The sequence below is a fragment of the Bacteroides sp. 43_46 genome (genome assembly GCF_001915455.1).
GTDB lineage: Bacteria > Bacteroidota > Bacteroidia > Bacteroidales > Bacteroidaceae > Bacteroides > Bacteroides caccae.
On record NZ_MNQN01000111.1, the window covers coordinates 1 to 57,671 of the forward strand.

Consider the following 57,671-nt stretch of genomic DNA (forward strand, 5'->3'; position numbering starts at 1 on the left):
CCCGAAGGAGGAGAGTTGCAGATACTATCGACTATAAACTGTCTGGCTATTATTTTCCTAATTAACTTTGTTTCCAAATCTGATAAAGAGCTTTCAGTCTCTTTTATTTCCTATTCAATCTCTTTTATTCCCTCTCCAGTCTCTTTTAATCTCCTTTATTCTTTCTTAATCCGGTGTAATCAGGTGTAACCCGGTGCAATCCGGTAAGTCGCCGGTGTCTTGCCGTATCTTTGTTTTACCAACAGAAAGGGAGAATGTCCTTCCTTTCGGAGAAAACAAAATTTTAAATTATGGCAACAGTAACTGTGGTGCGCTACAAGCGCAGAAAACGAATTGGAGATGAGAAGTCGCCAATGGTGTATGCTCTCAAACTCAAGTCCGGAGAGGCGAAAATCTATTCAATCGAGACGCTGGCGCGTGAAATCGAGTCAATCGGGTCGCTTTCGGTGGAGGACGTGTCGCACGTCATGAAATCTTTCGTCCGTGCGATGAAGAAGGTCTTGGTGGCAGGCGATAAGGTGAAAGTGGACGGGCTGGGGATTTTTTACACCACGCTGACCTGTCCCGGTGTGGAGCAGGAGAAGGACTGCACGGTGAAGAATATTTCTCGTGTCAATCTCCGTTTCAAGGTTGACAATTCGCTGCGCCTTGCCAACGACAGCACGGCGACTACGCGTGGAGGGGAGAATAATGTGTCGTTCGAGTTGTATACCGAGAAGAAGGCCGCTTCCGAAGGAGAAGGAGGTGGCTCCGGTTCCGAGGAGCCCGGCAAGGGAGAGGGCGGTTCCGGTGGCGGGGTGACTCCGGATCCGTCTATCTAGTTGATAACTAATTTATAAAAAATGAGAAGCGATGATTGACAAAATCTTAGATGTTGTATTGGAAATCCTGTTTTTCTTTCGCAGAAAGAGAAAAGGTAGAAGAATGAAAGGACAGGTTGATGAGGAAGATTGACCTGATTGTGATCCACTGTTCCGCCACCAGGGCGGACAGGGATTTCACGGAAGAAGATTTGGAGGTGTGCCACCGCCGTCGTGGTTTCAACGGTGTGGGGTATCATTTTTACATCCGTAAGAACGGGAGCATCAAGACGACGCGGGAGATTGAACGGATAGGTGCGCACGCCAAGGGACACAACCTGAATAGTATCGGTATTTGCTATGAGGGCGGCCTCGACTGCCACGGACGTCCTGCCGACACCCGCACTGAATGGCAGATTCATTCGATGAATGTGCTCATCCTCACGCTGTTGCGCGACTATCCCGGTTGCCGCATCTGCGGACACCGGGACTTGAGCCCCGACCTGAACGGGAACGGGGAGATCGAGCCGGAGGAATGGGTGAAGGCTTGCCCGTGCTTCGATGTGACGAAGGAATGGAGGTAATCATCGGAGAATGTCATAGTAGACTTCCGTAACCTGCTGTGATACTCGCCGGCTATTGAAACGTTCCTGAATGGTGGACATAGCTGTGACTCCGTAATCTTCTTTCCATTCGGGATGATGAAGATAAGCCAAATAGCATTCTGCCAATTCTTCCGGTTTGCCGAAGTCTACTATTAACCCGCTTTGCTGGTGAGTGATAACCTCTTTGGTACCGTCTGTCGGGGTTACTACCAACGCTTTTTTCATTGCCATAGCTTCGAGCAGGGCAATGGAAAGTCCCTCCCATAAGCTGGGTAAGCAAAAAACATCGATAGCGTGCAATACATCCGGTACGTCACTGCGAAAAGGTGAGGTCCGGATGTATTTTTCCATTCCATACAGGCGAATTGCTTCTTTAGTCTCTTCTTCCATGTCACCCTGACCCACTAATAGCGCCTTTATTCTTTTGTCTTTCTGCCGTGCAAGAACGATACTCTTTACGAAGTCCAAAGGAGCTTTCTGCAAGGTGATCCTGCCCACAAAGCCTATCACGAAATCCTCGTCGGTAAATCCGAACTCGTTGCGGAGATTGCTGAACTCCCGGTGGGGGTTGAACTTTGTCAGGTTAATGCCGTTTTCTATGACGATCGAATGTTTTAATCCGAAAGTTTTCTGCCCGGTAATCCGGTTACTTTCCGAGACACAGATTACTTCTTTGCTCAACTTGCATATTATTTTTTCACTCCATGCTCGGAGACGTTTGATGAAAAACGACTGGTCTTGGTGAAAACTCCACCCGTGAACGGTATATACCATGGGGATGTGTAGCTTCCGGGCTATAAAAGCGACATTGGATGCGGCACGACTTCCGTGGGCATGGATCAGTTGTATGTTCTCTCTGAGAATCAGCTCTTTGATCTGCCGGGTGATGCGTACGTCAAATGGGTGAGAGGTGTTGACAACGTGGCACTTGACTCCTCTTTGTGTGAGCGCGTCAATCATTTGTCCGCCTGTGAATGATAGGACAATGGGATTGACACGGTTGTCGAATCCTGCTATGAGATCGAGGAGGTGAGACTCGCCACCACCTACCTGACCTTGTCTGATTACTTCTAATACGTTAATTGCCATGCTCGGTATGTATAAATTTTTTGTTAACTCCTTTTAATTTGAACAGATTACTTGCAATGCCGAGCAGTAAGGACGGTAGCTGGAAGATTGCCCGTAAGAGTTGCTTGTTCAGTAAATGTCCGGGGATTGCCGTAAACAGTGCAAGAAATAAAGCAAAAGCGAGTATCCACCATTTAATGCTTGAATAGGGGGAAACCAGGGTGACTAGTATGGTGAAAAAAAATGTGCAGAAGATCAGGATGATACGGGGCAGCAGTGTCCATTGAAAAACTTTGTCGCAATAGTCTATATTGCCGCGCAGTAGCTCTTTTGGAAAGTCGGGAAGTGCCCGTACTAATGAGTCAAATTGGGCAGCTATCCAGCGTTTGCGCTGGTTTTTGATTCCTTCTTTCTTTTGGGTCTTTTCGTCTTTCACGTAGACGTGTTCCAGATATTCTATATGGATGCGCTGTTTGAGCAGGAGGGCTTCCATTTCCTTATCCTCTCCTGCCGTTTCGAGCAGGTGTATATGTTGGCGGAACCAACAGGCTTCCAATGCCATGCCTGAACCGATAAGGGCCGAAGACAGTCCGAGTGCGATGTGCCCGCTGCGGAATATTGAGTTGTTGATTTCTTCACTGGCCGCATCGAGAACGGCAATATCCGTATTGGTGTTTTTCGCGGTGCGGTGTGCCTGAACGGCTCTGGCTCCTGACTGAAAAACAGGGTTGAGTTCGGATAGAAAACTTGTACCGGCAGTATTGTCCGCGTCCATAATGACCACTGCGTCGTATGGTATGTCTGCGGTGGCGTTCATTGCCAGACTCATTGCTTTGGCTTTCGAACTGTCGGTATAGTCCGCTATCAGTAGACGGACAGGCAATTGTCGCAGAGCTTCGTTCGTGCTTTCCTGCATCTGGTCGGAAATCACGATAATGTCATATAATTCCCGTGGGTAATCTTGCTGTAAGAAGGAATAAATGGCGGGGATAATGACTTTGTCTTCTTTATAGGCAGGAAAGAGCACGGCAAACTTGGTCCCGGGAGCCGTGCGAGGATAGATACGGGGGCGGCAGAATTTTGACGCTATGGCAAACAATAACAGGTAACCTGTGTTGAAGGCCAGGATTATGTAGAGTATAATTTCTGCAATGTGTAGTATGGTTATCATTTTTGTTCTTTTTTATGAGGAATACGGATGAATGCTGATATACCTTTTATGGTAGCCGTTAAGAGATCCGGCCGACCTTTTAATAAAAAAGACAGTCCGTTTTTTCCGGCAGCCAGCGTTGTCTGGTAAATGATAGAAAGCCAGCGGTTGCTCCCCTCCAGATTCCGCCAGGCATAGAGCAGGCGGTTACGCGTCAGATAGTAGGTGCGCAATTTACTTAGCTGCCCGGTGCTTTGGCTTTCTTTGTGGAAAACAGTGCAACGCGGTTCGTACCATAATTCATAGCCGGCACGTGTTATATGGGTGCTCCAATCCAGTTCTTCATAATAAAGAAAGAATATTTCCGGCATCAGCCCTACTTTTTCAATCACTTCACGTTTCACCAGCATAGCTGCCCCATGCAGATAAGGGGTGGGATGTGGGGTGTCGAATGTCCCGTTGTCCGGACAACCGAAACCTATGCCTGCATTGCGCAGTGTGATAGGGGTCAGTGGAGTGAACCCTGCGAATTGTATATTCTGAGGAGGAAAAGCGAAACGGATTTTGGGAGATACACCTCCTATTTCCGCACGGCTTTCGAGTCGCTCTATCAAAAAAGAGACTGTATCCTGCTCTATGTATGTGTCATTATTTATCAGAAAGATATATTTCCCTTTTGCTTCTCGGATGCCTATGTTATTGCCACCGGAGAATCCTTTGTTTTCATTGCTGCGGATAGCAATGACGGAGGGGTAGCGTTCACGTATTTTGGCAGCTTCGTCTTCACGTGATGCATTGTCTACCACGATCGTCTCATAACGTATGGAATGTATTTTATTTTGCAATGATTCTATCAGTTCACAGGTGTCTTTGAACCCGTTATAGCAGATCGTGATAAAGGATATCTCCGGAATATTGTTTGTCATATTTACTCGTCGGTTTCTGGGGTGGATACTGATTGGGTGTTTTCTTCTTCACTGATACGCTTGTCTATATGCGGTGCGGCAAAACAGAGGGCAAAGCCTATATAGACAGGTAACTGGTTGGGATATTGCATCACATCATTGACATAGGCGGCTATAAAGAATCCTGCGTCCATGCAGAGCCAGGCCGCTACGAGTCCCCGCAGGCTTTTATTGCGTACCTTAAACATCAGTATCCAGGAGCACCAGGCGAAAAGGGTGCCGTGTATGCCGAGATAAAGAATCAGTCCGACAATCCCTGTTTCTACCCATACACTGACCAACCATGAATCAGGAGGATAGGGCATCTGCTCTTTTGAATTGAAATGGCCTGATTTAGACAGCCCGATACCGTAACCAATGGGTTTCTTTATCATCAATTCTTTCATCCTTTGTCGATTCTCGACACGCACATTGTAGGAGGCGTCTTCGGTTGGGTGGAAAGAAGAACGCATTTTATGGATGTATTGGTTACCGCTTCCTATGTTAGTGAAATAGAAAAAACAAAAAACTCCGATAGAGACAAAGATGCCTGCCAACAGCGCTTTCCAATTTTTGGCCAAAATGGTTATCATCAGCATTCCGCCCATGATAACTCCCATGGCTGCTCTGGTTCCGGAGATTCCCACTCCGTAGAGCCCTCCCATTGCAATGCACAGAAAGTAGATGCGTTTCCATTTTGAGTCTACGAAAAATGCGCTAATGGTGAAAACGACGGTTGCCATAGCGCAATGTACGCCGTAATTTGCCGCATCTGTAAAGCAGGAGAAATAGCGGATGCCCGACCAGATGATATGGGTTCGGGCACCTCCCATTGAAAATAAAAAATGAAGGTCCTTGGAGCTGAAACCATGGCTTTTCTGCCAATATCCTTTGATTGTAAATATGATGACGAATACAGACCATACGATCAGTAGCAGTTCGATGTCTTTTTTGGTACGAATGATTATCGGAACTATAAAGGCACATATCAGGCCTATGAGTGTATATGGGGTGATGTTGATATTCCATGCCTCTATTACATTGTTGGGATTCAGTAATTCCAGGAAATAGAATAGGAGCCAGGCTACAAACAAATATGTCATTATGTTTCGTCCGGGCTTCCAGTTTGTTTGCTCGTCATTGTTAAGCTGTATCAGGCAAGTAGTCGTTAACAACAAGATAAATATCATGGAAAAAAGACCTATCTTGATATTCATTATAATGTTTGCCGCAACCAGTGCAAACTGTGCGGCAAGCAGAATATGAAAAGTTACTATCCTGTTATTCATCGTCTTCGTCTTCTACTTCTTTGGTCTTATTCTTGAAGTTGAATATGATTTTTTCAGTTAATGATAATTGGCTGAGATGATAACCGATTTTACGTAATAACGTATACGGTGGCAGCTGACCGGTGAAATCTTCTACTGCTCCCCGTCCGGCATTGGTCAGGCAGATACGGAACGGAACATCTGTTGTTCCCAGCTGGACCATAAGCTGGTCACAAAGCTGTTTGTCGAATGTTTTCCAACCATGATTCGCCGAAGCTATCAGGATGTTGGCATTGGCATCGTGCAACAGTGCACTGGGTATGCTGCTCTCCGATAACGGCGGATAGGCAACTATCAGGATGTCTTCTCCTTGTAAAGTGTAGAAGTCTGTGATGTTCTTAGCTAACAAATATTGAGTGGAATTGGTGTTGAAATCCACTCCGTGGGTGATAAATCTTGTATTCAACATACGGCTTTGCATATATCCGCAGACAAGGTTGCCTATTGTTTCTTCATCGGAATCTTCATTGATACTGAACAAATTGATGATGAATACACCCGGAGATTTTCGTTTGCCCAGAAAACGAAGCAGCGAATTGGTCAGCTCACTTGCGGAATGTTGCACGTAGGTCTTGGTCAGTCCTCCGTAACGGGAAGTCGAAAGGCTGGGGACAGCACCTACCACTTTATATCCCGTCACTCGCTTGGTGCGATCGGCATCCCGCAATGTTCTGTCAAGCATTTCTATTAGCAGCAATAAGGCAACAATTATTAAAAAACTGCCTATACACGCAGCTATGATGATTTGCTTCCGGTTAGTTGAATGGGGCGAGATCGGATAGGTCGGTTCATTCAGCACCTTCAGTGTAGCGGAGGTCATTTCCAGATTTTTCTTTCTTAATAAGGCCTCGTTATAGCTGTGCAATACGGTTAGATAGTTGCGCTCGGTAAAGTTAATCATACGCTCTTTCTGTTTGATCGTAGTACCTACCGGTGCAAAGAATACGTATCGCTCGTTCAGCTCTTGGCGCGAGTTCTGTGCAATTAGCAGTTCGGCTTTGGCCTTTTCATATAACAGGGTTTGTTCGAGCCACTGGTCGATGATGTTTGTTCGCAAAACACCTTCTTTGCTGTATTTATGTCCTACATAGGCATCTGTCAGTTCGCTTAGCTCTTTTTTAAGTTCACTCAATCGCTTCTTGTTGTTATTGAGAGCAGTAATGTCTTTATTATTTGAATCGGACATAGCTTCGACCTCCGAGATTCTTCCTGTTATATCGGAAGCTTCTTTTATTTTTCCGACAAACTCCATGTTTTTAATTATCTGTTTGGCGTTGCTGTCCATGTGCCGTTCTAATTCGTCGAGCATGGACCTGCTGCTGTTTAATGCAAACATTGCGTCCTGCTCTCTCAATGCGTATTCTTTGTTGATAGCGGCTATTTCCTTCGTTTCATCAAGATAATTGATGACGCGTTTTTCTACGTTGTATTTAGTTAAGTCTTCTTCTTCTGTACTAAGTTTCTTCCCGATCCTTTTCAGTTCTTCATCAAAGTATTTGATAACTTTGTCGGTCTCTCCATAACGGATACGGCGATATTCTTCCACAAACTCATCCATTAAGATACTTACTGTGTTGTATGCGATACCCGGGTCGCTGGATGAGTAGCTGATGTCCAGCAGATCGCTGGTCAGGCGGCGCTGTACTTTTATATTTTTCAGGGCATTATAGCTATAAAACGGATGAATATAGTAAAACAGGCCGTAAATATAGTTCTCTTTATGCGGCCGCATATATTTTTCCAGATTGGAGACTGTTTTGTCTTCGCTTGATTTGTCTATCAGCTTTAGAATTTCATTCCCGTTCGGACTGTTTTTTAAATGGTTATATGTGGTGGTATAACTGGAAACAGTAATACCATTGGTTTCCCTGTCCGGATTTCCTTGGATAAGAACTCTGGCAAATAGTCGCAGGCACACTCGTTTTAGTGTACTTTCAGCTTGCATGATACTGATCAGATTGTCCATTGAATTTTGTACGGTAGCCCAGTCTGTCCGCTTGTCACTTTCCAGATTATATCCTGAAGCGACCCCGGTGTACAGAGTGGCCTTTACATCATATCCGCCCTGCATGTGGCGTGTATAATAGATGACTGATAGAGTGAAGAGGGTGGTTCCAATCAGCAATAACCACCGGTGGCGGAATAAAGTCTGTATGGTAGAGATAACAAAATTCATATCTTCTGTTTTTATTTTCGTATAATGGGGGTACGTGAAATAACCTCGAGTATCATCAGGCTTTTTGTTAACTCATATTTACTCTTTTCGTATGCTTCACGGGCTTGTGACTGTCTTTCTTTATCTGTTGACAGATCGGCCGATTCTATGGTTCCGTTGGCAAAGTTCTTTTCGGATATTTCGTATTGTACATTGGCAAGAATCAGGCTTTCACTTTTCATTTGAAGAACTCTTATCTGCGAAGTGGCCATGGCATACATCTCAATAATGTTTTTCTTAATCTCATCGTATTTGATCTCCTGCTCCAGTTGCGCGCTTTTCAGTGTAAGCCTTTGTCGGCTGACACGTCCTTTGAGATCAAATAAATCATTTAACGGAATGCTGACACCTGCCCCCAGCGTATAACCGTTTTGCGCCTGAGTAGAATAGGTGAGGTAGGGAGCTATCGCCACATCTGTATAGGTAGATTCGTTGCCGAACATACCATATTGATAACTTCCCCTCAAACTGAAGAAGCCGAGAAATGCCCATTTTTCCTTTTGTAATAATTTACGCTCTATTGCTGTTTTAGCGTCTGCCAACTCATAGATAGGATTGTTTTTGGCATTTTCGAATAGAACGGACAGGGGAGGAAGATCTATCTTACTATAATCTTCGTCATTCAGTTGAGAATAGTCGCCGATTTCTTGCGCAACTACACGGGGGGTAGAGGCAAACAAAAGTAGTAATCCCGAAAAAAGATATATAAATTGCTTCATAAAAAAATCATATTATTTGCTCTTGCTGTGTTATAGCTTGCGCAAATATAAGGATTAATTTTATTTATGAGCAGTCTTTTATTATCTATTTTGCAATCTTTCTTGTTAATTGTGCGCGGATTACCGGTTAAAATGCCTCCGTCATATTGAAATAGAACAAATTCTGTTTGTTCACCATGTCTCTGCCGTAGTCGAGACGCACATTCATACGGGGTTGGACTTCGATGCGCAAACCCAATCCGAGGTTAGGAAGCACGCCTTCTATCTTGCCCGGCGTAGGACCCATGAATCCGCATCCTCCCCATGCTACATAACCTACATGATTCAGCATTCTTTTCACCCACGTGCTTTTGTCCGTGTTTATCATCTGACGATATTCAGCCATTATTACATGAGAGGACTTGTCGCGAAACTGTCCCATATAATATCCGCGAAGATCAAAAGGGGTTCCGCTGAGTGCATATTTCGTCAGTGGAACATTTCCGAAGACGTTCTTAGTCTGTACCGTCCAGGCAACCACCTTGCGTCTGCCGACAGTCTTATATTGACGGTAATCGATCTCTAAACGGTAAAAATTGTCATCACCTCCGAATACTTTGCTATACATCATTCCGCGAAAATCAAGATATGTTCCCCGGTAAGCATTTGCCGGAACATCACGTGTGTCGTACGTCAATAAGAATCCGAGCCCCGAACTGAAATTTGTGTATCCGTGCTCTGTCCCTCCGGCTGCAATATACGAAGGTTGCTCGATCATTCCGGCGGCGGGTTTCGTGATCTTATCATAATTCAAATCAATCTGAGGGCCTGCAAAGAAGTTGCTTTTTCCCAGACGGAACAGAAACCACGGATTCACCTGAATGCCGCTGTAACGGTATTCGCTGGTGTCTTCTCCGCGAGGATAGTCTTTGTTGGTGCTATATCCGATGCCATAGAAGTTCTCAATCGTATTTTTGTAGGAGAAGGTACCGAAGATACGGAAACGGTCACCTTTGAAGAAAAGCTGCGGCTTGGTCATCAGGTTCAGACCGCCTTTAAACATCAGGGCAATCGCCATAGGGACGATCGAACGCCGCTGGGTAGTATCGCTGGGATTCATCCGGAATGTCATTAAAGCGCTACCGCCTACCAACAAGCCAAAATCTGGTGTGTAACTGGGACCGCCCAATATATTATAGTGAAGATTTCTCTTGGCTACACGTTCACGTCGTAGTTCACGTTTGGAAAGGGTGGGAGTGGTATCTGTCGGGAGAATTTCACCAGCAGACATTGAATTCATAGAACCTTGCACTTCGTCGTTTTTTACTATCGTGCGATCTGTTTGGGCTAATGTAAAGCTGATGGGCAGAACTGCCAACCACATACCTATTATATATCTTTTCATATTCTTTCTTGGAATCTGACTGCAAAGAAAACGCTTTTATTTCGATTAGTTTTCATCTTCATAGATAATAAATCTAAAAAAGAATTGTATTTTTGCCAAATAATATATGTAAAACCAATTTGCCAATATGCTAATATCCGGTGCGGCAAACATAAACACGACACGTCTATCTATTAGCATACCGGCAAAGTAACTTAACGAATTATCTATAATGAATAAACGAATCTTACCAGTTTTTGTTTTCTGTGCCCTCTGCTACTCGGCACAGGCACAAGACGCGAAAGGAGGCATCAGTGACGCTATGATGCAGCAAATCAAACAGAGTTACCAGAATACGTCTGCCGACAAAGCTATCCGCAACGCTATCGGCAGCAACGACATCCGCAAACTGGCTCTCAATCAGGATAACATGAAAGGAATGGACACGCACTTTTCAGTTAAAGTGAACTCCAAAGGTATCACGAACCAGAAATCATCCGGACGTTGCTGGCTCTTTACGGGGCTGAACGTGATGCGTGCCAAAGCGATTGACAAGTATCATCTGGGTTCTTTTGAGTTCTCTCAGACTTATCCTTTTTTCTTCGACCAACTGGAGAAAGCGAACCTTTTCCTGCAAGGTATCATCGACACCAGTGACAAACCGATGAACGACAAAATGGTGGAATGGCTTTTCCGTAATCCTCTGAGTGACGGCGGAACTTTCACCGGGGTAGCCGACATTGTAAGTAAATATGGTCTTGTACCCAAAGATGTAATGCCGGAAACGAACAGTAGTGAAAATACTTCCCGCATGGCCGGTCTGATCACCCTGAAGCTTCGCGAACAGGGGATTCAGCTTCGCGATATGGCTGCTAAGGGCGCTAAACCTGCTGCTCTGGAGAAAACGAAAACTGAAATGCTCGGCACTATCTACCGGTTGCTCGTTCTGAACTTGGGCGTTCCTCCCACAGAATTTACATGGACTGAGTATAATGCCCAAGGTAAGCTTGTTTCTACCGAAAATTATACCCCGTTGTCTTTCTTGAAGAAGTATGGTGACGAAAACCTCATCAGCAACTACATTATGCTAATGAACGATCCCAGCCGCGAATACTACAAATGTTACGAAATCGACTATGACCGCCACCGTTACGACGGCAAGAACTGGACATACGTCAACCTACCCGTTGAAGATATCAAGGAAATGGCAATCGCCTCTCTGAAAGACAGTACGATGATGTATTTCTCTTGCGATGTCGGCAAATTCCTCAACTCCGACCGTGGCTTGCTGGATGTTAAAAACTACGACTACGAATCTCTTATGGGCACCACTTTCGGCATGGACAAGAAAGAACGTATCCAAAGCTTTGCCAGCGGCTCAAGTCACGCCATGACTCTTATGGCGGTTGACCTCGATGAAAATGGAAAACCGACCAAATGGATGGTTGAGAATAGTTGGGGACCTGCTTCCGGTTATCAGGGGCATCTTATCATGACTGACGAATGGTTTGACGAATATATGTTCCGTCTGGTGGTTGAAACGAAATATGCGTCTTCCAAAATACAGGAAATACTCAAGCAGAAACCGATTCGTCTCCCTGCCTGGGACCCGATGTTTGCCGGAGAAGAATAGTCTTTTTCTTCTTTTTGAGAACAAAAGAAAGGCACTCTAAAGAATATTGTGTGCGACCACGAAAGGAATTGCGGATATTTTTCCGTAATTCCTTTCTTTTTTCCTCACGAATCCCAATCTTATTTATTACTTTTGCGGCAAATTTATGAAACCATTATTTTATATAGCATGGCAAATGTAATAAAGTTACGTAAAGGCCTTGACATAAACCTGAAAGGTAAAGCTGCTGAAACGTACGCAACAGTGAAAGAACCGGGATTTTACGCACTCGTACCCGATGATTTTCCTGGAGTGACGCCGAAGGTAGTCGTAAAAGAGCAGGAGTATGTGATGGCTGGTGGACCCTTGTTTATCGACAAGTATCATCCTGAAGTGAAATTTGTTTCGCCCGTGAGTGGCGTGGTGACGAGTGTTGAACGTGGTGCTCGCCGCAAGGTGTTAAACATCGTAGTAGAGGCGGCTGCCGAACAGGACTACGAAGAATTTGGAAAGAAGAATGTTGCCTCAATGGATGCTGATGCTGTGAAAACCGCTTTGTTGGAAGCCGGTATTTTTGCGTTTATCAAACAACGTCCTTATGACATCATCGCCGACCCGACGGTTACCCCGAAGGGAATCTTCGTATCTGCATTCGACACCAATCCGCTGGCTCCCAACTTCGAATTTGCTTTGAAAGGAGAAGAAGCAAACTTCCAGACCGGACTCGATGCTCTCGCCAAAATGGCAAAAACTTACCTGAGTATCAGCGTAAAACAAAACGCTACTGCACTGACTCAGGCTAAGAACGTTACAATTACTGCATTCGACGGACCGAACCCTGCCGGTAACGTAGGTGTTCAAATCAATCACATCGCTCCCGTATCCAAAGGTGAGACTGTGTGGACGATCGACCCGCAGGCAGTTATCTTTATCGGCCGTCTCTTTAATACAGGCCGTGTGGATTTCACCCGTACAGTAGCTGTGACTGGTTCCGAAGTGTTGAAACCTGCTTACTGCAAACTTCAGGTAGGTGCGTTGCTGACTAACGTATTTGCCGGAAATGTAACGACAGGCAAGGATCTGCGCTACATCAGTGGTAATGTGTTGAGCGGAAAACAGGTATCACCGAACGGATTCCTGGGAGCTTTCGACAGCCAGCTGACTGTAATTCCCGAAGGTGACGACATTCACGAAATGCTTGGTTGGATTATGCCGCGTTTCAACCAGTTCAGTGCCAACCGCTCTTATTTTAGCTGGTTAATGGGCAAAAAAGAATATACGTTGGATGCCCGCATCAAAGGTGGCGAACGTCATATGATTATGTCAGGTGAATACGACAAGGTATTCCCAATGGATATCTTGCCCGAATATCTGATTAAAGCTATCATCGCCGGTGATATTGACCGTATGGAAGCGTTGGGTATCTACGAAGTGGCTCCCGAAGACTTCGCTCTTTGCGAATTCGTCTGCTCTTCGAAAATGGAACTGCAACGTATCGTCCGTGCCGGACTCGACATGCTCCGTGCTGAAATGGCATAATCAATGCCCGCATGGCAAATCGTAAATTGTAAATCGTAAAATAGTAAATATATTAATGAAAGCGTTAAGAAATTATCTCGATAAGATAAAGCCGAACTTTGAAGAGGGCGGCAAATTCCACGCATTCCAGTCGGTGTTCGACGGCTTCGAAACATTCCTGTTCGTGCCCAGCAAGACTGCGAAAACGGGAACGCACATACACGACGCGATCGACAGCAAACGTATCATGTCGATTGTGGTTATTTCGTTAGTACCGGTGTTGCTGTTCGGTATGTACAACGTAGGTTATCAGCATTTCACTCATACAGGTGCCACAGGCAGCTTCTTCGAAATGTTTATCTACGGATTTCTGGCAGTGTTGCCGAAAATAATCGTATCTTATGTAGTAGGTCTGGGCATTGAGTTCATCGTAGCTCAATGGAAGAAGGAAGAAATTCAGGAAGGATTCCTCGTTTCGGGTATCCTGATCCCGATGATTGTTCCGGTTGACTGTCCGTTGTGGATTCTCGCCGTAGCGACTGCATTTTCTGTTATCTTTGCGAAAGAGGTATTCGGTGGTACAGGTATGAACATTTTCAACGTAGCGTTGATTACTCGTGCATTCCTGTTCTTCGCTTATCCGACCAAGATGTCCGGTGATGCCGTTTGGGTATCCGGCGACACTATTTTCGGTATGGGACAGGCGGTAGACGGACTTACGGTTGCCACTCCTCTGGGATTAGCTGCAACGACAGGTATTGTGCCTGAGTTCAGCATGGATATGGTGACAGGTCTGATTCCCGGTTCTATCGGTGAAACAAGCGTGATCGCTATTCTGATTGGTGCCGTTATCCTTTTGTGGACGGGGGTTGCTAGTTGGAAAACTATGATTTCTGTGTTTGTCGGTGGTGCATTCATGGCTTGGGTGTTCAACGCAATCGGCATGGAAAACAATACAATGGCGCAAATGCCTTGGTACGAACACCTCGTTCTCGGTGGTTTCTGCTTCGGTGCCGTGTTTATGGCTACCGACCCTGTTACTTCCGCACGTACGGAAAGAGGTAAGTATATTTTCGGATTCCTGATTGGTGTCATGGCGATCGTTATCCGTGTTCTGAACCCGGGTTACCCCGAAGGTATGATGCTCGCTATCCTGTTAATGAACATCTTCGCACCGCTGATTGACTACTGTGTAGTACAGGGAAATATCAGTCGCCGCGAGAAACGTGCTATCAAGTCTAACCAATAAATACCGAATGAAAATGAATACGAATAGTAATAGTTATACTATCATTTATGCTTCGGTAATGGTTGTTATCGTGGCATTCCTGCTGGCATTCGTTAGCTCTTCATTGAGAGAAACACAAAACAAGAATGTGCAGTTGGACACTAAAAAGCAGATTCTTGCTGCATTGAACATTAAGAATGTAGAAGATGCGGATGCAGAATATCAGAAATATGTAAAAGGTGATATGCTGATGAACGTAGACGGTACGCTGACTGAAAATACTGGCGAATTTGCTACCAACTACGAGAAAGAAGCAAAAGAACAACAACGTCTGCACGTATTTGTGTGCGAAGTGGACGGCCAGACTAAATATGTCGTTCCTGTTTACGGTGCCGGTCTTTGGGGCGCTATCTGGGGATACATCGCGCTGAACGAAGATAAGGATACTGTTTACGGTACTTACTTCTCTCATGCTAGTGAAACTCCGGGTCTGGGTGCTGAAATTGCTACCGAACATTTCCAGAATGAATTCGTAGGCAAGAAAACATTGGAAGACGGTTCTATCGCTTTGGGAGTTGTAAAGAATGGCAAGGTAGAGAAACCTGAATATCAGGTGGACGGTATTTCGGGTGGTACAATTACCTCAGTAGGGGTGGACGCTATGTTGAAAGCTTGCCTGAGCAGTTATATGAGTTTTTTAACTAAATAATTAAGGAGGAGATATAAAGAATATGGGACAATTGTTTTCAAAGAGAAATAAAGAAGTATTCTCTGCTCCGTTGGGAATAGATAATCCGGTTACCGTACAGGTGCTAGGTATCTGTTCTGCACTTGCTGTTACCGCAAAACTGGAGCCTGCCATTGTAATGGGACTTTCGGTAACAGTGATTACAGCTTTTGCTAATGTCGTTATTTCATTGCTTCGCAAAACCATTCCTAACCGTATACGTATCATCGTTCAGTTGGTTGTGGTAGCTGCTTTGGTAACTATCGTGAGTGAAGTTCTGAAAGCGTTTGCTTATGATGTAAGCGTGCAACTTTCTGTTTATGTAGGTTTGATTATTACCAACTGTATTCTTATGGGACGTCTGGAAGCATTTGCCATGCAGAACGGTCCTTGGGAGTCTTTCCTTGACGGTGTCGGTAATGGTTTGGGATATGCCAAGATTCTGGTAATCGTGGCTTTCTTCCGCGAATTGCTTGGTTCGGGTACACTGCTTGGTTTCAATATATTGAACTACGAACCTATTCAAAACACCGGATACATTAACAACGGTTTGATGTTGATGCCGCCTATGGCATTGATTATCGTAGCTTGCATTATCTGGTACCAACGTGCGCGCCACAAAGAGTTGCAAGAAGAAAGTAATTAATAATTCAAGATTCAAAAAAGAATTATGGAACATTTATTAAGTTTATTCGTCCGCTCTATCTTTGTGGACAACATGATATTCGCATTCTTCCTGGGTATGTGTTCATACCTGGCCGTTTCGAAGAATGTGAAGACTGCCGTAGGACTGGGTATCGCCGTAACTTTTGTGTTGTTGGTGACGCTTCCGGTGAACTACTTGTTGCAAACTAAGGTGCTGGCTGCCAACGCTATCATTGAAGGTGTCGATCTTAGTTTCTTGAGTTTTATTCTTTTCATTGCCGTTATTGCCGGTATTGTGCAATTGGTGGAAATGGTGGTGGAACGTTTCAGCCCGTCGCTGTACGCTTCACTAGGTATCTTCCTGCCGTTGATTGCCGTTAACTGTGCTATCATGGGTGCTTCTCTGTTTATGCAGCAACGCATCAATCTCGGTCCGAGTGATCCGAAGTATATTGGTGATATTTGGGACGCGCTTTCTTATGCACTCGGTTCCGGTATCGGTTGGCTGCTGGCTATCGTAGGTCTGGCTGCTATCCGTGAGAAAATGGCTTACTCTGACGTTCCTGCTCCGTTGAAGGGCTTGGGTATCACGTTTATCACAGTAGGCCTAATGGCAATCGCATTTATGTGTTTCTCTGGTTTGAACATCTAAAAAGAAAGGAATAAGACAATGGATATGAATTTAATATTAGCGAGCATTGGGGTATTCCTTGTGGTTATTCTGCTGCTTGTTGTTATCCTGTTGGTTGCCAAAAATTTCCTGGTACCGTCAGGTAACGTGAAACTGACAATCAACGGTGAAAAGGAATTGGAAGTGGCTTCCGGTTCTACTTTACTGAATACGCTGTCTGTCAACGGGATATTCCTGTCATCCGCTTGTGGTGGTAAGGGCTCTTGCGGACAGTGCAAATGCCAGGTGCTTGAAGGTGGCGGTGAAATCTTGCCTTCCGAAGTTCCTCACTTTAGCCGTAAACAGCAGCAAGACCATTGGCGTCTGGGCTGTCAGGTGAAAGTGAAAAGTGATATGTCTATCAAGATTGACGAGTCTGTGCTCGGTGTGAAAGAGTGGGAGTGTGAAGTTATCTCCAACAAGAACGTGGCTACATTTATCAAAGAGTTCATCGTTGCTCTGCCTAAGGGTGAACACATGGACTTCATCCCCGGTTCTTATGCACAGATCAAGATTCCTAAATTCTCAATGGACTATGACAAGGATATCGATAAGAGCCTGATTGGTGACGAATATCTGCCTGCATGGGAGAAATTCGGTCTGTTGGGCTTGAAGTGTAAGAACGATGAGGAAACAATCCGTGCTTACTCTATGGCCAACTATCCGGCGGAAGGTGACCGTATCATGTTGACTGTACGTATCGCTACTCCACCGTTCAAACCGAAAGAACAAGGTCCCGGATTTATGGATGTAATGCCGGGTATAGCTTCTTCTTATATCTTCACGCTGAAACCGGGTGACAAGGTTATTATGAGCGGTCCTTATGGAGATTTCCACCCAATCTTGGATTCTAACAAGGAAATGATGTGGATTGGTGGTGGTGCCGGTATGGCTCCGTTGCGTGCACAAATCATGCACTTGACGAAGACACTGCACGTTACCGATCGTAAGATGTCTTACTTCTACGGTGCCCGTGCGTTGAACGAAGTATTCTATCTGGAGGACTTCCTGCAAATCGAAAAAGACTTCCCGAACTTCACATTCCATTTGGCACTTGACCGTCCGGATCCTGCTGCTGATGCTGCCGGTGTGAAGTATACTCCGGGATTCGTTCACAACGTAATCTATGAAACTTACCTGAAGAATCACGAAGCTCCTGAAGATATTGAATATTATATGTGTGGTCCTGGCCCGATGTCGAAAGCTGTTGAAAAGATGCTTGATGACCTTGGCGTTCCAGCCCAGAACTTGATGTTCGATAACTTCGGAGGATAATCTTCGAAAAATACCCTCCGGTTGGGAAACTACCGGAAAGGTTATATAAAAACAGGGCGGGAAATCTGAATGCTGATTATGCTTCTCAGATTTCCCGCCTTCTTTTGTGTCTTTTCGGGATGTATTTGGTGAATTTTATGTCAGTTTTGAAGATAGTTATCTGTTTTTGCATCTACTTATCTATTAATTTTGTACTTTTGACTACATAATAGTTCCCTAAATACATTTTGTTATGGAATATCATCGTATTTCTTTTATTCACGACGACACGGAGTATTCGTTTATCAAAGCTATGAATGCAGGTTTAACCGGATATGATCTGATGAAAGCCTGTCGGGTAGAAGTTACGATTTATATGAAGGAGAATAACCTGAAAGGTCGCTATATACTGACTGGAATGGCTAAAGTTTGACCGTCTTTTTGTCTTCATACTCTTACTCTTTTTGTATCTTTGCCACATGTTAGAGAAAAATGAGATTATACAATCGGTTCTTCGTAACTTGAGGATCGAGGAGTTGAACCCGATGCAGGAAGCATCGCTGGAACAAGCTACAGGAAAAAAAGACGTCATACTGTTGTCACCGACAGGATCAGGTAAGACTTTGGCTTATCTGCTGCCATTATTGCTCACTTTGAAAACGGATGACGGTAGTGTGCAGGTATTAATCTTAGTACCTTCGCGCGAGCTGGCTTTACAGATAGACAGTGTATTTAAGGCAATGGGTACTTCTTGGAAAACTTGTTGTTGTTATGGTGGGCACCCTATTGCTGAAGAAAAAAAGAGTATTCTAGGCAATCATCCTGCTATTATTATTGGTACTCCGGGACGTATCACCGATCATTTGTCCAAGGGAAACTTCAATCCCGAAACGATCCATACACTGATTATTGATGAATTTGACAAATCACTGGAATTTGGCTTCCATGATGAAATGGCGGAGATTATCACACAACTTCCGGGATTGAAGAAACGTATGCTGCTTTCAGCTACCGATGCAGAAGAAATTCCTCAGTTTACAGGATTGAACCGCACAGTGAAACTGAATTTCCTGCCGGATGCTTCTGAAGAACAGGAATCCCGCCTGACATTAATGAAGGTGATTTCTCCCTCGAAAGACAAGATTGATACTTTATATAATTTGCTTTGTACACTGGGAAGTAGTTCTAGTATTGTTTTCTGTAATCATCGAGATGCGGTAGACCGGGTACATAAGCTTCTGGCTGAAAAGAAGTTATTTGCCGAACGTTTTCATGGTGGCATGGAGCAGCCGGACCGTGAACGTGCTTTGTATAAATTCCGTAACGGTAGTTGTCATGTGCTTATCTCTACGGACCTCGCTGCCCGTGGGCTGGATATACCGGAAATTGAGCATATCATTCATTACCACCTTCCTGTGAACGAAGAAGCCTTCACGCATCGTAACGGACGTACCGCGCGTTGGGATGCAACCGGAACTTCTTATCTGGTGCTTCACGCTGAGGAAAAACTTCCGACTTATATCCCGGATAATATAGAAACAGTGGCATTACCGGAAAATGCTTCTCGTCCTCCTAAATCTGTCTGGACTACTGTATATATAGGTAAAGGAAAGAAAGAAAAATTAAGCCGGATAGATATTGCCGGATTCTTATATAAAAAAGGAAATTTGGCTCGTGAAGATGTAGGGGCTATTGATGTAAAAGAGCATTATGCATTTGTTGCCGTTCGTCGGGCTAAGGTGAAACAATTGCTGAATTTGATCCAAGGAGAAAAGATCAAAGGAATGAAGACAATTATCGAAGAAGCGAAGTAGAAAAAAAACTTTTTCTTTATAAATATTCATTTTTATCTCATTTCTCTTTCACTTTATAATTTATTGATTTCATAGAGTGATATTTTCGACTTTTATTCTTAACTTGATATGTATAGATAACAATATGGTGTATATATCCTGTATAAACCAATAAAAAGTAAGAGAAATCTGCTATAAAACAGTATTTTTATAAGGAAAGATTTGTACGCCGAAAATAAATTCGTAAATTCGCAAAGTCGAAAGACAAAAAGTAACGAAATTGTTAAACCAAAAACAAACTTCAAATGAAAAAGCATAATTTCAATGCAGGACCTTCCATTCTTCCGCGTGAGGTGATAGAGGATAATGGAAATCAGCCACCGTGCCAAAGACTTCCAACCTGTGGTTGACGAGGCAGAGGCATTATTCAAGGAATTACTCAATATCCCCGAAGGTTATTCGGTTTTGTTCCTGGGTGGAGGTGCTAGTATGGAGTTCTGCATGGTGCCCTATAATTTCCTCGAAAAAAAAGCAGCTTATTTGAATACCGGTGTATGGGCAAAGAAAGCAATGAAAGAAGCCAAAGGTTTTGGTGAAGTTGTAGAGGTTGCCTCTTCAGCCGAAGCTACATATACTTATATCCCGAAAGATTACACAATCCCTGTTGATGCAGATTATTTCCATATCACTACAAATAATACAATTTACGGTACGGAATTGAAGAAAGACCTCGATTCTCCGGTTCCAGTGATTGCCGATATGTCTTCTGATATTTTCTCACGTCCGATTGACGTTTCCAAATACATCTGTATCTATGGTGGTGCGCAGAAGAATTTGGCTCCCGCAGGTGTTACATTTGTTATCGTAAAGAATGACGCACTAGGTAAAGTTTCCCGCTATATCCCGACAATGTTGAACTATCAGACTCATATTGATAGTGGCTCTATGTTCAACACTCCTCCGGTAGTACCTATTTATGCTGCTTTGCAGACTCTTCGTTGGATTAAAGCTCAGGGTGGTGTGAAGGAAATGGAACGCCGTGCTATTGAAAAGGCTGATATGCTGTATGCAGAAATTGACCGTAATAAATTGTTCGTAGGTACTGCTGCCAAGGAAGACCGTTCACGCATGAATATCTGTTTTGTAATGGCTCCTGAATACAAAGATTTGGAGGCAGACTTCTTGAAGTTTGCAACAGAAAAAGGTATGGTAGGTATTAAGGGACACCGTTCCGTAGGTGGTTTCCGTGCTTCATGCTACAATGCTATGCCGAAAGAGAGCGTTCAGGCTTTGATTGACTGCATGCAGGAATTTGAAAAACTTCATTAATAATATTGTCACCACAGATTACACAGATTGGCACAGATATTTCTAAATTCTGTGAGAATCTGAGTAATCTGTGGTGAGTTTTTATAAACAGAATTTGATTATGAAAGTACTTGTAGCTACTGAAAAACCGTTTGCAAAGATTGCAGTAGACGGTATCCGTAAAGAAATTGAAGCGGCCGGATATGAGCTTGTTTTGCTTGAAAAATATACAGATAAGGCTCAGTTGTTGGATGCAGTGAAAGATGCTAATGCGATTATTATCCGTAGTGATATTATTGATGCAGAAGTGTTGGATGCTGCGAAAGAGTTGAAGATTGTGGTTCGTGCCGGTGCAGGATATGATAATGTTGACTTGGCTTCCGCTACTGCTCACGACGTTTGTGTGATGAATACTCCGGGACAGAACTCTAATGCTGTTGCCGAACTGGCTTTGGGTATGATGGTTTATGCTGTCCGTAACTTCTATAACGGTACTTCCGGTACGGAATTAATGGGCAAGAAATTGGGTATCCATGCTTACGGAAACGTAGGTCGCAATGTAGCCCGTGTTGCTAAAGGCTTCGGAATGGAAGTTTATGCATACGATGCATTCTGCCCGAAAGAAGTAATCGAGAAAGACGGAGTGAAAGCGCTTGATTCTGCTGCAGAACTTTACAAGACTTGCCAGTTTGTTTCTCTGCACATCCCGGCAACTGCCGAAACAAAGAACTCTATCAACTATGCTTTGCTGAAAGACATGCCGAAAGGCGCTATGCTAGTGAATACTGCCCGTAAGGAAGTAATTAATGAAGCAGAACTTATCAAATTAATGGAAGACCGTGCAGACTTCAAATACATTACGGACATTATGCCTGCTGCTAACGCTGAATTTGTAGAAAAGTTTGCCGGACGTTATTTCTCAACACCGAAGAAAATGGGTGCACAGACTGCCGAAGCAAATATCAATGCCGGTATTGCTGCAGCTCAACAGATTGTCGGTTTTCTGAAAGACGGTTGTGAGAAGTTTAGAGTAAACAAATAATATTCAGAATGAGGAAGGCGGATTTTCAGGATAACATAGTTATAATCTGATTAAAAACAATCTGTCGCAGAACGTCTTTTTTAGAAATAAGTAGTATATTTGAGCCACAGATTTTATATAAGTCTGTGGCTCTAATTTTTTACAAATAAAATACTAATATCATGGCAATAATTAAACCTTTCAAGGGCATTCGTCCTCCGCAGAACCTGGTTGAACAGGTTGCTTCACGTCCTTATGATGTATTGAACTCAGAAGAAGCCCGCGCAGAAGCGGAAGGTAATGAAAAATCCCTTTATCATATTATTAAACCTGAAATAGATTTCCCTGTTGGTACGGACGAACATGATGAATGTGTTTACAGCAAGGCGGCCGAGAATTTCCAACTGTTTCAGGATAAAGGCTGGTTGGTGCAGGATAGCAAGGAAAACTATTATATCTATGCGCAGACAATGAACGGTAAGACGCAGTACGGATTGGTAGTCGGTGCGTATGTTCCCGATTATATGAATGGTGTTATTAAGAAACACGAACTTACCCGTCGCGACAAGGAGGAAGACCGTATGAAGCATGTTCGTGTGAACAATGCGAATATCGAACCCGTATTCTTTGCTTATCCCGATAATGATAAACTGGATGTTATCATCAAGAAATATACTTTGGAAAAGCCCGTCTATGACTTTATCGCTCCGGGTGACGGTTTCGGACATACTTTTTGGATTATTGACCAGAGCGAAGACATTGCGGCTATCACCGCCGAATTTGCTAAAATGCCAGCTCTTTATATTGCCGACGGACATCATCGTTCTGCTGCCGCTGCATTGGTAGGTGCTGAAAAGGCAAAGCAGAATCCGAACCATAAGGGAGATGAAGAATATAACTATTTCATGGCAGTTTGTTTCCCTGCCAATCAGTTGACTATCATTGACTACAACCGTGTGGTAAAAGACCTCAATGGATTAACTCCCGAACAATTCCTTGGCGCCTTAAACAAGAACTTCATTGTTGAGGAAAAGGGGGCGGATATTTACAAACCTTCCGGTTTGCATAATTTCTCTCTTTATCTTGGAGGAAAATGGTATAGTTTGACTGCTAAAGCAGGTACATACAATGATAACGATCCGATCGGTGTGCTTGATGTGACTATATCCTCCAACTTGATTTTGGATGAAATCTTAGGCATCAAAGATTTACGCTCCGACAAACGTATCGACTTTGTAGGAGGTATCCGTGGTTTGGGAGAACTCAAGAAACGTGTAGACAGTGGTGAGATGAAAGTGGCATTAGCTCTTTATCCCGTGTCTATGAAGCAATTAATGGATATTGCCGATACAGGTAACATCATGCCTCCAAAGACAACTTGGTTCGAACCGAAACTTCGTTCGGGACTGGTTATCCATAAATTGGAATAAGACAAGTATCATTTTATAAAATAGAGCGGTCGATTTGTTACAATCATACGGTAGATTATAACGGATCGACCGCTTCTTTATAAAGAATCAACCGTTCGTTTGTAGTAAAACGACCGCTTGTTTGTATCATCCCGAACGTATCTCGTCAATTGTCTGATCGCTTAATATTTCCAAACGATAAATTGAAATTTCCGTGTAAACCCGTATCTTTGCAACATGACTGCTGAAGATACTTACAAAACCATTGCCGAACCTTCCGAAGGTATTTATACAGAAAAGCGGAGCAAGTTTATTGCTATCGCCCTGCCTGTGCGTACTCTCGATGAGATAAAAGCTCATCTTGAAACGTATCAGAAGAAGTATTATGATGCACGGCACGTATGCTATGCCTATATGCTGGGAGCCGCTCGCAAAGATTTCCGTGCCAATGATAATGGAGAGCCTTCCGGAACGGCGGGCAAGCCTATTCTCGGACAGATAAACTCCAATGAACTGACAGACATCCTGATTATCGTAGTCCGTTACTTCGGAGGAATCAAGTTGGGGACAAGCGGACTGATTGTTGCCTATAAAGCTGCTGCTGCCGAAGCAATAGCTGCTGCTACGGTCATCGAGAAAACGGTGGACGAGGAAGTGACAATCATGTTTGAGTATCCTTTTATGAATGATGTGATGCGTATTGTCAAGGAAGAAGAACCGGAGATTCTTCGGCAGTCGTATGATATGGATTGCAGTATGACATTGCGCATCCGTTCTTCCATGATGCCGAAACTGCGTGCACGGCTGGAGAAAGTGGAAACGGCACGGATTCTTGAGGAAGACTGATTGAAACATTTACCTATCACTTCTCCCTACGGAGACTCCTCCTTCCCGAAGGAGGAGAATTTTGATAGAGATTGTTGGTGGAAGTGAGATAGAATATAAATAAGAAAAATATGTTTATGAGGAACAGATATAATATACTTTTCAGCTTGTTTTGGGCTTCTCTTGTGTTGGTTGGCATTGAAACACAGGCACAGGAGAACTTGAAATTTGCTCCAAACGACATACCTGTTCCCTGGTATTCGCAGAAAATCACAGGTTGTCCCTATACACACTGTTCGCTTGCATCCTCATTAATGGTATTCGATTATTTCAAAGGCATGACAGCAGACGCGCAACGAACCTCTTCGGATGCGGAAAAGAAACTGATTGAATATCAGCGGAACTATTTTTTTAAGAAACGTGCTCCCTTCCGTCGTCGTACATCGATAGGGCAGGGAGGATATTATTCTTTCGAAATAGATTCATTGACCCGTTATTATGAGAATATGATAAGTGCGGAACATTTCCAACAGAAAGATTACCGGATACTGAAAGATTATATCGACCGTGGGATTCCCGTGTTGATAAACGTAAGGTATACAGGAGCAACTCGTGGACTTCGTCCCGGACCACGAGGACATTGGATCGTATTGCGTGGCATTGATGATAAATATGTGTGGGTGAATGACCCCGGCCGTTCGCCGGAGATGCGGAGTAAAGGCGAGAATATCCGCTATCCGATTAAGAAACAAGTCGGCAATCCTTCTTATTTTGACGGATGCTGGACAGGCAGATATATTGTGGTTACTCCGAGAGAATGGATACGTAATCCTCTTGAATCAGTAAATAAGAAACATAAGATATATGGCATTTGAAGCAACAAAAAAAGAATGGTGCGAACTTTATACTTTCTTCCGCCTGTTGGCAGACGGAAAAGTTGTATTAGGCACGGCAGAAGCGAAAATAGGAGAAATGTCCTGGCCTATTGCAGTGATTCAACGGGAAGAACATGACGGAACGCGCCGGTATTATATTGAAGAAGAATCAGTCCGTATTGAGGGAGAAACGGGTGTTAAGTCCATGCCGCGTGAAGATTTCGGTATTGTTGCCGATCTGATTTTGCAGGCAGTGAAATCCTCCTCGGAAAATGATGTCACCTCGCCGGAGGGAGTGGAAGAATTTTTGGACGAAGCCGGTATCTTCGATTTGGAAGCAAAAACAGAAGATCGTACAGATTTCTCGGTTGCCTTTTGGCATCCGGAAGCTCCGGTAAGAGGTTTCAATGTACGTTCGCGGTTGAGTGCCATGAATCCGTTATTGGACGGAGGGCGTGCGGCAAATCTTAAACTGGAGCAGAGTGGAATCAAGTTTGCTACTCCTACGGTGAATAAGATTAATGCATTGCCCGAATCCCCCAACGAAGTATCCGAGCGAATGATGCTGATAGAGCGTTTGGGCGGTGTGCTCAAATATTCGGATGTAGCCGACCGTGTGTTCCGCAGTAATCTTCTGATGATTGATTTACATTTTCCGCGTGTACTGACAGAGATGATTCGTATTATGCATTTGGACGGCATCTCCCGAATCAGTGAATTGACGGAAGTAATCAAGCAGATGAATCCTCTGAAGATAAAAGATGAGTTGATAAACAAACATTGTTTCTATGAGTTTAAAATAAAGCAATTCTTAATGGCTCTGGCTCTGGGGATGCGTCCGGCAAAGATATACAATGGTCAGGATTCGGCTGTTGAAGGCATTTTGCTGGTAGGTGGAAACGGGGAAGTACTTTGTTATCATAAATCGGAGAAGCAGGTCATGGAAGACTTCCTGTTCCGAAATACTCGTTTGGAAAAGGGCTCTTTGGATAAAGATAAATATGGCTTTTTGGAGAAAGAGAACGGAGTTTATTATTTCAAGCTGAATGCAAAGATTGGTTTGGTTAAACGGTAAATAAATTATAGTATGAAGACAAATGAAATTTTAGAGAATATCAAAGCACGTCGAAGTGTACGGGCTTACACCGGTCAGCAGGTCTCGGAAGAGGATTTGCAGGCTGTTCTGGAGGCTGCTACTTATGCGCCGAGCGGGATGCATCTGGAGACATGGCATTTCACTGCCATTCAGAATGCCGATAAACTGACCGAATTGAATGAACGTATCAAGGGAGCTTTTGCCAAGAGCGACGAACCCCGTTTGAAGGAACGCGGGCAGAGCAAGACGTATTGTTGCTATTATCATGCTCCTACTTTGGTTATCGTTTCCAATGAGCCGACTCAGTGGTGGGCGGGTATGGACTGTGCCTGTGCTATCGAAAATATGTTTCTTGCGGCTCATTCTCTGGGGATCGGTTCTTGTTGGATAAATCAGCTCGGGACGACGTGTGACGATCCTGAGGTACGTGCATTTATTACTTCGTTGGGCGTTCCGGAAAATCATAAAGTTTACGGTTGTGTAGCGTTGGGATATGCTGATTCTAAAATCCCGATGAAAGAGAAAAAGGTGAAAGACGGTACGATAACTATTGTCAAGTAGGCATTTCCCAATATATAAGTCCCGGGTATATTTCCATTATGCCCGGGACTTTTGTGTGTTTAGCCCTGGGAAGAAAGGTGATGAGTCCGGGCTTTATAGAGATAATCCCGGAGCATAACAAGTGTAAGCCCCGGGATTGTTTTATTAGTTTTTCATCACTTTATTTGTGATGATTTTCTCTGTGACCGTTTCTTCTTATTCGAATGTGCCGTAGCGAGTCGGCAATAACTTCCGGTCTCCCAGTGTATTGTCTACACGTGCCACATTTATCCAGAACTTATTCTCACGTACACTTTCTATCGGGTAAGCTGCTTTTTCGCGTGTGTACGAGTGCTCCCAGCGATCACTTACAATTTCGTATTCGGGATGCGGAGCATTAATCAATACGTTGTCGTCTTTGTCCGCTTCACCGTTCTTCACTTCTTGAATTTCCTGCCAGATGTTCAGCATGACATCAACGAAATTATCCAGTTCTGCCAGACTCTCGCTTTCGGTTGGCTCAATCATCAGCGTGCCATGCACAGGGAAGGAGAGGGTAGGAGCATGATAACCATAATCCATGAGACGTTTTGCGATATCATTTTCGGAGATGCCCGTTTCCTCGTGCACTTTGCGGCATTCCAGAATCATCTCGTGCCCGACGAAACCATTCGCTCCGCGATAAACGATCCCATACGTGTCTTTCAGACAAGCAGCCAGGTAATTGGCATTTAGAATCGCGATTTTAGTAGCCATAGTCAGTCCTTCTGTACCCATCATACGGATGTATCCGTAAGTGATCGGCAGGATTCCCGCACTTCCGAACGGAGCGGAGGAAACCTGATTCTGTGCATTACCGAAGATTCCGTGTCCCGGAAGGAAAGGTACCAGATGCTCGGCCACACAGATAGGACCCACACCCGGACCACCACCACCGTGAGGTGAAGCAAACGTTTTGTGAAGGTTCAAATGGCAGACATCAGCACCGATAAATCCCGGATTGGTTAACCCGACTTGTGCATTCATGTTCGCACCGTCCATATATACTTGTGCTCCACAAGCATGGATAATATGGCAGATTTCTTTTATTTCTGTTTCGAAGATACCGTGTGTAGAAGGGTATGTAATCATCAGTGCCGCCAGTTCTTCTTTGTTTTCTTCCGCTTTGGCACGCAAGTCGTCCATGTCTACATTTCCTTGCTCGTCGCATGCGCAGGTGACGGTTATAAACCCTGCCTGTATTGCCGATGCCGGATTCGTTCCGTGAGCTGAAGCGGGAATCAATATCTTGTTACGGTGTCCCTGACCAATGCTTTCGAGATAGGCACGAATCACACGAAGGCCTGTATATTCTCCGGCAGCTCCCGAATTTGGCTGCAAACTTACGCCGGCAAAACCGGTGATGATCTTCAAGTCCTCACTCAGATTATTAATCAATTCCCGATACCCTTCTGCCTGGTCTTCCGGAACCAATGGATGCATACCCATAAATTCGGGACGGCTCAAAGGCAGCATTTCCGCAGCGGCATTCAGTTTCATGGTACATGAACCGAGGGAGATCATAGATTGGGCCAGCGAAATATCCTTGCGGTCAAGACGTTTGATGTAACGCATCATCTCCGTCTCCGTATGATATTTGTTGAATACTTCGTGTGTAAGGAAAGGCGTGGTACGTTTTACAGTCTTGTCTATATTGCTTTTTTCAGGGATGTCATCCACCTTCTGATAATCTTTTCCCGCAGCAATGGCAAAGATAGAAAGCAACACATTGGCGGCTGCTACATCAGTCGTTTCGTCAATACTGAACCCTACGTTTCCGTTTTCGAAATAACGCAGGTTTACTTCCTTGCTAAGAGCTATCGTACGGATTTGCTGTGCCGAAACGTGTTCGGGCAGTTCGAAGCGCAGGGTATCGAAGTATTGTGCATTCACTTGCGTATATCCGAATTTCTTCAATTGTTTATCAAGGAATACGGTGATACTGTGGATACGTGAAGCGATAGTCGTGATACCTTCCTGACCGTGGTAAACGGCATAGAATCCTGCCATTGTAGCCAGCAATGCCTGTGCCGTACAGATATTTGAAGTTGCCTTCTCGCGTTTGATATGCTGTTCGCGGGTCTGTAAAGCCATTCGGTAACAAAGTTTACCGTATTTGTCTTTAGACCAGCCGATGATTCGTCCTGGCATATTCCGTTTGTATTCATCCCGTGTGGCGAAGTAGCCGGCCGAAGGTCCGCCGTAGAACATCGGTGTGCCCAGGCGTTGTGTTGTTCCGAATACGATGTCCGCTCCCCATTCTCCCGGAGGTGTCAGCAAGGCAAGACTTAGGATGTCGGCGGCAACGGCAACTTTACAATCTGCCGCATGAGCCTTTTCCGTAAACTCTGTGTAATCTTCTACGCTGCCATTCGAATTGGGATATTGCAATACGCAGGCAAATACTTCCTGTGAAGGTTCAAATTCTTTATATTTACCTACACGCAGCTCGATGCCTTGAGGTACGGCACGTGTAGTCATTACCGCCAATGTCTGAGGGAAAATATTTTCGTCAACAAACACTACGTTCGCACCCGCTTTCTGTTGCGCACGGGAACGTAGGGCGTACATCATACTTACGGCTTCGGCAGCCGCAGTCGCTTCGTCCAAGAGTGAGCAATTGGCAAGCGGCATGGCGGTAAGGTCGCATATGGCAGTTTGGAAATTCATCAGTGCTTCCAGGCGTCCTTGCGAAACTTCGGTCTGATAAGGAGTATAAGACGTATACCATACGGGATTTTCGAACACATTCCGTTGGATAACGGCCGGAGTAATTGTGTTGTACCAACCCATACCAATGTATGTAGTGTACAGTTTGTTCTTACCTGCCAGTTCGGCGATGTGTTTCCCAAATTCGTATTCCGTCAGGGGAGCGTTTAATGCCAGTGGCTCTTTCAGCCGGATATTGGCGGGAATGGTTTTCTCAATTAGTTCGTCCAACGAGTCCACACCAATTTTGCGGAGCATTACAGTTGTGTCTTGTTCATTGATGCCGATGTGACGGCTAGCTAACAAATCGGTTTTCATATTAATAGGAGGATTTTGTTTTATCTAAAAAATGGGTTCTCAGCTTTCTCCATTCCGATAGTCGTGGGGGCACCGTGTCCCGGGTAAACGACTGTTTCGTTGGGGAGGACAAAAAGACGGCTGCAAATATGCTCTATCAACTCGTCGAAGTTACCGCCTGTGAGGTCGGCACGGCCGATACTGCCTTGAAACAGGACATCGCCGGAGAACATACAGTTGTCTTCTTTACAATAATACACCAGACTGCCGGGTGAATGACCGGGCACGTGTATCGCTTCCAGAGTTGTATGTCCGAAAGTGATACTATCACCGTCGTGCAGATACTTGCCTAGCGGAACCGGCTTCTCCTGCAACTGGAATCCGAACATACGGCTTTGTTTCGGCGCTTCATCAATCCAGTATTCGTCCGCCTTGTTGGCTTCGGCCGACAGACCAAATTCTTTCAGCATGAACGGATTGCCGAAGATATGGTCCAGATGTAAGTGAGTATTCAGCAAATGCTTTACATTCAGTTCGTTGGTAAGAATGAATTTCTTCAAGGCTTGCTTTTCCTCTTCGTAAAAGCAGCCGGGGTCAATCACGACTGCTTCTTTCGTGTCATCCCATAATACGTAGCAATTTACGGGAAACATATTAAACTCAAATCTTTTTATTTTCATGGTTCTCTATGATTTATATTAAATCAGAACGGATATTCTGTTAAATGGGAACGTATACCACCTTCTTTGTTTCAAAGAAATCTTCCTCGAAACTGTCGCTCAGACTTTGAATCACAGTTTTGTGCTTGAACGGCATTGTCTCATGTTCCAGCTCACCGCCTTTGAGGCAGATCAACCCGTTGGGCAATGCGTTCTGCTGTTTAGGAGAAATATTCTTTTTGATAATCTTAATCAGATCTGCCAGAGGCATTACGGCACGGCTGACAACAAAGTCGAACAGTTGTTTTTCTTCTTCGGCACGGGCATGGCGGAAAGTTACGTTTTTCAGTCCGATTGCATTGGCTACTTCGGTTGCTACGCGCACTTTCTTGCCGATACTGTCAACCAGATGAAATTTTGTTTCCGGAAACAAGATTGCCAGAGGAATGCCGGGGAAACCTCCGCCCGTACCCAAGTCCATAATGCTTGTGCCGGGACGGAACTGGATGATTTTGGCAATACCCAACGAATGAAGTACGTGATGTTCGTATAAATTCTCGATATCTTTGCGGGAGATAACGTTGATTTTTGAATTCCAGTCGATGTAGAGGTCGTATAGAGCAGCAAACTGTTTGCGTTGCTCTTCCGTCAGATCAGGAAAATATTTCAGTATGATTTCCACTTCTTTGGTTTTGAATGATAAGTTTAAAATATGTATATAAAATGAATATCCTTCTGCATCACACGGGGCAATAACAACCGGATATTCATTGGTGTTCGTTCTTTTAATGAAAATAGGGCTTTAATCTTTCAACTCTCCCAAAATCGGGTTGCTGCCTAACAGATGTTCCAACATTGGGAATGGAATTGTCACTTTGACGGGGCCCATGGAGTATGGAGTGATGTCGTATACATTGTAGTAGAACGTGACGCCCTCTCTGCTGAGGTAGAAATTCTCTGTCGGGGTGATGTCACCGGTAGAAGCATATCCCATGTCTTCCAAAGCTTCGTGAGTGGTCACTTTGTTGTCAGCCATGAGCTGGTTCCAGATCAGGTCGGTCAGTGGCTCTTTATAATCTCCTACAAAAATATCATCCAGGCGGAGGGGACGCATCAGGGTAAGGTCCATATTCAGGTAAGTGGTCATGTAAATGCCGTGTGCACCTCCGGTATATTCGTTGTAGTCGATGCGATATACCAACAAGTCTTTCTCGTAGAGTTGCACGTGGCTCTCTATACCCTTATAATAAGAATACCAGGCACCGATAGAAGATTCATCTTCTTTGTCCTTTTCATCTTCTGTATACATAGGTTCCAAGTCACGGCGATACTCACTGATGTAATTTTCGGTGTATTGCTTTACTACATTCTCCGGTTTTTCTCCGATATATTTGTCGCCGAAGCAGGCAGAAATGAAATAAGCGTTCAAACTGTCTTTCAGCATATCATCCGATGATTTGACAGGATAAGCAAAGTTAATGATAATGTTACATGCCGGTTTGGCTGTATCATTAAACAAGTGAGCCGTTTCATTCACTTGGATACTGTCGAATTGCAATGCACCTGTATTTTTGTTCATCTTGTCATGACAAGAAAACAAAAAGCCGCTTACCGAAAGTATAATCGCAAGCAGACTGACATATTGTTTTTTCATACTCGTTTTTTCTATAAATTCTACAATTGTTCTATCTTTCACTATCGACAAATATAGATGAAAATAACGAATCCTGCGAATAAAAAAGGAAAAATATTCTGTCTGTTTTTTCTTGTAATGCAGCTTTAGGCTTTATGGTTATTATCTTTTTTGAACGAAACAGCTGGTATAGTCTGTTTTTATTTCTATCTTTGTCTCCGGATATGAAAAGACTAGCCTACATAACTGCAATGTTTCTTTCCCTCCTGATTATATATTCGGGGGCGGGAGTTTCTATTGTTCATTATTGTTGTGCCGGTTGTGAAACAGTACAGTCCTGCTGTGCTACGGGCTGTCCCAAATGTAAGAAATCTCATACGTGCGATTCAAAGAAAGATTGTAAAAACGAAGGTTGCACGGCTACTATCTATAAACTGAACCTGATGAACCATGCTACCGAGCTGACCGTTGCAGCTCCGGTGGTTGACCTTTTCTGTGAGCAGTTCTGCTATTTGCTGAACATTGGGTATACGGAGAAGCCGGTTGAATATATAATTCCTTCTTCGCCGCCACCTATCTGTTCAAGGCAGATGTTGGCGTTATATTCCACCTATATTATTTAGCCACTATTTTATTCTTTTTCAGTACTTTGCTTGCCGCCGTCTTCTGACAGTGGAAGTGAAGTAGGTTTGATTGCAACTAAGTTGCAAGGATTATAAGCTAATTTTGTATCACAAAAGTAACTTACTTAAAGAATGAAATATATGATATTAGGACTGTTCTCGTTGCTTGCCACCGGTATGTATGCGCAAGTACGGGGGACGGTAAAAGATAGTACCGGAGAACCTGTTCCGGGAGCTAATGTGTTCTGGATGAATACAGGACAGGGAGTAACAACAAAAGTAGACGGCACCTTCTCTATTACGAAGCCTTCGAAAAGCCATATACTGGTGGTCAGCTTTATCGGCTTTCAGAATGATACGATCCACGTTGACAGTAAAAAGCAGGAATTGGAGATTGTCCTCCGGGACGGAGTGGAATTGAAAGAAGTGAATGTCGTCAGCCGTAAGTTGGGAACGATGAAGCTGCGTAACAGCGTGATGAACGAGGATATGATAAGCAGTGCCGAGTTGAGCAGGGCCGCTTGTTGCAATTTGGGAGAGAGTTTTGTTACAAATCCTTCGGTGGATGTGAGTTACTCGGATGCGGCAACGGGAGCCAAACAGATAAAATTGTTAGGCTTGTCGGGGACTTATGTGCAGATGTTGACGGAGAACATCCCGAACTATCGTGGGGCTGCAGCCCCTTATGGCTTGGGGTATGTTCCCGGTCCCTGGATGCAGAGTATACAGGTTTCCAAAGGAATTTCTTCCGTAAAGAACGGCTACGAAGCTATTACGGGACAGATCAATGTGGAGTTTAAAAAGCCGCAATTACCTGAGGCCGACTGGGTATCTGCCAACCTTTTTGCAAGTACCACGAATCGTTATGAAGTTAATGCTGATGCCACTTTGAAACTTTCCAAACGGTGGAGTACCTCGTTATTGGCGCATTATGAAAATGAAACAAAAGCACATGACGGCAATGATGACGGATTTGTGGATATTCCACAGGTAGAACAGTATAATGTCTGGAACCGTTGGGCATATATGGGCGACCATTATGTTTTTCAGGCAGGTTTCAAAGCTCTTTCCGAGACTCGTAGCAGTGGACAGTCCACGCATGGAGATATGTACTCCGGTGAACTGTATAAGGTCGGGATTGACACGGAACGCTACGAACTGTTCACTAAAAACGCTTACATATTTGATAAGGAGAAGAATACGAATCTAGCTTTGATTCTGTCCACTTCCTGGCACAATCAGGATGCGATGTACGGACGGAAATTGTATAATGTAGACCAGACTAATACATACGCTTCTCTGATGTTTGAAACGGAATTTAATCCGCAGAATAGTTTCTCCGCAGGATTGAGCTTTAACTATGACGCATACGATCAGCATTATCGTTTGAATAATAACGCGGATACCCCTCTCAAAGCTTCTGATAAAGAGGCTGTTCCCGGTGCGTATGTGCAATATACCTTGAATCTGAATGACCAATGGATGTTAATGGCCGGTCTTCGGGGAGATTATAGCAGTAAACACGGTTTCTTTGTGACTCCGCGCGCGCATCTTAAATATAATCCGAATGATTATGTACACTTCCGGCTTTCTGCCGGTAAGGGATACCGTACAAATCATGTGCTGGCAGAAAACAACTACTTACTTTCCAGTAGCCGGAAGGTGGAGATTGCGAAAAATCTGGATATGGAAGAAGCATGGAACTTGGGTGCCAGTGTTTCTACTTATATTCCGGTATTCGGTAAGACGCTGAATGTCAACGCAGAATATTATTATACGGATTTCCGGAAGCAAGTTGTTGTAGATATGGATAGTAATCCTCATGAAGTGGCTTTTTATAATCTGGACGGACGTTCGTATTCGCACGTATTCCAGGTGGAAGCAAGCTATCCTTTCTTCAAAGGTTTCACTCTGACCGGAGCCTATCGGTTGACGGACGCACAAACTACTTATAAAGGTCAGCGAATGGAGAAACCACTAACCGGCAAGTATAAAGGATTGTTGACGGCTTCTTATCAGACTCCGTTGGGAATCTGGCAGTTTGATGCGACCTTGCAACTTAATGGCGGGGGCAGAATGCCTGCTCCTTACGAATTGGCGGACGGGCAACTCTCATGGAGTCGCCGTTATGGTAGCTTCGAACAGCTTAGTATGCAGGTGACTCGTTATTTCCGTCGCTGGTCTATCTATGTGGGAGGCGAGAATCTGACGAACTTCAAGCAGAAGAACCCGATCATTGACGCGGCGAATCCTTGGGGAGATAATTTCGATTCTACCATGATTTGGGGACCTGTGCACGGTGCAAAAGCCTATGTCGGCATACGTTTCAATCTGGCAAGAAACGGTGAATAAGAAGAATGTATCAAAAATGAATCATAGAATTTTAAACTAATAAGAAAAATGAAAACAAGAAGATGGATAGCCACTTGCGTGGTGGCTCTTTTGGGTGTGACTGCCGTATTGGCGAAAGATATTCGTGTTGTAGTGTTCAAAGTGGCTCAGATGCATTGTGAAAAGTGTGAAAAGAAAGTGAAGGACAATATGCGCTTTGAGAAGGGGCTGAAGGACTTGTCGACTGAGGTGAAAACCAAAACCGTCACTATCACTTACGACGCGGATAAAACAAATGTAAAGAACTTGCAGGCAGGGTTTAAGAAGTTCAATTATGAAGCTGAATTTGTAAAAGAAACAAAGAAAGACGATAAAAAAGCGGATAAGAAGTAATTGAACAAATACCCGTATTTGCGTGTTTTATAAATAGAATGTGGTCTCTCCCCGGCTTTCTCTTTTGGAGAGGGTTGGGGAGAAACTCTTATAAATATAGATAATAATATGGTAAAGAAGAATTTTCCCGTGCTCAATATGCATTGTGCGGGATGTGCAAATAATGTAGAAAGAACAGTCAGGAAGTTGCCGGGGGTCATAGAGGCTTCTGTCAATTTTGCTACCAATACATTAACCGTTTCTTATGAGAGCGATAAACTGGCTCCCGGGGAGATTCGTGCGGCAGTGCTTGCAGCAGGTTACGACTTGATTGTAGAGGAAGCTCATAAAGAAGAACGTCAGGAGGAGGAACAACATAGGCGTTATCTTCGTCTGAAGCGGAAGGTAATCGGTGCGTGGATTCTGGTAGTCCCTTTGCTTATTTTCTCAATGGTATTGATGCATGTGCCATACTCTAATGAAATTCAGTTGGTACTGACTATTCCTGTATTGCTACTTTTCGGCGGCGGTTTTTACACGGGAGCCTGGAAACAGGCAAAAATAGGACGGAGCAATATGGATACGTTGGTTGCGCTAAGTACGTCCATTGCTTTCTTGTTCAGTCTCTTTAATACTTTCTTCCCTGGGTTCTGGTATGCCCGCGGACTGGAACCTCATGTTTATTATGAGGCCTCTGCGGTAATTATAGCTTTCGTCCTGACCGGGAAACTTATGGAAGAACGTGCCAAGGGAAATACATCGAATGCGATTCGCAAGTTAATGGGAATGCAACCTAAAGTAGCCCGTGTATTGCGTAACGGAGTGGAAGAAGAAATATTGATAGACCAACTGCAAGTAGGAGATTTGGTAGTCGTTCGTCCGGGAGAACAGATTCCCGTGGACGGTCAGCTCTCCGAGGGTGATTCGTATGTGGACGAAAGTATGATTAGCGGTGAGCCGATTCCTGTGGAGAAGAAGAAAGGTGATAAAGTACTGGCAGGAACTATCAATCAGCGTGGTTCATTTATTATCAGTGCCACGCAGGTGGGTAGTGAAACAGTGCTTGCCCGTATCATTCACATGGTGCAGGAAGCTCAGGGAAGTAAAGCTCCGGTGCAGCGTATTGTCGACCGTATTACAGGGATCTTTGTCCCTGTTGTGCTGGGAATTGCTATTCTGACATTTATCCTTTGGGTTGTTATCGGCGGTAGCGAATATATGTCTTATGGGATAATGTCGGCTGTGTCTGTTCTTGTGATTGCCTGTCCGTGCGCTTTAGGACTTGCTACGCCTACTGCATTAATGGTGGGTATCGGTAAGGCTGCCGGACAACATATCTTGATCAAGGATGCAGTTGCTTTGGAACAGATGCGCAAAGTAAATGTAGTGGTATTGGATAAGACCGGAACACTGACCGAAGGGCATCCTACCGCTACCGGCTGGTTATGGGCACAGCCTCAGGAACCACATTTCAAAAATGTGCTTCTGGCTGCGGAACTGAAATCAGAACATCCGTTGGCGGGTGCGATTGTTGCTGCACTCCAAGAGGAGGAGAAGATCAAACCCGCTACGCTGGACAGCTTTGAAAGTATTACGGGGAAAGGAATCAAGGTGTCTTATCAGGGACGTACTTACTGGGTAGGCAGCCATAAATTCCTGAAAGATTTCGGTGCTATCGTGAGCGATGTAATGGCTGATATGTTGGTTCGTTATGAATCGGACGGTAATGGTATCATTTACTTTGGTTGCGAGAACGAACTGTTGGCTATTATTGCGGTTTCCGATCCTATTAAAGCAACATCCGCCGAAGCGGTGAAAGAACTGAAACGTCAGGGTATTGATATTTGTATGCTTACCGGTGACGGACAACGTACTGCGTTGGCAGTATCTTCCCGGTTGGGAATCGAACGTTTTGTAGCTGACGCTTTGCCCGACGACAAGGCCGAATTTATACGTGAACTGCAATTGCAGGGAAAGAAAGTGGCAATGGTAGGTGACGGCATTAACGATTCACAAGCTCTGGCACTGGCAGACGTCAGTATCGCTATGGGGAAAGGGACGGACATTGCTATGGATGTAGCTATGGTTACCTTGATGACTTCCGATCTGTTGTTGCTTCCTAAAGCCTTTCAGTTATCGAAGCAAACAGTAAAGTTGATTCATCAGAACCTTTTCTGGGCGTTTATCTATAACTTGATTGGCATTCCTATTGCTGCCGGTGTCCTGTTCCCGTTGAACGGCTTGCTGTTGAACCCGATGCTGGCGAGTGCGGCAATGGCCTTTTCCAGTGTGAGCGTGGTACTTAATTCGTTGAGTCTGGGAAGAAGAAGTCTTTGATTATTGGCCCGGTTTCTTTCAAACAGGGAAATGACTGACTAAAAAGGCGATAGTATCTAAAATTCTCCTCCTTCAGGAAGGAGGAGTACCCGTAGGGGGAGGTGGTAGGTGAATACATAAATTATTTATTATCAGCATTGTGTATCTACCTACCACCCCGACTTTCAGCCAGCCTCCATTTAGCCACTCCCTTTTTATGAAGTTATCTGTTTCTGAATTCCAATGGTGTCATTCCCACATATCGTCTGAAATACTTGCCGAAGAAAGAGGCGCTGGGGAAGTTCAGCGAATAGGCTATTTCTTGTATAGTCATATTGGTCCCTTTCAGTTTTGCTTTGGCGTCCATGATAACAATGTAAGCAATGGTATCCAATACACTTTTGCCCGTTACTTGTCTCACCGTGGTACTCAGGTGTTGGAGGGAGATTCCTAATTGATCGGCGTAGAATTGCGCACGGCGTTCATCTTTGTAATGCTCGGTGATAGATTGGATCAGTTCCCGGCAAATTTCTTTTTTGCGGTTTGAGCTGCTGTTTTCTCCGGGATAGTTGTGGTATATCAGCCGAATACTTGTCAGAATAGTCTGGAGTGACAATTCTACCAGTTCCGGGTCCATATCGAAGTTTTCATTGCAACTGGCCCGGGATAATAAGGCGAAATAGTTTTTCAGATAACCGGCAACATCTTCGGAAAGCGGTACCACCGGTTGTTCTAAAAGTTTAGGATAAGCGTTTCCAATATTTTTCATCAAGTTGACCCGTCCGGTACAATGAGCGGAGAAACCGACGAAACAAAGACATACCTTTTCTGTTCTTTCCCGAAACTGGATGATTGTTCCCGGCAGTAATGTAATCAGGTCATTCGGACGGATTTCATAATCAAGCAGGTTAATCGATGCCTTCATCGACCCCTCCGTACATATGGCTACAATACAGGCTTGCAATCGGCAAGATTGCTTATAAATATTCAGAATGTCTTCCGTGACGTTCGTCCATGCTAATACTTCAGTAGGTAAGTCTACCTGTGGAAAATCCATTTTCATAGTTGTGTTTGTTATATTCGGCCAACAAATGTACACATTTTCTTTTTATTTCTTACCTTTGTTTTTATGAAAACAGTTTTTATCGATTGGAATTTGATACCGTATGCCGAGGCATGGCAACGGCAGACGGAATGGTTCGACGGGATAGTCCGTGCGAAAGCGGAAGGAGAACCGTACGAGAACCATATCATTATGTGCGAACATCCTCACGTCTACACTTTGGGACGTAGCGGAAAGGAAAATAATATGTTGTTGAGTGAGGAACAACTAAAAGCTATTGATGCTACGCTTTACCATATTGACCGGGGCGGAGACATTACTTATCATGGTCCCGGACAGTTAGTTTGCTACCCGATTCTGAATCTGGAGGAGTTCCGGTTGGGATTGAAGGAATATGTTCATCTGTTGGAAGAAGCGGTGATACGTGTCTGCGCATCTTATGGCATTGAAGCGGGACGTCTGGAGAAAGCGACGGGTGTCTGGCTGGAAGGTAATACGTCTCGTGCCCGTAAGATTTGCGCGATAGGAGTGAGGAGTAGTCATTATGTCACTATGCACGGGCTGGCCTTGAATGTGAATACGGATTTGCGCTATTTCAGCTACATTCATCCTTGCGGGTTTATTGATAAAGGCGTCACTTCTCTGCGTCAGGAGTTGAAGCACGATGTGCCTATGGACGAAGTGAAGCAACGCCTCGAGGGTGAACTTAGAATACTATTCCAATGCCAAGCTGCCAAGTACGGTGCATGAAAGAGTCTTTGTCTGCCAGTGCGTAGGAGAAGTCGGCACGGATCGGCCAGAAGTTTATTCCGCAGCCAAGTGTTCCGTAGTTACCTACTCCCTTGTCTTTATCTCCGAAGTGGTATCCTGCACGGACTACCCCGTATTTCAGGAAGTTATATTCGGCGCCGATTCCTGCCTGAAGTTGGCGGATTTCGGAAGGAAGCAGATAGTTGAAGTCGAGTGCCACTTGCAGACGGTTCTCCATGCTGAATGGCAGGTCGATTGCACCTCCCAGGCCTAGTTTGGCGGGAAGTTTGTAACCGTCTATCTTTTTTCCTAAGTTAGCAGCCTGGAAACCGATGCTCCAGGAAGCCATTTCATCCAAAAGAGCCATATTGCGGTGATAAGTTGCTCCGAAGTCAAGGCAAACCGAGTTTTTGGTGTCCGCATCCTTCCAAGCTTTAGCCTGTAAATATCTGAATGTAAGAGACAAGGACAGGTTCTTGGCTACAGTACTGAAATATCCGGCTTCCAGATCCCATATATGCGGGCGGAAGTTATCGTTCTGATCACCGTCCAGTCTTTGCTTCGGATTCTTAAAATGACGGAAACCTACTGTGAAACCATGATTCCCTTCTCTTCCGATTTTATAGAAAACAGATGCGCTGTGCATCGAGTAATCTTTGTTTATGTCAGCGTACGAATAACTTGCGCCCATTACTTCTTGTGAGAAAACAATGGTAGAAGCATTATGAAAGATAGCTGTACTTCCGTTGTCGGTGATAGCTAATCCCGTGCCGGCCATACCTGCTGATTGGGCATCCGGAGCAAGTTCCAGAAAGTAGGCGTTTGCGCCTCCTTGCGCAGCCAGAAAGCCGGGCAATAAGCATGAGGCGAGAAGGAAATGTTTAAGTCGTTTCATAATCAGTTATTTTTAGAGTGAGACATTCGGACAACACGTATACCTGTCCACGATTTATTATTGTTCAACATGTGATTGAAAGGCTTCTCGCTGACAACCACTTTTCCCAGCGTGGAAGAAGCGTGCAGCAGATGCAGTTTTCCGTTTACGTAATAGGCTATTCCCACATGGGCTATGTCCAGTCCGGGAAGCTTCGTAGTGATAGCGATAATATCTCCGTTCATAATCCAGGGTAATCCGTTTTCCGGTAATTCGCTTTTCGGCAACCAAGATACAGTTTTTCCGGATAATGCTTTCTCGTATTCTGCCATTTGTGTTACATTTTCCGGAGAATCAGCCAATTTTTTATATTGTTTGGGATGCGTGGACATATATGAAAGAGAAAGTTTCGTAGTACGGGAACTGTTTCGGGCTGTAACGTCAGTCAGAAAACCGTTGCGGAGACCATTATCAATCCAGTCGGAAGTATAATGCAGGCGGGAGGGGTATCCATTGATGATACCGTCCCGGTAACGTATCCTTTGCAAGTTATCGGCAAAAGAAGAACCGAGTGCTTGTGCCAGTGTATATTCTACAAAGGTCAGGCAATCTACTTCTTTGGTGTTGATAACCAGTTGCTCTACTTCGTTCCGGTCCAACGTGTTGGCCACGTATCTGGTCCCCAAGTAAGACTTTCCGATTCTTAGCATAGGGTCGGACTCGTTTGAAGTTGATTCAACGGGCTGTTGTGCAAATGCCATAACAGTGATAAGCGATATTATGATAGATAGCAGTCTCCGCATATTACTTATTTAACTTTCATTGAAGCTTTGATGAAATAGAGGATTAATAAAGCGTATGCTCCTAATGCCAACACTTCGGACCAAGTATTGTTCAACCATGCTTCATTCACCAGATTAACGCCACCGAAACGCATAGCGGCACTGATTACCCCCATTAATGCACCTCCGGCAATGAAACCGGACGCCAACAGAGTTCCTTTTTCTCCTCTTTCCGTATTCAATGCTGCGTCTTTGCTGCGGGAAGTGACATACCAGTTTACAGCACCACCCACAACCAATGGTACGTTCAATTCCAAAGGAATAAACATACCCAATGCGAAAGCTAAAGCAGGAATTTTACAAAGAGTCAAAATGATAGCTAAAACAGCTCCGATACCGTATAACAACCAAGGAGCACCAACACCGCTCATCAACGGTTCGATAACTGCTGCCATTGCATTTGCCTGTGGAGCAGCGAGTGCGCCGCTTGTGAATCCGTATGTCTTGTTCAAGATAATCATTACACCGCCTACGGTTGCAGCAGAAACGATTGTCCCTAGGAATTTCCATGTCTCCTGTTTGGCAGGAGTACTTCCCAACCAGTAACCGATCTTCAAGTCAGTGATAAAACCTCCCGCCATGGATAGTGCCGTACATACCACACCACCCATAACTAACGCAGCGACCATTCCCGAAGGACCTCGCAATCCAACGGCTACCATGACTACGGAAGCCAGAATTAATGTCATCAGTGTCATTCCCGATACCGGGTTTGTGCCTACAATGGCGATTGCATTGGCGGCTACCGTAGTAAACAGGAAAGAAATGCCGGCCACTAAAACGATTGCTACCAATGTATGCACCAGATTTCCCTGCATCACATCGAAGTAGAAAAATAACACAATCAGTATCAGTGTGATGATAGAACCAATCGCAATAATTTTCATCGAAAGATCCCGTTGCGTACGGATAATGTTTTTCTCTACATTTCCTTTACCACCCATTTCTTTGGCAGCCAGTCCGACAGCACTCTTGATGATTCCCCAGGAACGGATAATGCCGATCACACCTGCCATAGCGATACCACCGATACCGATACTCTTGGCGTAATACTTGAATATTTCTTCCGGACTCATCATGCCTACCGTAGAAGTAATCTCCGGATTCCATGCATTCAGCACGCTGTCTCCCCAGATAGCAGACATTCCCGGAATGATAATCCACCAGACAGCCAATGAACCGGCACAAATGATCGAAGCATATTTCAATCCGACGATATATCCCAAACCGAGTACTGCCGCACCTGTATTGACCTTGAATACGAGTTTTGCTTTTTCCGCCAACATCTCGCCGGCACTGCATACGCGAGTCGTGAAATTCTCGTTCCACCAACCGAATGTGGCTACGATAAAGTCATATAATCCGCCGATCATTCCTGCCATTAACAACGGTTTAGCCTGACTACCGCCTTTTTCTCCCGAAATTAATACCTGAGTAGTGGCAGTGGCTTCCGGAAAAGGATATTTGCCATGCATGTCGCTAACGAAATATTTGCGGAAAGGAATCAGGAACAGGATACCCAATACACCGCCCAGCAGGGAACTGATAAATACCTGCATAAAGGTGACGGTCATTTCGGGATACTTAGCCTGAAGAATATAGAGGGCGGGGAGGGTAAAGATAGCTCCGGCAACGATTACACCGGAACAAGCCCCTATTGACTGGATAATAACATTTTCTCCTAAAGCATTTTTTCTTTTGGCAGCTCCGGAAACTCCTACGGCAATAATTGCAATCGGGATAGCTGCTTCGAACACCTGACCTACTTTTAATCCCAGATAAGCGGCGGCAGCCGAGAAAAGGATTGCCATGGCGATACCCCATGCTACTGACCAGATGTTAACTTCCGGATAACTTTTTGAGGGAGCCATTAACGGGTTGTACACTTCTCCCGGTTTCAACTCTCTGAACGCGTTCTCGGGTAGCCCGGTGAACTTGTCTTCTTCTTGTTTCATAGTTTTATAATTTGCTAATGTGTCAATTTTATATATTCGTCCTCAAAGTAAACAAAAAAAAAGGAGAACCGAAAGATTCTCCTTTATGTTATCGCCTATTTTTTCTTATTTGGCATCTTTGGCCGTCATGTCGCCCTCGATATATAGCCTTACCATTTCTGTTTTGGCATTGGTACGCAGAGTGATTGATTTCTTGAAATGTCCTGGATATTTACCTGTTCCGTTATAAGTTACCTTGATCGTGCCTTTTTTCCCGGGCATGATAGGTTCTTTCGTATATTCAGGTACGGTACATCCGCAAGAGGCTACTGCCTGATGAATTACCAAAGGAGCGTCACCGATATTAGTAAAGGTGAATGTGCAACTGACAACCGGACTGTTTTCGGAAAACTTACCGAAATCATGGGTTGTTTTGTCAAATTTAATGTCGGCATTTGTTTGTGCAAATGCAAAACTTACTCCCATTACTAATAAGGTCATTAAAAAAAGTACCTTTTTCATTTTTCCTTCTTTTTAGTGATTACAAGTGACAAAGGTAGTGCTTTTTCCTTAAAATGTACTTTATGGAGTGCGAAATAGTATTAAACGACTCTCTTTTGTTATTTAGAGAGCTCGAACCCCAACATCATTCCGTCGTAATTATCGGCCAGTGAGCTGACTGTTTTCAAAGCGGTACTATTGCTTTTACTTCCGATAAACGCTAATAATTTGAGCAGTTTGTCCGAGTTGAACAATAATTCCAATGAGCTGGAGCTGCAATTTACTTTCGCGTGGAGATTCAGCAGTTTCAAGAATTTCAGGTCTACCTGTTTTGCGGAAGCGTCATAAGAATAAGTTCCTTTCAGTGTTTTTTTACCTACGGTACTTGTGAAAGTACTGTCGGCATTGAATGTGAAATTCATCTGTCCGGCCTTGATCCCTACTTTGCTTAGTTGTTCATCGAGCTTGTTTTCTGCCATGGTAGCGGCTGCGGCGCCTCCTGCTTTCATCAACAGATTCTCCGATTCAAATTCTACTGCCGAACCTTTGTAGTTCCATGTTCCGGTCATGTCGATCGTTTCAGGAGTTCCGGTGATAGCATTTACTACTTTCGAGATGTTGTCCTTATTTAACAAGTCTTTCCATGACTGCGCCTGGCTGTTAGTGCCCATTAGCAAGAATACTGCCATAAAGGCAAGTGATACAATGTTCTTTTTCATTTGTAATTGATTTCCTTGTTTATGTTTTCAATATAATTGAGAATTTCTGTCCGTCCTGTGCGGTTTTCCGAGGAGGAGATAAAGTAGGGGGGAAGTTCTTCCCACTGTTTACTTAACTCACGCAAATAAGCGTTGACGTTCATCTTCAGGCGGCCGCCTTTGAGTTTGTCGGCTTTGGTGAAGATGATAGAAAAAGGTATTCCGTTCTCGCCCAGCCATTCCATAAATTCGAGGTCTATATTCTGAGGCTCCAGACGGCTGTCTATCAAGACAAAGAGGTTTGTCATCTGTTCCCGTTCCAAGATATAATCTTCGATTATGGTACGTATCTGGTCTTTTCCTTTCTGTCCGCGACGGGCGTATCCATATCCCGGAAGGTCGACCAGATACCAGTTCTTGTTAATAAGAAAGTGGTTGATTAGCATTGTCTTTCCCGGGGTAGCGGAAGTCATTGCCAGTCCTTTGCGGGCGGTCAGCATATTGATAAGGCTTGACTTTCCTACGTTGGAACGGCCGATGAAGGCATATTCGGGGAAGATACCTGCCGGACATTTTTTCACGTCTGTATTGCTAATCACAAATTCTGCACTTGTTATTTCCATTTTCTTGTCATTTATTTCTTTATAATTTCGTTTATAATAAACTCGCTCATCGTTTATAATAAACTATTGCGTCGTTTATAATAAACTCTGCCATTATTTATAATAAACTCCGGAGCACCTGTTTTTATGGCGCTTTCGGCGTTTTCTCTTTTTTAGACATAAGCATTAGTCCTGCAAAGGTAAGAGTTCCATTCAACATTAGCAATTCATAGCCGAATTTATATCCGGTTTCTTTGAATATCCACCAGTCTAAAACATAGCAGAGCAGTGGGGAGGCGACAGCTGTGAGGGGAACCCGGCGGTCGTTTGTCTGTCTTCGTGTGAACAGACCGAAGGCAAACATTCCCAGTAGCGGGCCGTATGTGTAGGAGGCGATGATGTATATGGCGTCAATTACACTTTTGTTATTCAGCATTTCTACCAGGCAAATGAATAAGGCTAATAAAACAGAAAGAGAGAAATGTACCTTCTTTCTTTTACGGCATGCCACCTCTTCAGAGTCTTTTCCCGTGTTCAGCAGGTCTACGCATACACTGGTCGTCATGGCTGTCAGCGCGGAATCAGAGTTGCTGAAAGCGGCTGCGATAATTCCGATTGTAAAAAGTATCAATACCGGTTTCCCCAAGTACCCTTGTGCGGCAAACATGGGAAGAATGTCGTCGTTCATTGCCGGAAGTTCCAGTTGCATCTGTCCGGCTAGGGCTATTAGCAAAATTCCCAGGCATAAAAACAGAAGATTCAGCGGGATAAAGGAGAATCCGTAGCAGTACATATTCTTTTTTGCTTCCCGGAGGTTCCGGCAGGAAAGGTTCTTCTGCATCATATCCTGGTCTAGACCGGTCATCACTATGACGATGAAAATACCGCTAAAGAATTGTTTGAAGAAGTTCTGGCGGGATATCCAGTCGTCGAAAACGAAGATACGGCTGTGTTCGCTGCCTTGAATTGTCCGGATGATACCACTGAAATCAAGTCCCAGTTTCTGAACGGTGAAATAGATGATGAAGATCAATGCTGCAATCAGGCAGAATGTCTGCAAGGTATCTGTCCAGACGATTGTCTTTATACCGCTTTTATGGGTGTATATCCATACTAATGCTACCGAACCGACGGCTATCAGCCAGAAGGGGATATGCATTTCCTGAAATACATAGGTGTGGAGAATGAGGCAGACCAGATATAGTTTGGCAGCCGTTCCCAGCATACGTGATAAGAGAAAGAAGAAAGAGCCGGTGCGATAGGCATGTGTCCCGATGCGTGTACCGAGATAGCCGTAGATACTTGTCAGGTTGAGTCTGTAATATAAAGGAAGCAGTACGTGGGCAACAACCATATATCCGAAAAAGAATCCGAATACCGTTTGCATATAGGTCATATCCATTCCGCGTATCATTCCCGGAACGGAAACGAAAGTGACTCCGGAGATAGAGGCGCCAATCATTCCGAAGGAGACTACATACCAGGGCGATTTGTTCTCTCCCTTAAAGAACGCTGCATTCGATCCGCCTTTATGTCCGGTGATACGGGCTATTAGTAATAATGCCGCGAAGTAGCAAATAATAGTGACAAGTATCATCATATCGGCTGCAAAGGTAGTATTTTTTGTAGGTATTATAACAATAATCCGTATCTTTGCGCCAAAATATCGATAGAATAGCAATTATTATCTATGAACCAACAATATCCTTCCGTGCTGCTTGAAAAGGCAGTCGGCGAATTTTCCAAACTTCCCGGTATCGGGCGTAAAACGGCCATGAGGCTTGTGCTGCATCTGCTTCGGCAGGATACGGCTACGGTGGAAGCTTTCGGGAATTCTATTATTACTTTGAAACGTGAGGTGAAGTATTGTAAAGTATGCCATAATATATCCGATACCGAAATATGTCAGATTTGTGCCAATCCGCAGCGGGACGCTTCTACTATTTGTGTGGTGGAGAACATTCGTGATGTAATGGCAGTTGAAGCAACGCAGCAGTACCGGGGACTTTATCATGTGTTGGGCGGTGTGATTTCTCCAATGGACGGGGTAGGGCCGAGCGACCTGCAAATTGAAAGTCTGGTGCAACGGGTATCCGAAGGTGGAATAAAGGAAGTGATTCTCGCTCTGAGCACTACTATGGAAGGGGATACCACTAATTTCTATATCTACCGTAAGTTGGATAAACTAGGTGTTAAGCTGAGTGTGATTGCTCGCGGCATATCTGTGGGGGATGAACTCGAATATGCGGATGAAGTGACTCTGGGCCGTAGTATTGTGAACCGGACACTTTTTACCGGAACTGTATAATCAATTAATCTTTAGAAACTTAGAACGAACATGGAAGAACAGATAAAACGTGCTGTCAGAAATTTAAATATTAGTTATATTTTCTTTTGGGTGCTCCCTGCGTTTCTGCTTGGAGCAGGGGAGTTTGAACTCCTTCCCGTAGGAAGTTTGGCAGACAATGCACAAGCCGTTTATTATTTTGAGACATTAGGGATTCTGCTAACGGCCTTGTGTATTCCCCTTTCTCTTAAATTATTCAGCCTGGTGCTTAAAAAGAAAATAGATCAAATGACGATCACGCTTGCTTTGAAATGTTATGTGCAATGGAGCATTGTCCGTCTCGGCATATTGGAAGTCGCTATCGTTACCAATCTTTTATGCTATTATCTGACGCTTAGTACCACAGGAAATCTTTGTATGTTGATTGGTCTCACTGCTTCTCTTTTCTGTCTGCCTGGTGAGAAAAGATTGCGTAACGAACTTCATATCACGAAAGACTAAAGCACTATGAAACAGTCCTTCTTAATAAACGACCGTATTTATCTCCGTGCTGTGGAGCCAGAGGATATGGATGTGATGTACGAAATGGAAAATGACCCGTCGATGTGGGATATCAGCAATTTCACCGTTCCGTATTCCCGTTACGTATTACGACAGTACATCGAAGGTTCTCAATGCGATGTTTTTGCCGACAAGCAGCTACGTCTGATGATCGTGAGAAAATCCGATCACTGCATACTTGGTACGATTGATATTACGGATTTTGTTCCCCTTCATTCGCGGGGGGAGGTGGGAATTGCTATTCATAAGGATTATCGTCAGCAAGGATATGCGGGCGATGCATTGAATTTACTTTGTGAGTATGCTTTTGACTTTCTTTCTTTAACGCAGCTTTATGCACACGTAGCTGTCGACAATGATGTTTGTATGAAGCTATTCACATCTTGCGGTTTTGTGCAATGCGGCTTGTTAAAGAATTGGTTGCAGATAGGAGGATGCTGCAAAGATGCAGCACTTTTCCAGTGTTTGAATCCTAAATTAAACTGCAAGTGATAAAAGACGAATTGTGAACGAATGGCATATTATTTTGTTTGTCGTTCACAGTTCATCATTAATTAAGTGTGGGTACCTGTGGAAAACGTGACCACGTTTCATACTTGCTGCCTAATTTCTCTAAAGCTTTCCGCCACATGTCTTTGGTGTCGCTCTTCATCAGGTAAGATTTCTTTTCCTCGGAGACCAGCCATGTGTTTTCTCTGATTTCATTGCTCAACTGTTCACTTTCCCACCCGGAATAGCCCAGGAAGAAACGGATATGTTCGCTAATCTTATTTCCTTGTAATATGTATCTTTTTATCTCCTCAAAGTCCCCGTTCAGATAAAGTCCTTTGCAGATAGAAATAGCACCGGGAATGTCAGCTAGTGTGTGCAGATAGAATAAGGTGTCAGTCGCAATCGGACCACCTTTATATAATGGAATTTCGTCTATATACTTAAATTCCATGATGATATCGTTGAGAAGCAACGGCAGTTGCTTGTTGATGACCAATCCCATACTTCCTTCTTCCGTATGGTCAATCAGTAGAATTACAGATCTTCCAAACGTTACGTCGCGTAAAAAAGGTTCGGATATTAGAATCTTTCCTCTTGACGGCAACACATTATTTGATTGAATCTTAAATATGTCAGAGTCGATATTCATGCCACTAAAGTAAGAAAAAAAACGGAATAACAATCGTTCTTTCCGTTTTTTTTCATTTTAAGAGTAGCTTTTGTGAATATCTTCCGGTAAATATTTATACTACCGGGTGATTTTCGGCAAATAGTTTCATTCTTTCATCGAGTTGCGCATATTGGTGGTCTTTAATAAAAGAGGTACATGCGCGCAAGCCTTCCTGGTGACTTCCGGTTGTCACTAACGAAATAGCACTGACTCCATAATACATCAGTTCCTTAGCCAGCTCGCCGCTAGTCATTCCCGGATAGCCGATTGTGAAATAGAATCCGTCTGCAATAGGATCGCCCAGATCGTTATCATATACCAGATGAAAGCCATGACGAAGGAAGATTTCTTTCAATTTCTGCGCTCTTTCACCATATATTTTCACTTCATTCAGGAAGTTATATTGTCCTTCATTGGCCGCTTTCAGCATGGCAGCCATAGCAAATTGCGCCGAGTGGCTTGTTCCTGAAGAAAGGGCATAAAGTACGCGATGAATGAAAACTGTACCGAAAGTACCTCCGCCATAACGTTTCGTCAGTCCGGGATAACTCCGGTGATATAACTTATCAGATATACAACTTACACCGATACGCTGTCCGGCATAGCTGAATGCTTTTGAACCGGAAATTAGCAATACATAATTATCTGTATAATGTGCAACCGACGGCTGGAATGGTGCCTGATAAGGTTTGCTCAGATCTTGGCGGAAATCCATTGCGAAATAGGCCAGGTCTTCCAAAACAATCACATCATATTGTGTTGCCAATTCACCGATAATCCGCAGTTCTTCCTCTTTTAAGCAAATCCAACTGGGGTTATTCGGGTTCGAGTATATGATAGCGGATATATTTCCCTTCTTCAAAAAACTTTCCAGCTTCTCTTTCAGCTTATCACCGCGATAATCATATACATCGAATGTTTCATATTTCTGTCCCATTACCACCAACTGCTGTTTTTGTACCGGGAATCCGGGGTCGATAAACAGAATGGTATCTTTCTTCTCGTCACATTGGCTACAAGTAAGGAATGAAGCAAATGTGCCTTGCATGGAGCCGGTGACAGGCACGCAACCTTCCGGACTTAAATCTACATTAATAAATGCCTTGATAAAGTTGGAAGCCTCTTTTTTCAGTTCCGGCAATCCGTTAATATCAGGATATAGACTGGCAATTCCATTCTGTAATGCCGCAATTTCAGCTTTTACGCCTACTGCAGAAGGAGGAAGTCCCGGAACACCCATTTCCATTTTGATAAATTCGACTCCCGATGCTGCTTCTGCTTTTGAAGCAATAGCTTTCACTTCACGAATGGTTGCTTTAGAAAAATCGACAATTTGAAACTCATTTATGGTTTCATCAATCAGATGTCGTTCAATTGGTGTATTTTTCATTCTATTTTCTATTTTATGTAATGCTTGCAAATGTACACGATAATTCTTAATAAACCCACTTTTTCAGAAAAAAGATACTGAAGCTATTGCAGGTTTCAAAAAAATATCTACCTTTGCATCCGCATTCGAGAGGGATGCAATATCTAAAAATGGTGCGTTAGTTCAGTTGGTTAGAATACATGCCTGTCACGCATGGGGTCACGGGTTCGAGTCCCGTACGCACCGCGAAAAATAATTAAGAAGAGATACTTAGCACTGATATTTGATATATTAGTGCTTTTTTTATGTTTTTACCTTCGCTCCATTTATTATATGGTGTACATAATGTGCGACCAATTATTATAATTCGTGCGACTAATCCATGTATAACATTTATGTATATTAGCTACTTGAACTCATAAATGTGACATATTGGCTATTTTTAAAATTGTTTTCTTTACTATTATTCTGGATTGAAATGTAATATCAATTGATTAAATATGTTAATAAACAGATGCTTAAAGCTAATCACTAAAGTTGTATAAAATGAAAAAGATTACTGATTCATTATTTGTTGTTATCATCGTATGTATCTTTTGATAACAACAGCTTATTACTTCTTCCTGCCGTCATATCCCCATTTTACATAAATAGCTCCCCAGGCAAATCCTGCTCCGAATGCTGTAAGAATTATATTATCTCCTTTTTTGAGTTTATTCTCGAAATCCCAAAGGCAGAGTGGGAGAGTACCGGCACTGGTGTTTCCGTATCGTTCAATATTGACAATGACCTTTTCGGAAGGTACTCCTAAGCGTTGCGTTACAGCGCTGATTATGCGTTGATTGGCCTGATGAGGAATCACCCAGTCAATATCATTTTTGTTAAGATGATTTCTTTCAATTACAGCTTCACAGGCATCGGACATATTGGCTACGGCATACTTGAATACAGTACGTCCTTCTTGATAGATATAATGCATTTGATTATCCAATGTATAATAGGAGGGGGGACATACAGAACCACCGGCTTTTATATGCAGGAAAGGTAATCCTTTGCCGTCTGTTCTCAATACGGCATCCATAATACCTAAATCTTCGGTTGTGGCTTCCAGCATGACGGCTGCCCCTCCATCACCAAAAATAGGACAAGTGGCGCGATCTGTATAATTGATGATTGATGACATCTTTTCGGCTCCTACAACTATAATTTTCTTATAGTTTCCCGAACGGATGAAATTAGCTCCTGTTTCCAGTGCATACAAAAAACCGCTGCATACGGCTTGCATATCGAACGCAAAAGCTCTTTTCAATCCCAGCTTTTCGCATAAAAGGGATGCAGTGGAAGGAAAACGATAATCAGGAGTGGTGGTAGCAACAATAACCAGATCAATATCGTCCGGATTTGTTCTGGTACGTTGTATCAACTGCTTCGCTGCTTTACGGGCTATATAGGAGGTCCCTAGTCCTTCATCCTTCAGGATACGTCTTTCTTTTATGCCAATACGCCCCATAATCCATTCGTCGGTGGTATCTACCATTTTAGAAATCTCATCATTGGTCAAAACATAATCGGGAACATATCCTCCGACTCCTGTAATTATTGCGTTAATTTTTTCCATCCGGCTTATCTTGGTTTTGTAAATTTTGAATAGGGTGGCTAATAAAATGTGATAAAAATGCGGGCACAAATATAGATAAAAGAGAATGAAATGCAATTATCGTCTGGAAAACACTTACCTTTTTAATCAATAAAAAGGAATATTTGACCTAATTTTAGCGAAAAGGAGGAGGTGTGTCTCTTGTTACTTAGAAGGGACATATTTTGCCAATCAACGAAATAGTACTCCTGTTATTACTATGGATTTATGATAAAAGTGTTTTGTTTTTCTTGTAAAGTTGGACATTTTGGAGTAAATTGCGCAATTATTTCAAATGTGTTTTTTATAGGAGAATAACAGGTATGGATAATCATGTGGTAATAATGGCTGGTGGCATCGGTAGCCGCTTTTGGCCGATGAGCACGCCGGAATGTCCCAAACAATTTATAGACGTAATGGGATGTGGACGCTCATTGATTCAGTTGACGGCAGACCGGTTTGACGGTGTCTGTCCCAGAGAAAATATGTGGGTGGTAACTTCAGAAAAATATATAGATATTGTTCGGGAGCAGTTGCCGGAAATTCCGGAAAGTAATATTCTGGCGGAACCTTGTGCGCGGAATACGGCCCCTTGTATTGCTTTTGCCTGTTGGAAGATAAAGAAAAAACATCCGAATGCTAATGTGGTGGTGACTCCTTCGGACGCATTGGTTATTGATACGGGAGAATTCCGTCGGGTGGTGGAGAAGGCTCTTCGTTTCACTGATGATAGCAGTGCCATTGTGACAATCGGTATCCGGCCGACCCGTGCGGAAACGGGATACGGTTATATTGCCGCCGCCGACCAGCTTCAAACTGATAAGGAGATATTTACAGTAGATGCATTTAAGGAAAAACCGGACAAAGAAACGGCCGAGAAATATCTGTTGGAAGGCAATTACTTTTGGAATGCAGGAATCTTTGTATGGAATGTGCGTACTATTACTTCCGTGATGCGTGTATATGCTCCGGGGATAGCACAGATTTTTGATCGTATTTTCCCGGATTTCTATACTGAAAAAGAAAATGAATCAATCAAGAAGCTGTTTCCGACCTGTGAAAGTATTTCTATTGACTATGCAGTAATGGAGAAGGCACAGGAGATCTATGTGCTTCCTGCTTCTTTCGGCTGGTCGGATTTAGGGACATGGGGAGCCCTCCGTGGACTATTGCCACAGGATAAATCGGGCAATGCTATGGTGGGAACTGATATTCGTTTGTATGAAAGCAAGAATTGTATTGTTCATACCAGTGAAGAAAAGCGCGTGGTAATACAAGGATTGGACGGATATATTATTGCCGAAAAAGATGATACGCTGCTGATTTGTAAATTGGAAGAAGAACAGAGAATCAAAGAGTTTTCAAAATAAGAACTCATTCCGATTTCTGATATTCTTGTGGCGTCATTCCTGTCATTCGCTTGAAAAACTTACAGAAAAAAGAAGGATTAGGGAAGTTCAATTCATCAGAAATTTGATAGACAAGCAGGTTGCTATGTTTTAGCAATACTTTAGCTTCTAGTATAATGGACTGGTTTATCCAGTCCATTACTGTTTGTTGGCTGGTCTGCCGGATGAGGGTGTTCAGGTAACGGGGGGTGAGGCATAACTTGTCTGCGTAAAAGCCGACATTGCGTTCTGTCTTGCTATAAGAGTTGACTAGAGAAATAAATTGCTGGAAAATACTCTCTTGATGTGTCAAACGCTCTCCTTTCATTTGATTATAGTGTTTAGCTATATATTCTATATTGTATAAAAGGCTGGCGATAAGATGTCGTATAGCTTCCCGGCGGAAAGGAGGTTCTTGCAGAATGCTCCAGATTAAACTGAAATACTTCTCTAGTTGTATATGTTCCTGCGGAGTTAATGATAACAGAATATTTCTTTGATGATGTAAGAGATAGGTGAAAAAATCTTCTTTCTCGGAGATAGGGAGGAAGTTGTTATCTATGGCTATCATTTGCATATCGAAATCAGGAGAGACTTCTATGACCTGAATAATAGAGGTGGGAGTCATTAATGATAGGTTTCCTGCTTGCAGATTATGTTCTATCAGATTAATAGAAACACGTGCAACGCCTTGTTTGACCAGTGCGATACGACCTTCTTTTATACGATACGGCTGTCCGAACGCGAAAAGACTCGGTTCCATTTTAATGAAGCTGTTGACGAATCCGAACTCAGAGGAAATAAAACGAAATTCGTTATGACGAACAATTTTGTAGTTCTCCAACATTTTAAGTCCCAAGTCTAACGGTGCTTTCTTCTGTTCCATTCTATTTTTTCTTTTCCTGCAAAGGTAATAAAAAGATATTTCTTAATTCTTTTTTTCTGATTTATCGAACTATTGGAACATATTTACCAACTCATAGAGAGTGACTGTATATTTGAAACCTCTTATCTTTGTCTTTCGAAAAACTAATAGAAAAAGATGCGTATGAAAAGAATGGTTTTCAGTCTCTCCTTTTTATTGTTTGTATCGGGGATGTATGCGCAAATCACGTTGGAGGAATGTCAACGAAAGACGCAGGAAAATTATCCGTTGGTACATCAATATGGATTGGTGGAGAAGACAAAGGAATATAATCTGGAGAATGCGGCCAAAGGTTATCTGCCTCAGTTTGCTCTTTCGGCCAAGGCTTCTTATCAAAGTGATGTGACGGAATTGCCGGTGAAGATTCCCGGTGTGGAACTAAAGAGATTGCCTAAAGACCAATATCAGGTAATGCTGGAACTGCAACAGAAAATCTGGGACGGTGGAGGAATCCGGATGCAGAAGAAACAGACGATAGCGGAGGCTGACGTGGAGAAAGAGAAGCTGAACGTGGATATGTATTCGTTGAATAGCCGGGTAAATGATCTTTATTTCGGGATACTTTTACTGGATGAGCAGTTGCGGCAGAATGCTTTGTTGCAGGATGAGTTGGGACGGAATTATCGTCAGATCACCGCCTATGTGGAAAATGGAATTGCTAATCAGGCTGATCTGGACGCTGTGAAGGTGGAGCAGTTGAACACGCAGCAGAAAAGAGTGGAACTTGCTTCCTTGCGCGTTGCGTATCTGGAGATGCTTTCCATATTGATAGGCGAGGAATTATCTCAGGAAACACAACTGGAGAAACCGGTTCCGCAAAATGATGTTTCGGCAGTCAGCGACATCCGCCGGCCGGAACTGTCGTTGTTTGATGCGCAGGGTGCAGGGTTGCAGATACAGGAGAAAGCATTGAATGTACGCCACTTGCCACAGTTTGGATTATATGTGCAAGGTGCTTATGGGAATCCGGGATTGAATATGCTGAAGAATGAGTTCTCTCCTTATTATATAGCCGGTGTCCGACTCTCGTGGAATTTCGGGAGTCTGTATACACTGAAGAATGACCGGCAGGTGATTGAGAACAAACGTCGGCAACTGAATAATAACCGTGATGTGTTTCTTTTTAATACGCGTCTGGAAATGACGCAGCAGGATCAGGCAATTCGTTCATTGGAGAAACAGATGAAGGATGATGACGAGATTATCCGCTTGCGTACCAACATTCGGAAATCGGCGGAAGCCAAAGTGGCGAACGGTACTTTGACGGTGACTGAGATGCTTCGGGAACTGACGAATGAAAGTTTGGCACGCCAGACGAAAGCGATGCACGAAATCCAGCGGTTGAAAGGTATCTATCAATTGAAATATACTACAAACCATTAATTAGATTTTCTTCGGATATGAAACGAATGATAAAAATAGGAATAGGAGGGATAGCATTGACAATGCTATCTGCCTGCGGAAATGGAACGCCTGACTATGATGCGACAGGCACGTTTGAAGCAACGGAAGTTATAGTTTCCGCTGAAGCTGCTGGCAAATTGTTGAATTTGGATATTGAGGAAGGGAAGCGGTTGCAGACTGGAGAGGAAATCGGCCTGGTGGATACGCTTCAGTTGTACTTGAAAAAACTACAACTGGAGGCTAACATGAAATCGGTGGAAAGCCAGCGTCCGGATTTAGCCAAACAAATTGCTGCTACCAAACAGCAGATTGCTACGGCTGAGCGGGAGAAAAAGAGAGTGGAGAATTTGCTTACGGCAGGAGCGGCAAACCAGAAACAATTGGATGACTGGGATGCGCAGGTTAAACTGCTTGAACGACAGCTTGCAGCTCAAGAATCATCGTTGCTGAATAGCACGAATAGTTTGACGGAGCAGGGAAACTCCGTTGCCATACAAGTGGCACAAGTGAAAGACCAATTGAATAAGTGTCATATTCAGTCGCCGATTGAAGGCACGGTATTAGCGAAATATGCAGAAGCCGGTGAACTGGCGGCTGTTGGCAAACCTCTGTTTAAGGTGGCCGAAATAGATCGTATGTATCTGCGGGCTTACATCACTTCGGAGCAGCTATCACAAGTGAAACTGGGTGATAAGGTGACGGTATATTCCGATTATGGAAATTCGGAGCAGAAGGCTTATACGGGTGTAATTACGTGGATTTCCGAACGGTCGGAATTTACACCCAAAACCATTCTGACGAAGAACGAACGTGCCAATCTGGTGTATGCGGTAAAGATTGCCGTGGAAAATGACGGAGCGTTGAAAATTGGTATGTATGGCGGAGTCAAGTTTTGATGACGAAGAACCGGAAAGATGAGAAAAGGAGAACCTATAGTCGTTGTAAAGTATGTAAGTAAGAGCTACGGAAAAGTGGAAGCTCTGAAAGAGGTTTCTCTTGTTGTAGAGCAGGGGGAAATCTTCGGGCTTATTGGTCCCGATGGTGCGGGCAAGAGTACGTTGTTCCGCATCTTGACGACCCTGTTGCTTGCAGATAAAGGCTCGGCAACTGTCGGAGGGCTGAATGTGGTGGAAGACTATGAACTGATTCGTACCAAAGTGGGGTATATGCCCGGTCGTTTTTCTTTGTACCAGGATCTTTCGGTAGAAGAGAATCTGGAGTTGTTTGCTACCGTATTCCATACGACGATTCAAGAGAATTATGCTTTGATTAAAGATATTTATCAACAGATAGAGCCTTTTAAGAAGCGGAGAGCGGGAGCTTTGTCGGGAGGTATGAAGCAGAAACTTGCATTAAGTTGTGCGCTGATTCACAAACCCGATATTTTGTTCTTGGATGAACCTACCACAGGAGTTGATCCGGTGTCTCGTAAAGAGTTCTGGCAGATGTTGCGAAACTTACGGGAACAGGGCATTACGATTATTGTTTCGACTCCTATTATGGATGAAGCCCGCCAGTGCGACCGGATAGCTTTTATCAATCATGGAGAGATTCATGGAATTGATACTCCCGAACGGATTTTACAGGAATTTGCTTCCATTCTTTGTCCGCCTTCGTTGGAACGGGAAGAAGTACAACATGCAATGGCTCCTGTTATTGAAGTAGAACAACTGACAAAATGTTTCGGCAATTTCACTGCGGTCGACCATATTTCTTTTCAAGTGAACCGTGGAGAAATTTTCGGTTTTCTGGGAGCGAACGGAGCAGGAAAGACGACTGCAATGCGTATGTTATGCGGACTAAGCAAGCCAACGTCCGGGGTAGGGAAAGTCGCCGGATTTGATATATCCCGGGAAGCGGAACAAGTGAAAAAGCATATTGGCTATATGAGCCAAAAATTCTCTCTATATGAGGATTTGAAGGTTTGGGAGAACATTCGCCTGTTTGCGGGGATTTATGGGATGAAGGAAAAAGATATAGAAC

The 57,671-nt window shown here is 43.8% G+C and carries 53 protein-coding genes, 1 tRNA gene and 1 pseudogene (1 of these 55 running past the window's edge); 32 read left to right on the top strand and 23 right to left on the bottom strand.

All coding sequences use genetic code 11. The features are described from left to right. From BHV72_RS10540 to BHV72_RS10550, 3 genes are all read left to right on the top strand, one after another. Positions 1 to 189, top strand: a 189-nt coding sequence (locus BHV72_RS10540; protein WP_286855783.1) for a hypothetical protein, incomplete at its 5' end; no start/stop codon positions are given. Positions 190 to 290: 101 nt separating this feature from the next. Next, positions 291 to 821 (top strand): HU family DNA-binding protein, encoded by a 531-nt coding sequence (locus BHV72_RS10545; protein WP_005676360.1) that lies wholly within the window; start codon positions 291 to 293, stop codon positions 819 to 821. Positions 822 to 940: 119 nt separating this feature from the next. Continuing rightward, complete coding sequence (locus tag BHV72_RS10550; protein WP_005676358.1) at positions 941 to 1,384, top strand: N-acetylmuramoyl-L-alanine amidase; 444 nt, start codon at positions 941 to 943, stop codon at positions 1,382 to 1,384. On the opposite strand, the gene BHV72_RS10555 is transcribed toward BHV72_RS10550, so the two are convergent. From BHV72_RS10555 to BHV72_RS10585, 7 genes are all read right to left on the bottom strand, one after another. Further along, a complete protein-coding gene (locus BHV72_RS10555) occupies positions 1,385 to 2,494 on the bottom strand; it encodes a glycosyltransferase (protein ID WP_122295549.1) in 1,110 nt (369 codons plus the stop codon). Continuing rightward, positions 2,484 to 3,644 (bottom strand): glycosyltransferase family 2 protein, encoded by a 1,161-nt coding sequence (locus BHV72_RS10560; protein ID WP_055170381.1) that lies wholly within the window; start codon positions 3,642 to 3,644, stop codon positions 2,484 to 2,486. The genes BHV72_RS10555 and BHV72_RS10560 overlap by 11 nt, the downstream gene beginning before the upstream one ends. After that, positions 3,641 to 4,549: a glycosyltransferase family 2 protein gene (locus tag BHV72_RS10565; protein WP_122271885.1), complete on the bottom strand. Its 909-nt coding sequence runs from the start codon at positions 4,547 to 4,549 to the stop codon at positions 3,641 to 3,643. Before BHV72_RS10565 ends, BHV72_RS10560 begins: the two co-directional genes overlap by 4 nt. A 2-nt stretch (positions 4,550 to 4,551) precedes the next feature. Beyond that, positions 4,552 to 5,856 carry an O-antigen ligase family protein gene (locus BHV72_RS10570; RefSeq protein ID WP_195414694.1) on the bottom strand — a complete coding sequence of 435 codons (1,305 nt, stop codon included), beginning with the start codon at positions 5,854 to 5,856 and terminating at the stop codon, positions 4,552 to 4,554. Further along, positions 5,849 to 8,071 carry a GumC family protein gene (locus tag BHV72_RS10575; RefSeq protein ID WP_258908574.1) on the bottom strand — a complete coding sequence of 741 codons (2,223 nt, stop codon included), beginning with the start codon at positions 8,069 to 8,071 and terminating at the stop codon, positions 5,849 to 5,851. Before BHV72_RS10575 ends, BHV72_RS10570 begins: the two co-directional genes overlap by 8 nt. Before the next feature lie 11 nt (positions 8,072 to 8,082). Further along, positions 8,083 to 8,829 carry a TolC family protein gene (locus BHV72_RS10580; RefSeq protein WP_005676350.1) on the bottom strand — a complete coding sequence of 249 codons (747 nt, stop codon included), beginning with the start codon at positions 8,827 to 8,829 and terminating at the stop codon, positions 8,083 to 8,085. A gap of 127 nt (positions 8,830 to 8,956) precedes the next feature. Beyond that, entirely contained in the window at positions 8,957 to 10,192 is a 1,236-nt protein-coding gene (locus BHV72_RS10585) for a BamA/TamA family outer membrane protein (RefSeq protein ID WP_373111847.1), read from the bottom strand. A gap of 232 nt (positions 10,193 to 10,424) precedes the next feature. On the opposite strand from BHV72_RS10585, the gene BHV72_RS10590 reads away from it, so the two are divergent. From BHV72_RS10590 to BHV72_RS10665, 16 genes and pseudogenes are all read left to right on the top strand, one after another. Then, positions 10,425 to 11,825 carry a C1 family peptidase gene (locus tag BHV72_RS10590; protein WP_022042221.1) on the top strand — a complete coding sequence of 467 codons (1,401 nt, stop codon included), beginning with the start codon at positions 10,425 to 10,427 and terminating at the stop codon, positions 11,823 to 11,825. Between the two features lie 168 nt (positions 11,826 to 11,993). Further along, positions 11,994 to 13,343: a Na(+)-translocating NADH-quinone reductase subunit A gene (locus BHV72_RS10595; RefSeq protein WP_032837660.1), complete on the top strand. Its 1,350-nt coding sequence runs from the start codon at positions 11,994 to 11,996 to the stop codon at positions 13,341 to 13,343. Between the two features lie 55 nt (positions 13,344 to 13,398). Next, positions 13,399 to 14,571 (top strand): NADH:ubiquinone reductase (Na(+)-transporting) subunit B, encoded by a 1,173-nt coding sequence (locus BHV72_RS10600; RefSeq protein ID WP_286855794.1) that lies wholly within the window; start codon positions 13,399 to 13,401, stop codon positions 14,569 to 14,571. A gap of 13 nt (positions 14,572 to 14,584) precedes the next feature. Then, positions 14,585 to 15,259 carry a Na(+)-translocating NADH-quinone reductase subunit C gene (locus BHV72_RS10605; RefSeq protein ID WP_005680717.1) on the top strand — a complete coding sequence of 225 codons (675 nt, stop codon included), beginning with the start codon at positions 14,585 to 14,587 and terminating at the stop codon, positions 15,257 to 15,259. 22 nt (positions 15,260 to 15,281) lie between these two features. Continuing rightward, a complete protein-coding gene (locus BHV72_RS10610; protein ID WP_005676342.1) occupies positions 15,282 to 15,923 on the top strand; it encodes an NADH:ubiquinone reductase (Na(+)-transporting) subunit D in 642 nt (213 codons plus the stop codon). A 24-nt stretch (positions 15,924 to 15,947) separates the two neighbouring features. Beyond that, complete coding sequence (nqrE, locus tag BHV72_RS10615) at positions 15,948 to 16,574, top strand: NADH:ubiquinone reductase (Na(+)-transporting) subunit E (protein ID WP_005676340.1); 627 nt, start codon at positions 15,948 to 15,950, stop codon at positions 16,572 to 16,574. An 18-nt stretch (positions 16,575 to 16,592) separates the two neighbouring features. Further along, a complete protein-coding gene (nqrF, locus tag BHV72_RS10620) occupies positions 16,593 to 17,867 on the top strand; it encodes an NADH:ubiquinone reductase (Na(+)-transporting) subunit F (RefSeq protein ID WP_005676339.1) in 1,275 nt (424 codons plus the stop codon). Positions 17,868 to 18,099: 232 nt separating this feature from the next. Continuing rightward, positions 18,100 to 18,279 (top strand): hypothetical protein, encoded by a 180-nt coding sequence (locus BHV72_RS10625; RefSeq protein WP_005676337.1) that lies wholly within the window; start codon positions 18,100 to 18,102, stop codon positions 18,277 to 18,279. A gap of 46 nt (positions 18,280 to 18,325) precedes the next feature. Next, on the top strand, positions 18,326 to 19,660 hold the full coding sequence (locus tag BHV72_RS10630) for a DEAD/DEAH box helicase (protein WP_149921522.1): 1,335 nt from the start codon (positions 18,326 to 18,328) through the stop codon (positions 19,658 to 19,660). 284 nt (positions 19,661 to 19,944) lie between these two features. Continuing rightward, positions 19,945 to 20,968 (top strand): annotated as a pseudogene (serC, locus tag BHV72_RS10635) (3-phosphoserine/phosphohydroxythreonine transaminase). Between the two features lie 100 nt (positions 20,969 to 21,068). Continuing rightward, on the top strand, positions 21,069 to 21,989 hold the full coding sequence (locus BHV72_RS10640) for an NAD(P)-dependent oxidoreductase (protein WP_005676329.1): 921 nt from the start codon (positions 21,069 to 21,071) through the stop codon (positions 21,987 to 21,989). Positions 21,990 to 22,150: 161 nt separating this feature from the next. Then, entirely contained in the window at positions 22,151 to 23,398 is a 1,248-nt protein-coding gene (locus BHV72_RS10645) for a DUF1015 domain-containing protein (protein ID WP_055170369.1), read from the top strand. 216 nt (positions 23,399 to 23,614) lie between these two features. Beyond that, complete coding sequence (locus tag BHV72_RS10650) at positions 23,615 to 24,223, top strand: IMPACT family protein (RefSeq protein ID WP_005680719.1); 609 nt, start codon at positions 23,615 to 23,617, stop codon at positions 24,221 to 24,223. A gap of 116 nt (positions 24,224 to 24,339) precedes the next feature. Continuing rightward, the gene (locus tag BHV72_RS10655) at positions 24,340 to 25,077 is read left to right on the top strand and encodes a C39 family peptidase (RefSeq protein WP_171028046.1); all 738 of its coding nucleotides are present in this window, start codon (positions 24,340 to 24,342) and stop codon (positions 25,075 to 25,077) included. After that, positions 25,067 to 26,152 carry an HpaII family restriction endonuclease gene (locus tag BHV72_RS10660; protein ID WP_055170366.1) on the top strand — a complete coding sequence of 362 codons (1,086 nt, stop codon included), beginning with the start codon at positions 25,067 to 25,069 and terminating at the stop codon, positions 26,150 to 26,152. The genes BHV72_RS10655 and BHV72_RS10660 overlap by 11 nt, the downstream gene beginning before the upstream one ends. A gap of 12 nt (positions 26,153 to 26,164) precedes the next feature. After that, complete coding sequence (locus BHV72_RS10665) at positions 26,165 to 26,734, top strand: nitroreductase family protein (RefSeq protein ID WP_005680723.1); 570 nt, start codon at positions 26,165 to 26,167, stop codon at positions 26,732 to 26,734. Positions 26,735 to 26,929: 195 nt separating this feature from the next. On the opposite strand, the gene gcvP is transcribed toward BHV72_RS10665, so the two are convergent. From gcvP to BHV72_RS10685, 4 genes are all read right to left on the bottom strand, one after another. Further along, positions 26,930 to 29,779, bottom strand: a complete 2,850-nt coding sequence (gene gcvP / locus BHV72_RS10670; protein ID WP_055256773.1) for an aminomethyl-transferring glycine dehydrogenase — start codon at positions 29,777 to 29,779, stop codon at positions 26,930 to 26,932. Positions 29,780 to 29,799: 20 nt separating this feature from the next. Then, the gene (locus tag BHV72_RS10675; protein WP_005676320.1) at positions 29,800 to 30,438 is read right to left on the bottom strand and encodes an MBL fold metallo-hydrolase; all 639 of its coding nucleotides are present in this window, start codon (positions 30,436 to 30,438) and stop codon (positions 29,800 to 29,802) included. A 40-nt stretch (positions 30,439 to 30,478) separates the two neighbouring features. Next, entirely contained in the window at positions 30,479 to 31,099 is a 621-nt protein-coding gene (gene rsmG / locus BHV72_RS10680) for a 16S rRNA (guanine(527)-N(7))-methyltransferase RsmG (RefSeq protein ID WP_005680725.1), read from the bottom strand. 120 nt (positions 31,100 to 31,219) lie between these two features. Next, positions 31,220 to 32,071: an RsiV family protein gene (locus BHV72_RS10685; protein WP_005676317.1), complete on the bottom strand. Its 852-nt coding sequence runs from the start codon at positions 32,069 to 32,071 to the stop codon at positions 31,220 to 31,222. A 203-nt stretch (positions 32,072 to 32,274) separates the two neighbouring features. On the opposite strand from BHV72_RS10685, the gene BHV72_RS10690 reads away from it, so the two are divergent. The 4 genes from BHV72_RS10690 to BHV72_RS10705 all read left to right on the top strand — a co-directional run bounded on the left by BHV72_RS10690 (position 32,275) and on the right by BHV72_RS10705 (position 37,713). Further along, positions 32,275 to 32,673 (top strand): HYC_CC_PP family protein, encoded by a 399-nt coding sequence (locus BHV72_RS10690; protein WP_032838059.1) that lies wholly within the window; start codon positions 32,275 to 32,277, stop codon positions 32,671 to 32,673. Positions 32,674 to 32,805: 132 nt separating this feature from the next. After that, a complete protein-coding gene (locus BHV72_RS10695; protein ID WP_286855805.1) occupies positions 32,806 to 35,025 on the top strand; it encodes a TonB-dependent receptor in 2,220 nt (739 codons plus the stop codon). Positions 35,026 to 35,073: 48 nt separating this feature from the next. Then, positions 35,074 to 35,397: a heavy-metal-associated domain-containing protein gene (locus tag BHV72_RS10700; protein ID WP_055170354.1), complete on the top strand. Its 324-nt coding sequence runs from the start codon at positions 35,074 to 35,076 to the stop codon at positions 35,395 to 35,397. Positions 35,398 to 35,505: 108 nt separating this feature from the next. Continuing rightward, positions 35,506 to 37,713, top strand: a complete 2,208-nt coding sequence (locus tag BHV72_RS10705) for a heavy metal translocating P-type ATPase (RefSeq protein WP_122295544.1) — start codon at positions 35,506 to 35,508, stop codon at positions 37,711 to 37,713. A gap of 202 nt (positions 37,714 to 37,915) precedes the next feature. Here the strand turns inward: BHV72_RS10705 and BHV72_RS10710 are convergent, their stop codons facing one another. Further along, the gene (locus BHV72_RS10710) at positions 37,916 to 38,755 is read right to left on the bottom strand and encodes a helix-turn-helix domain-containing protein (protein WP_286855809.1); all 840 of its coding nucleotides are present in this window, start codon (positions 38,753 to 38,755) and stop codon (positions 37,916 to 37,918) included. 66 nt (positions 38,756 to 38,821) lie between these two features. Between BHV72_RS10710 and lipB the strand changes: the two genes are divergently transcribed. Then, entirely contained in the window at positions 38,822 to 39,505 is a 684-nt protein-coding gene (gene lipB / locus BHV72_RS10715) for a lipoyl(octanoyl) transferase LipB (RefSeq protein ID WP_005676309.1), read from the top strand. Here lipB and BHV72_RS10720 read toward each other — a convergent pair. From BHV72_RS10720 to BHV72_RS10750, 7 genes are all read right to left on the bottom strand, one after another. Beyond that, the gene (locus tag BHV72_RS10720; protein ID WP_122295543.1) at positions 39,462 to 40,400 is read right to left on the bottom strand and encodes a PorV/PorQ family protein; all 939 of its coding nucleotides are present in this window, start codon (positions 40,398 to 40,400) and stop codon (positions 39,462 to 39,464) included. The two genes, lipB and BHV72_RS10720, sit on opposite strands and share 44 nt — an antisense overlap. Positions 40,401 to 40,402: 2 nt before the next feature. Next, positions 40,403 to 41,182: an N-acetylmuramoyl-L-alanine amidase-like domain-containing protein gene (locus BHV72_RS10725; protein ID WP_005680735.1), complete on the bottom strand. Its 780-nt coding sequence runs from the start codon at positions 41,180 to 41,182 to the stop codon at positions 40,403 to 40,405. Positions 41,183 to 41,187: 5 nt separating this feature from the next. After that, positions 41,188 to 43,176, bottom strand: coding sequence for an OPT family oligopeptide transporter (locus BHV72_RS10730; protein WP_005676306.1), 1,989 nt, complete (start codon positions 43,174 to 43,176; stop codon positions 41,188 to 41,190). Between the two features lie 105 nt (positions 43,177 to 43,281). Beyond that, on the bottom strand, positions 43,282 to 43,677 hold the full coding sequence (locus tag BHV72_RS10735; RefSeq protein ID WP_005680736.1) for a DUF1573 domain-containing protein: 396 nt from the start codon (positions 43,675 to 43,677) through the stop codon (positions 43,282 to 43,284). Between the two features lie 98 nt (positions 43,678 to 43,775). Further along, positions 43,776 to 44,375 (bottom strand): DUF4923 family protein, encoded by a 600-nt coding sequence (locus BHV72_RS10740; RefSeq protein ID WP_122264641.1) that lies wholly within the window; start codon positions 44,373 to 44,375, stop codon positions 43,776 to 43,778. Beyond that, the gene (gene yihA, locus BHV72_RS10745) at positions 44,372 to 44,977 is read right to left on the bottom strand and encodes a ribosome biogenesis GTP-binding protein YihA/YsxC (protein WP_005676302.1); all 606 of its coding nucleotides are present in this window, start codon (positions 44,975 to 44,977) and stop codon (positions 44,372 to 44,374) included. The genes BHV72_RS10740 and yihA overlap by 4 nt, the downstream gene beginning before the upstream one ends. 124 nt (positions 44,978 to 45,101) lie before the next feature. Further along, positions 45,102 to 46,556 (bottom strand): sodium:solute symporter, encoded by a 1,455-nt coding sequence (locus BHV72_RS10750; RefSeq protein WP_005676301.1) that lies wholly within the window; start codon positions 46,554 to 46,556, stop codon positions 45,102 to 45,104. Positions 46,557 to 46,646: 90 nt separating this feature from the next. Between BHV72_RS10750 and recR the strand changes: the two genes are divergently transcribed. The 3 genes from recR to BHV72_RS10765 are packed head-to-tail and all read left to right on the top strand — an operon-like array spanning position 46,647 to position 48,296. Further along, positions 46,647 to 47,264, top strand: coding sequence for a recombination mediator RecR (gene recR / locus BHV72_RS10755; protein ID WP_005676300.1), 618 nt, complete (start codon positions 46,647 to 46,649; stop codon positions 47,262 to 47,264). A gap of 30 nt (positions 47,265 to 47,294) precedes the next feature. Next, positions 47,295 to 47,744: a hypothetical protein gene (locus BHV72_RS10760; RefSeq protein WP_005676299.1), complete on the top strand. Its 450-nt coding sequence runs from the start codon at positions 47,295 to 47,297 to the stop codon at positions 47,742 to 47,744. A 6-nt stretch (positions 47,745 to 47,750) separates the two neighbouring features. Then, entirely contained in the window at positions 47,751 to 48,296 is a 546-nt protein-coding gene (locus tag BHV72_RS10765) for a GNAT family N-acetyltransferase (protein ID WP_005676298.1), read from the top strand. Between the two features lie 58 nt (positions 48,297 to 48,354). On the opposite strand, the gene BHV72_RS10770 is transcribed toward BHV72_RS10765, so the two are convergent. Then, positions 48,355 to 48,945 carry a YqgE/AlgH family protein gene (locus BHV72_RS10770; protein WP_005676297.1) on the bottom strand — a complete coding sequence of 197 codons (591 nt, stop codon included), beginning with the start codon at positions 48,943 to 48,945 and terminating at the stop codon, positions 48,355 to 48,357. 94 nt (positions 48,946 to 49,039) lie between these two features. After that, positions 49,040 to 50,356, bottom strand: a complete 1,317-nt coding sequence (locus BHV72_RS10775) for a pyridoxal phosphate-dependent aminotransferase (protein ID WP_005676296.1) — start codon at positions 50,354 to 50,356, stop codon at positions 49,040 to 49,042. Between the two features lie 151 nt (positions 50,357 to 50,507). Here BHV72_RS10775 and BHV72_RS10780 point away from each other — a divergent pair. Beyond that, a tRNA-Asp gene (locus tag BHV72_RS10780) sits at positions 50,508 to 50,581 on the top strand. 367 nt (positions 50,582 to 50,948) lie between these two features. On the opposite strand, the gene BHV72_RS10785 is transcribed toward BHV72_RS10780, so the two are convergent. Next, complete coding sequence (locus tag BHV72_RS10785; protein ID WP_122134851.1) at positions 50,949 to 51,953, bottom strand: beta-ketoacyl-ACP synthase III; 1,005 nt, start codon at positions 51,951 to 51,953, stop codon at positions 50,949 to 50,951. Between the two features lie 341 nt (positions 51,954 to 52,294). On the opposite strand from BHV72_RS10785, the gene BHV72_RS10790 reads away from it, so the two are divergent. Then, a complete protein-coding gene (locus tag BHV72_RS10790; RefSeq protein ID WP_005680744.1) occupies positions 52,295 to 53,341 on the top strand; it encodes a mannose-1-phosphate guanylyltransferase in 1,047 nt (348 codons plus the stop codon). A gap of 4 nt (positions 53,342 to 53,345) precedes the next feature. Here BHV72_RS10790 and BHV72_RS10795 read toward each other — a convergent pair whose 3' ends face one another. Continuing rightward, positions 53,346 to 54,245, bottom strand: a complete 900-nt coding sequence (locus BHV72_RS10795) for an AraC family transcriptional regulator (protein WP_005680745.1) — start codon at positions 54,243 to 54,245, stop codon at positions 53,346 to 53,348. Positions 54,246 to 54,407: 162 nt separating this feature from the next. On the opposite strand from BHV72_RS10795, the gene BHV72_RS10800 reads away from it, so the two are divergent. The 3 genes in view from BHV72_RS10800 to BHV72_RS10810 are tightly spaced (at most 18 nt apart) and all read left to right on the top strand, a layout consistent with a single transcriptional unit that may run on beyond the window. Further along, positions 54,408 to 55,667 carry a TolC family protein gene (locus BHV72_RS10800; RefSeq protein ID WP_005680746.1) on the top strand — a complete coding sequence of 420 codons (1,260 nt, stop codon included), beginning with the start codon at positions 54,408 to 54,410 and terminating at the stop codon, positions 55,665 to 55,667. Positions 55,668 to 55,684: 17 nt separating this feature from the next. After that, positions 55,685 to 56,584, top strand: a complete 900-nt coding sequence (locus BHV72_RS10805; RefSeq protein WP_122134849.1) for an HlyD family secretion protein — start codon at positions 55,685 to 55,687, stop codon at positions 56,582 to 56,584. A gap of 18 nt (positions 56,585 to 56,602) precedes the next feature. Further along, positions 56,603 to 57,671, top strand: the 5' portion of a protein-coding gene (locus tag BHV72_RS10810; RefSeq protein WP_122134848.1) for an ATP-binding cassette domain-containing protein. 401 nt of this gene lie beyond the right edge of the window; the window shows 1,069 of its 1,470 coding nt (coding positions 1–1,069); its start codon is at positions 56,603 to 56,605; its stop codon lies off the right edge, out of view.

Coding starts and splice junctions, on each gene's coding strand:
- BHV72_RS10650 (WP_005680719.1), top strand. CDS start 23,615: ATGACTGCTGAAGATACTTACAAAACCATTGCCGAACCTTCCGAAGGT.
- BHV72_RS10775 (WP_005676296.1), bottom strand. CDS start 50,356: ATGAAAAATACACCAATTGAACGACATCTGATTGATGAAACCATAAAT.
- BHV72_RS10790 (WP_005680744.1), top strand. CDS start 52,295: ATGGATAATCATGTGGTAATAATGGCTGGTGGCATCGGTAGCCGCTTT.
- BHV72_RS10690 (WP_032838059.1), top strand. CDS start 32,275: ATGAAAAGACTAGCCTACATAACTGCAATGTTTCTTTCCCTCCTGATT.
- BHV72_RS10805 (WP_122134849.1), top strand. CDS start 55,685: ATGAAACGAATGATAAAAATAGGAATAGGAGGGATAGCATTGACAATG.
- gcvP (WP_055256773.1), bottom strand. CDS start 29,779: ATGAAAACCGATTTGTTAGCTAGCCGTCACATCGGCATCAATGAACAA.
- BHV72_RS10555 (WP_122295549.1), bottom strand. CDS start 2,494: ATGGCAATTAACGTATTAGAAGTAATCAGACAAGGTCAGGTAGGTGGT.
- BHV72_RS10750 (WP_005676301.1), bottom strand. CDS start 46,556: ATGATGATACTTGTCACTATTATTTGCTACTTCGCGGCATTATTACTA.
- BHV72_RS10655 (WP_171028046.1), top strand. CDS start 24,340: ATGAGGAACAGATATAATATACTTTTCAGCTTGTTTTGGGCTTCTCTT.
- recR (WP_005676300.1), top strand. CDS start 46,647: ATGAACCAACAATATCCTTCCGTGCTGCTTGAAAAGGCAGTCGGCGAA.
- BHV72_RS10760 (WP_005676299.1), top strand. CDS start 47,295: ATGGAAGAACAGATAAAACGTGCTGTCAGAAATTTAAATATTAGTTAT.
- BHV72_RS10575 (WP_258908574.1), bottom strand. CDS start 8,071: ATGAATTTTGTTATCTCTACCATACAGACTTTATTCCGCCACCGGTGG.
- BHV72_RS10740 (WP_122264641.1), bottom strand. CDS start 44,375: ATGAAAAAGAACATTGTATCACTTGCCTTTATGGCAGTATTCTTGCTA.
- BHV72_RS10640 (WP_005676329.1), top strand. CDS start 21,069: ATGAAAGTACTTGTAGCTACTGAAAAACCGTTTGCAAAGATTGCAGTA.
- BHV72_RS10735 (WP_005680736.1), bottom strand. CDS start 43,677: ATGAAAAAGGTACTTTTTTTAATGACCTTATTAGTAATGGGAGTAAGT.
- BHV72_RS10700 (WP_055170354.1), top strand. CDS start 35,074: ATGAAAACAAGAAGATGGATAGCCACTTGCGTGGTGGCTCTTTTGGGT.
- BHV72_RS10590 (WP_022042221.1), top strand. CDS start 10,425: ATGAATAAACGAATCTTACCAGTTTTTGTTTTCTGTGCCCTCTGCTAC.
- BHV72_RS10600 (WP_286855794.1), top strand. CDS start 13,399: ATGAAAGCGTTAAGAAATTATCTCGATAAGATAAAGCCGAACTTTGAA.
- BHV72_RS10685 (WP_005676317.1), bottom strand. CDS start 32,071: ATGAAAAAACAATATGTCAGTCTGCTTGCGATTATACTTTCGGTAAGC.
- BHV72_RS10705 (WP_122295544.1), top strand. CDS start 35,506: ATGGTAAAGAAGAATTTTCCCGTGCTCAATATGCATTGTGCGGGATGT.
- BHV72_RS10625 (WP_005676337.1), top strand. CDS start 18,100: ATGGAATATCATCGTATTTCTTTTATTCACGACGACACGGAGTATTCG.
- BHV72_RS10560 (WP_055170381.1), bottom strand. CDS start 3,644: ATGATAACCATACTACACATTGCAGAAATTATACTCTACATAATCCTG.
- BHV72_RS10765 (WP_005676298.1), top strand. CDS start 47,751: ATGAAACAGTCCTTCTTAATAAACGACCGTATTTATCTCCGTGCTGTG.
- BHV72_RS10710 (WP_286855809.1), bottom strand. CDS start 38,755: ATGAAAATGGATTTTCCACAGGTAGACTTACCTACTGAAGTATTAGCA.
- yihA (WP_005676302.1), bottom strand. CDS start 44,977: ATGGAAATAACAAGTGCAGAATTTGTGATTAGCAATACAGACGTGAAA.
- BHV72_RS10550 (WP_005676358.1), top strand. CDS start 941: ATGAGGAAGATTGACCTGATTGTGATCCACTGTTCCGCCACCAGGGCG.
- BHV72_RS10570 (WP_195414694.1), bottom strand. CDS start 5,856: ATGAATAACAGGATAGTAACTTTTCATATTCTGCTTGCCGCACAGTTT.
- BHV72_RS10630 (WP_149921522.1), top strand. CDS start 18,326: ATGTTAGAGAAAAATGAGATTATACAATCGGTTCTTCGTAACTTGAGG.
- BHV72_RS10730 (WP_005676306.1), bottom strand. CDS start 43,176: ATGAAACAAGAAGAAGACAAGTTCACCGGGCTACCCGAGAACGCGTTC.
- BHV72_RS10665 (WP_005680723.1), top strand. CDS start 26,165: ATGAAGACAAATGAAATTTTAGAGAATATCAAAGCACGTCGAAGTGTA.
- BHV72_RS10800 (WP_005680746.1), top strand. CDS start 54,408: ATGAAAAGAATGGTTTTCAGTCTCTCCTTTTTATTGTTTGTATCGGGG.
- BHV72_RS10645 (WP_055170369.1), top strand. CDS start 22,151: ATGGCAATAATTAAACCTTTCAAGGGCATTCGTCCTCCGCAGAACCTG.
- BHV72_RS10545 (WP_005676360.1), top strand. CDS start 291: ATGGCAACAGTAACTGTGGTGCGCTACAAGCGCAGAAAACGAATTGGA.
- lipB (WP_005676309.1), top strand. CDS start 38,822: ATGAAAACAGTTTTTATCGATTGGAATTTGATACCGTATGCCGAGGCA.
- BHV72_RS10720 (WP_122295543.1), bottom strand. CDS start 40,400: ATGAAACGACTTAAACATTTCCTTCTCGCCTCATGCTTATTGCCCGGC.
- BHV72_RS10580 (WP_005676350.1), bottom strand. CDS start 8,829: ATGAAGCAATTTATATATCTTTTTTCGGGATTACTACTTTTGTTTGCC.
- BHV72_RS10585 (WP_373111847.1), bottom strand. CDS start 10,192: ATGTGGTTGGCAGTTCTGCCCATCAGCTTTACATTAGCCCAAACAGAT.
- nqrF (WP_005676339.1), top strand. CDS start 16,593: ATGGATATGAATTTAATATTAGCGAGCATTGGGGTATTCCTTGTGGTT.
- BHV72_RS10605 (WP_005680717.1), top strand. CDS start 14,585: ATGAATACGAATAGTAATAGTTATACTATCATTTATGCTTCGGTAATG.
- BHV72_RS10725 (WP_005680735.1), bottom strand. CDS start 41,182: ATGCGGAGACTGCTATCTATCATAATATCGCTTATCACTGTTATGGCA.
- BHV72_RS10565 (WP_122271885.1), bottom strand. CDS start 4,549: ATGACAAACAATATTCCGGAGATATCCTTTATCACGATCTGCTATAAC.
- BHV72_RS10675 (WP_005676320.1), bottom strand. CDS start 30,438: ATGAAAATAAAAAGATTTGAGTTTAATATGTTTCCCGTAAATTGCTAC.
- BHV72_RS10660 (WP_055170366.1), top strand. CDS start 25,067: ATGGCATTTGAAGCAACAAAAAAAGAATGGTGCGAACTTTATACTTTC.
- BHV72_RS10610 (WP_005676342.1), top strand. CDS start 15,282: ATGGGACAATTGTTTTCAAAGAGAAATAAAGAAGTATTCTCTGCTCCG.
- BHV72_RS10595 (WP_032837660.1), top strand. CDS start 11,994: ATGGCAAATGTAATAAAGTTACGTAAAGGCCTTGACATAAACCTGAAA.
- BHV72_RS10795 (WP_005680745.1), bottom strand. CDS start 54,245: ATGGAACAGAAGAAAGCACCGTTAGACTTGGGACTTAAAATGTTGGAG.
- BHV72_RS10695 (WP_286855805.1), top strand. CDS start 32,806: ATGAAATATATGATATTAGGACTGTTCTCGTTGCTTGCCACCGGTATG.
- BHV72_RS10770 (WP_005676297.1), bottom strand. CDS start 48,945: ATGAATATCGACTCTGACATATTTAAGATTCAATCAAATAATGTGTTG.
- BHV72_RS10785 (WP_122134851.1), bottom strand. CDS start 51,953: ATGGAAAAAATTAACGCAATAATTACAGGAGTCGGAGGATATGTTCCC.
- nqrE (WP_005676340.1), top strand. CDS start 15,948: ATGGAACATTTATTAAGTTTATTCGTCCGCTCTATCTTTGTGGACAAC.